Origin of the sequence: Halorubrum shenae, assembly GCF_051194165.1 — an archaeon.
Lineage (GTDB): Archaea > Halobacteriota > Halobacteria > Halobacteriales > Haloferacaceae > Halorubrum.
Map to the genome: position 1 here is coordinate 1 of NZ_JBLZNI010000012.1, position 57671 is coordinate 57671.

The 57671-nt window shown below is 55.6% G+C and carries 46 protein-coding genes and 1 pseudogene (1 of these 47 running past the window's edge); 28 read left to right on the plus strand and 19 right to left on the minus strand.

Annotated features, from left to right (window positions below):
* Window positions 1–66: 66 nt before the first annotated feature.
* Both ACNS88_RS13035 and ACNS88_RS13040 read right to left on the minus strand, forming a co-directional pair.
* On the minus strand, window positions 67–717 hold the full coding sequence (locus tag ACNS88_RS13035) for a transcription initiation factor IIB family protein (protein WP_435098383.1): 651 nt from the start codon (window positions 715–717) through the stop codon (window positions 67–69).
* A 174-nt stretch (window positions 718–891) separates the two neighbouring features.
* On the minus strand, window positions 892–1575 hold the full coding sequence (locus tag ACNS88_RS13040; RefSeq protein WP_435098386.1) for a hypothetical protein: 684 nt from the start codon (window positions 1573–1575) through the stop codon (window positions 892–894).
* Window positions 1576–1800: 225 nt separating this feature from the next.
* On the opposite strand from ACNS88_RS13040, the gene ACNS88_RS13045 reads away from it, so the two are divergent.
* On the plus strand, window positions 1801–2859 hold the full coding sequence (locus ACNS88_RS13045) for a DUF8098 family protein (protein WP_435098389.1): 1059 nt from the start codon (window positions 1801–1803) through the stop codon (window positions 2857–2859).
* Between the two features lie 6 nt (window positions 2860–2865).
* Window positions 2866–3594, plus strand: a complete 729-nt coding sequence (locus ACNS88_RS13050) for a DUF8169 family protein (protein WP_435098392.1) — start codon at window positions 2866–2868, stop codon at window positions 3592–3594.
* A 108-nt stretch (window positions 3595–3702) separates the two neighbouring features.
* Here the strand turns inward: ACNS88_RS13050 and ACNS88_RS13055 are convergent, their stop codons facing one another.
* The 9 genes from ACNS88_RS13055 to ACNS88_RS13095 all read right to left on the minus strand — a co-directional run bounded on the left by ACNS88_RS13055 (window position 3703) and on the right by ACNS88_RS13095 (window position 24906).
* Window positions 3703–4146: a phospholipase D-like domain-containing protein gene (locus tag ACNS88_RS13055; protein WP_435098580.1), complete on the minus strand. Its 444-nt coding sequence runs from the start codon at window positions 4144–4146 to the stop codon at window positions 3703–3705.
* On the minus strand, window positions 4118–8194 hold the full coding sequence (locus ACNS88_RS13060; protein WP_435098395.1) for a DEAD/DEAH box helicase: 4077 nt from the start codon (window positions 8192–8194) through the stop codon (window positions 4118–4120). Before ACNS88_RS13060 ends, ACNS88_RS13055 begins: the two co-directional genes overlap by 29 nt.
* A gap of 80 nt (window positions 8195–8274) precedes the next feature.
* A complete protein-coding gene (locus ACNS88_RS13065) occupies window positions 8275–9006 on the minus strand; it encodes a hypothetical protein (protein ID WP_435098398.1) in 732 nt (243 codons plus the stop codon).
* Window positions 8945–11818 carry a TFIIB-type zinc finger domain-containing protein gene (locus tag ACNS88_RS13070; RefSeq protein WP_435098401.1) on the minus strand — a complete coding sequence of 958 codons (2874 nt, stop codon included), beginning with the start codon at window positions 11816–11818 and terminating at the stop codon, window positions 8945–8947. The genes ACNS88_RS13065 and ACNS88_RS13070 overlap by 62 nt, the downstream gene beginning before the upstream one ends.
* A gap of 1 nt (window position 11819) precedes the next feature.
* Window positions 11820–12659 carry a hypothetical protein gene (locus ACNS88_RS13075; protein WP_435098404.1) on the minus strand — a complete coding sequence of 280 codons (840 nt, stop codon included), beginning with the start codon at window positions 12657–12659 and terminating at the stop codon, window positions 11820–11822.
* A complete protein-coding gene (locus tag ACNS88_RS13080; RefSeq protein WP_435098407.1) occupies window positions 12656–13588 on the minus strand; it encodes a hypothetical protein in 933 nt (310 codons plus the stop codon). The genes ACNS88_RS13075 and ACNS88_RS13080 overlap by 4 nt, the downstream gene beginning before the upstream one ends.
* Window positions 13585–18243, minus strand: coding sequence for a DEAD/DEAH box helicase (locus ACNS88_RS13085; protein WP_435098410.1), 4659 nt, complete (start codon window positions 18241–18243; stop codon window positions 13585–13587). The genes ACNS88_RS13080 and ACNS88_RS13085 overlap by 4 nt, the downstream gene beginning before the upstream one ends.
* Window positions 18244–18375: 132 nt before the next feature.
* Entirely contained in the window at window positions 18376–23001 is a 4626-nt protein-coding gene (locus tag ACNS88_RS13090) for a homing endonuclease associated repeat-containing protein (protein ID WP_435098413.1), read from the minus strand.
* Between the two features lie 66 nt (window positions 23002–23067).
* Entirely contained in the window at window positions 23068–24906 is a 1839-nt protein-coding gene (locus ACNS88_RS13095) for a helix-hairpin-helix domain-containing protein (protein ID WP_435098416.1), read from the minus strand.
* 374 nt (window positions 24907–25280) lie between these two features.
* On the opposite strand from ACNS88_RS13095, the gene ACNS88_RS13100 reads away from it, so the two are divergent.
* The 5 genes from ACNS88_RS13100 (at window position 25281) to ACNS88_RS13120 (ending at window position 31718) form a co-directional block, all read left to right on the plus strand.
* Entirely contained in the window at window positions 25281–25913 is a 633-nt protein-coding gene (locus ACNS88_RS13100; protein WP_435098419.1) for a vWA domain-containing protein, read from the plus strand.
* Between the two features lie 459 nt (window positions 25914–26372).
* Complete coding sequence (locus ACNS88_RS13105; RefSeq protein ID WP_435098421.1) at window positions 26373–26831, plus strand: DUF6884 domain-containing protein; 459 nt, start codon at window positions 26373–26375, stop codon at window positions 26829–26831.
* Entirely contained in the window at window positions 26831–28072 is a 1242-nt protein-coding gene (locus ACNS88_RS13110; protein ID WP_435098424.1) for a tRNA-guanine transglycosylase, read from the plus strand. The genes ACNS88_RS13105 and ACNS88_RS13110 overlap by 1 nt, the downstream gene beginning before the upstream one ends.
* Complete coding sequence (locus tag ACNS88_RS13115; protein ID WP_435098427.1) at window positions 28073–29623, plus strand: ATP-binding protein; 1551 nt, start codon at window positions 28073–28075, stop codon at window positions 29621–29623.
* Window positions 29624–29696: 73 nt separating this feature from the next.
* Entirely contained in the window at window positions 29697–31718 is a 2022-nt protein-coding gene (locus tag ACNS88_RS13120; protein ID WP_435098430.1) for a tRNA-guanine transglycosylase, read from the plus strand.
* 41 nt (window positions 31719–31759) lie between these two features.
* Here ACNS88_RS13120 and ACNS88_RS13125 read toward each other — a convergent pair whose 3' ends face one another.
* Together ACNS88_RS13125 and ACNS88_RS13130 are read right to left on the minus strand one after the other, a co-directional pair.
* Window positions 31760–33004 (minus strand): hypothetical protein, encoded by a 1245-nt coding sequence (locus ACNS88_RS13125; protein ID WP_435098433.1) that lies wholly within the window; start codon window positions 33002–33004, stop codon window positions 31760–31762.
* A 139-nt stretch (window positions 33005–33143) separates the two neighbouring features.
* Entirely contained in the window at window positions 33144–33356 is a 213-nt protein-coding gene (locus tag ACNS88_RS13130; protein WP_435098436.1) for a MarR family transcriptional regulator, read from the minus strand.
* A gap of 199 nt (window positions 33357–33555) precedes the next feature.
* On the opposite strand from ACNS88_RS13130, the gene ACNS88_RS13135 reads away from it, so the two are divergent.
* The 7 genes and pseudogenes from ACNS88_RS13135 to ACNS88_RS13165 all read left to right on the plus strand — a co-directional run.
* A complete protein-coding gene (locus ACNS88_RS13135) occupies window positions 33556–34149 on the plus strand; it encodes a DUF8112 family protein (protein ID WP_435098439.1) in 594 nt (197 codons plus the stop codon).
* Window positions 34149–35066: a hypothetical protein gene (locus tag ACNS88_RS13140; protein ID WP_435098442.1), complete on the plus strand. Its 918-nt coding sequence runs from the start codon at window positions 34149–34151 to the stop codon at window positions 35064–35066. Before ACNS88_RS13135 ends, ACNS88_RS13140 begins: the two co-directional genes overlap by 1 nt.
* A complete protein-coding gene (locus tag ACNS88_RS13145) occupies window positions 35066–35884 on the plus strand; it encodes a DUF8168 family protein (protein ID WP_435098445.1) in 819 nt (272 codons plus the stop codon). Before ACNS88_RS13140 ends, ACNS88_RS13145 begins: the two co-directional genes overlap by 1 nt.
* 592 nt (window positions 35885–36476) lie before the next feature.
* Window positions 36477–37421 (plus strand): hypothetical protein, encoded by a 945-nt coding sequence (locus ACNS88_RS13150; RefSeq protein WP_435098448.1) that lies wholly within the window; start codon window positions 36477–36479, stop codon window positions 37419–37421.
* Window positions 37421–38080: a hypothetical protein gene (locus ACNS88_RS13155; RefSeq protein WP_435098451.1), complete on the plus strand. Its 660-nt coding sequence runs from the start codon at window positions 37421–37423 to the stop codon at window positions 38078–38080. The genes ACNS88_RS13150 and ACNS88_RS13155 overlap by 1 nt, the downstream gene beginning before the upstream one ends.
* A 51-nt stretch (window positions 38081–38131) precedes the next feature.
* Window positions 38132–39295, plus strand: coding sequence for an HNH endonuclease (locus ACNS88_RS13160; protein WP_435098454.1), 1164 nt, complete (start codon window positions 38132–38134; stop codon window positions 39293–39295).
* A 216-nt stretch (window positions 39296–39511) separates the two neighbouring features.
* Window positions 39512–39619 (plus strand): annotated as a pseudogene (locus ACNS88_RS13165) (DUF6498-containing protein); the annotation flags it as partial.
* Here ACNS88_RS13165 and ACNS88_RS13170 read toward each other — a convergent pair.
* Entirely contained in the window at window positions 39611–40006 is a 396-nt protein-coding gene (locus ACNS88_RS13170) for a hypothetical protein (protein ID WP_435098587.1), read from the minus strand. The pseudogene ACNS88_RS13165 and the gene ACNS88_RS13170 sit on opposite strands and share 9 nt — an antisense overlap.
* Window positions 40007–40432: 426 nt before the next feature.
* The gene (locus ACNS88_RS13175) at window positions 40433–40852 is read right to left on the minus strand and encodes a hypothetical protein (RefSeq protein WP_435098457.1); all 420 of its coding nucleotides are present in this window, start codon (window positions 40850–40852) and stop codon (window positions 40433–40435) included.
* Between the two features lie 537 nt (window positions 40853–41389).
* Here ACNS88_RS13175 and ACNS88_RS13180 point away from each other — a divergent pair.
* The 12 genes from ACNS88_RS13180 (at window position 41390) to ACNS88_RS13235 (ending at window position 53082) form a co-directional block, all read left to right on the plus strand.
* On the plus strand, window positions 41390–42601 hold the full coding sequence (locus ACNS88_RS13180; protein WP_435098462.1) for a hypothetical protein: 1212 nt from the start codon (window positions 41390–41392) through the stop codon (window positions 42599–42601).
* A 576-nt stretch (window positions 42602–43177) separates the two neighbouring features.
* On the plus strand, window positions 43178–44551 hold the full coding sequence (xseA, locus tag ACNS88_RS13185) for an exodeoxyribonuclease VII large subunit (protein ID WP_435098465.1): 1374 nt from the start codon (window positions 43178–43180) through the stop codon (window positions 44549–44551).
* A 33-nt stretch (window positions 44552–44584) separates the two neighbouring features.
* The gene (locus ACNS88_RS13190; RefSeq protein ID WP_435098468.1) at window positions 44585–44803 is read left to right on the plus strand and encodes an exodeoxyribonuclease VII small subunit; all 219 of its coding nucleotides are present in this window, start codon (window positions 44585–44587) and stop codon (window positions 44801–44803) included.
* Window positions 44804–45220: 417 nt separating this feature from the next.
* Window positions 45221–45871 (plus strand): helix-turn-helix domain-containing protein, encoded by a 651-nt coding sequence (locus tag ACNS88_RS13195; RefSeq protein WP_435098471.1) that lies wholly within the window; start codon window positions 45221–45223, stop codon window positions 45869–45871.
* A 61-nt stretch (window positions 45872–45932) separates the two neighbouring features.
* A complete protein-coding gene (locus ACNS88_RS13200; protein WP_435098474.1) occupies window positions 45933–46298 on the plus strand; it encodes a HalOD1 output domain-containing protein in 366 nt (121 codons plus the stop codon).
* A 139-nt stretch (window positions 46299–46437) separates the two neighbouring features.
* Window positions 46438–47229, plus strand: coding sequence for a response regulator (locus tag ACNS88_RS13205; protein WP_435098477.1), 792 nt, complete (start codon window positions 46438–46440; stop codon window positions 47227–47229).
* Window positions 47230–47329: 100 nt separating this feature from the next.
* The gene (locus tag ACNS88_RS13210) at window positions 47330–49087 is read left to right on the plus strand and encodes a sensor histidine kinase (protein ID WP_435098480.1); all 1758 of its coding nucleotides are present in this window, start codon (window positions 47330–47332) and stop codon (window positions 49085–49087) included.
* 243 nt (window positions 49088–49330) lie between these two features.
* Window positions 49331–50200, plus strand: coding sequence for a hypothetical protein (locus tag ACNS88_RS13215; protein ID WP_435098483.1), 870 nt, complete (start codon window positions 49331–49333; stop codon window positions 50198–50200).
* A 56-nt stretch (window positions 50201–50256) separates the two neighbouring features.
* Complete coding sequence (locus ACNS88_RS13220; protein ID WP_435098486.1) at window positions 50257–51672, plus strand: lamin tail domain-containing protein; 1416 nt, start codon at window positions 50257–50259, stop codon at window positions 51670–51672.
* Window positions 51672–51968, plus strand: a complete 297-nt coding sequence (locus ACNS88_RS13225; protein WP_435098489.1) for a DUF3006 family protein — start codon at window positions 51672–51674, stop codon at window positions 51966–51968. Before ACNS88_RS13220 ends, ACNS88_RS13225 begins: the two co-directional genes overlap by 1 nt.
* Before the next feature lie 261 nt (window positions 51969–52229).
* On the plus strand, window positions 52230–52412 hold the full coding sequence (locus tag ACNS88_RS13230; RefSeq protein WP_435098492.1) for a hypothetical protein: 183 nt from the start codon (window positions 52230–52232) through the stop codon (window positions 52410–52412).
* Window positions 52405–53082: a recombinase family protein gene (locus tag ACNS88_RS13235; RefSeq protein WP_435098495.1), complete on the plus strand. Its 678-nt coding sequence runs from the start codon at window positions 52405–52407 to the stop codon at window positions 53080–53082. Before ACNS88_RS13230 ends, ACNS88_RS13235 begins: the two co-directional genes overlap by 8 nt.
* A gap of 32 nt (window positions 53083–53114) precedes the next feature.
* Here ACNS88_RS13235 and ACNS88_RS13240 read toward each other — a convergent pair whose 3' ends face one another.
* Window positions 53115–53723, minus strand: coding sequence for a DUF8426 domain-containing protein (locus ACNS88_RS13240; RefSeq protein WP_435098498.1), 609 nt, complete (start codon window positions 53721–53723; stop codon window positions 53115–53117).
* Between the two features lie 698 nt (window positions 53724–54421).
* On the opposite strand from ACNS88_RS13240, the gene ACNS88_RS13245 reads away from it, so the two are divergent.
* Both ACNS88_RS13245 and ACNS88_RS13250 read left to right on the plus strand, forming a co-directional pair.
* A complete protein-coding gene (locus tag ACNS88_RS13245) occupies window positions 54422–54574 on the plus strand; it encodes a hypothetical protein (RefSeq protein ID WP_006114452.1) in 153 nt (50 codons plus the stop codon).
* Entirely contained in the window at window positions 54571–54972 is a 402-nt protein-coding gene (locus ACNS88_RS13250; protein WP_435098502.1) for a type II toxin-antitoxin system VapC family toxin, read from the plus strand. Before ACNS88_RS13245 ends, ACNS88_RS13250 begins: the two co-directional genes overlap by 4 nt.
* Window positions 54973–55330: 358 nt before the next feature.
* Here the strand turns inward: ACNS88_RS13250 and ACNS88_RS13255 are convergent, their stop codons facing one another.
* The 3 genes from ACNS88_RS13255 to ACNS88_RS13265 form a co-directional block, all read right to left on the minus strand.
* On the minus strand, window positions 55331–56677 hold the full coding sequence (locus ACNS88_RS13255) for a M20 family metallopeptidase (protein WP_435098505.1): 1347 nt from the start codon (window positions 56675–56677) through the stop codon (window positions 55331–55333).
* 105 nt (window positions 56678–56782) lie between these two features.
* A complete protein-coding gene (locus ACNS88_RS13260) occupies window positions 56783–57217 on the minus strand; it encodes a YeeE/YedE family protein (RefSeq protein WP_435098583.1) in 435 nt (144 codons plus the stop codon).
* Between the two features lie 17 nt (window positions 57218–57234).
* On the minus strand, window positions 57235–57671 hold the 3' portion of the coding sequence (locus ACNS88_RS13265) for a YeeE/YedE family protein (RefSeq protein WP_435098508.1). 88 nt of this gene lie beyond the right edge of the window; the window shows 437 of its 525 coding nt (coding positions 89–525); its start codon lies off the right edge, out of view; its stop codon occupies window positions 57235–57237.

Below are 57671 nucleotides of genomic sequence, written 5' to 3' on the forward strand. Positions count from 1 at the left end.
GAACAACTGAAGTCTCCCGCTTCAACTCCTTTGATTTAGCGGCCTACCTCGCTGCTGTATGGTGATTCAACACAGCCGTTCGAACTCAACACGAAGGATACTCACGTGGTTGCGGATTTTCGATTCCGAGAGCGCAGAGTACGGAGCGAGCCGGCTCAGCGTCATCGGATATCGACGCTCTCGTGCCGAGAGGAACACACACGCGGCAGCGAATCCCTCAATTGATCGGCCCTTTAATAATCCATTCTGGAGGATTTGTCGGTACCAGTACGCTGCTCGCTCACGGAGCGGCTGAGATAGCTCGACTGCTGCCGCGACATCGCGGAGTTCGCGGAGACCACTTACGAGTGAGCGTTCATCGCTCTGCAGCCGCTCGTTGTATCGGCTGAGTCGATCCGTGTCACCGTGAACGGATCGAGTAATCGTGGTGCCGGTATTTACCCACTGTTGGCTCTGCTTTGGCCCGAGTCGGCGGTCTTTATACTCGCGCCACTGGGGCTCGCTGTGCTCGATCGGGGAGTCTTCAACTACGACGCCGCAGTCGTTGCAATAGGTGACTCCATCGTCGGTGAGGAGTTCGCCGTCGACGCAATCTGGACATTCTGTCCCCGAAGTCGTTTCACTGCGACTTTTGGGGTGGGGGCCGGCCGTTGTGGCCGAAGCTGCACTACTGGCGAGACGTTGGGGCTGACGGGAATTCGTTGTCGGTGCCAACAAGCCGGTGCTGCTGATGCAGCAGTTCGGTGCTTATCCTGTTATGTGTCCGGCGTTCTCTTGAGCTTTACCCTCGTCCGACGCTTGAAAGGATGGGCGATTGTCAGAGGCACATTCTGTGCCGGGTTCGCCCAGTACGACAGAGCAACAGTATCTGACTTAAATTGATAACCGAGATCAGTATTCGGACCCTCGGGCGGAATCAGATGTGAGTGCGAAACCAGAAGACTCGTACACTCTCGAGATCGCATTCTCCAGCCCGTTTAGATGGGCGTCTATGTCGCTGATTGTGTCAGATGGAAGCGCAGAAATGTACGCACCGAACCGAAAAATTGCCTGTTCGTAGCGTCTCCCGTCGACATGCTCTGGAATAGTTTGTTGGAAGAACGCACTGAACTCGCCGAAGCGTTCCGGCGATTGGGTCGCACTCCCTGGGAGTGGTCGATCTCTATCGCGCCGTCTCGTTAGGTAGACATACGCGACCCAGCATCGAACGTCAAAAATCGGGAATCGGACAGAGTATTGTCCGGGACCGCTGTCAGCGAGATGGAGGAGGAACGCGGGGGTGACGACGGTCCGGTTTGCAAGTGCACCGCGCTCCACGAGTAAGTCGGCCAACTTGCCGACAGCATCACCGGGACTGTCATCGAGGAGGTCGATCAGCTCATCTGTTGTGAGGACATCGGTAATATCATCGACATCGACTCCGCGACTGAGGTCTTTCCAATCCCAGAGGGTCCGCGCGCGCTCAAGGGCGTCCGTACGATCACGAATTACGTTTGTGTATGTCGCATTGTCATCTTGTTGAGCCGAGTACTGGAGTGCCCAGTATTCGACATTAAGTGGTGATGTGGAAGCCACACTCTCGTTACACGTGTCTGGGTGATAATCTACCCGCCGGAAGACTGAACGTCAAAAACTAGCGGGTTTCGTCAGGTGTCAATTTAAATGGGATATGCGCTCTCGACTGACTGAACGGTACCTGCCCGAAAACCTCCGACCAGGATGACTAAACGACCGAAGAGATTTACTGCTGCACACCCTCGCTGCGATTATCGGCACAAACGCCACTACCGTCGAGAATTGATGATTGATCTCACTGAAACTGAATCCGAACTCGTTGATCAGCTTCTTGACGTCCTTGAGGACGCGATAGATTCACTCCCGGAAATTGACGAGAGCTACGCGAACAAGACGAAAATACAGAAGCTCCTGTACTTCGCAATCGACGAGTTCGAGATCCCGGTCACTCATAGCTGGTATCTCGCCGGTGCTGTCGTCCCTGATCGGTCGATCGGTCCGGATGCACTCCAAACGGCCGACGGACCGACAGGACCCAGCAGTCCGTCAGTTCCGGAAACAGATTCTGAGGACGTGATTGAAAGCGTTAGCACGGTCGATCCGATTCTATTTACCGACTCGTCAGGGGAGGAATTCGATTCGGAGCTCTCATCCGACCTCGAAGCGTACGTCTCCCGAGGCGATCTGCTGTCGTTCTACCGCCAAGAGATTCCCGACCTCTGGCACCAACGGACGATGCGATTCCTCCAGAACTTCTACCAAGAGACGGCTCCCGACGAGTACCGTCTTCTGTACATCGAGAGCACACATCTCCGGACGCATCTCGCTGACCTCGTCGACGCGATTGACGCCATCATCAAGGGCGACACCCCGGAACGGTCGATTGCTTCGATTCGGGAGTCTATCGGACTCTCGATTTCTGACCTCCATTACTATATTGGTCGCCACGACGACCTCAGTCAGACTCTCGATATCGTTGTTGAGAGTACCAACCTCATCGAAGATGCCGTAATGCGACTCGATCAGCATTCGACAGCGGATCTCACTCCTGAACACCGGTCGGCCATCGAACGTCTTCAGGACTTCTTCTACTACTACGTCTGGAAGTATCCCTGTTTCCTCATCTCAGCGAACACCGCGAGTGGCTCTCAGGCCGACCACTTGCGGGCAGAGCAGCTCGCCGCCTTCAAAGAGTTTGACGATCGCGTTCTCGACGAACGAAGCACAATCGCGGCCGATCTCGCTTCGGTCGACCTTCTCCCATCACCGGGCGACTACGAACCGATCGACGATAGTGTCCTGTCCGAAAGACTGTGCGATTTATCAACACAGTATCTCGAATGAAAGAACATGCCTGGTATCGGAGATGACGATGCAGGGGTGGGGACACTGAGTCCCGACAACGTCTTCGTTGATACGAGTGTCCTTCTCAACTACGCCCAGCGGGTCATTGAACGCGACCACACGTCTCCGTTAATCGATAGTGACGATGTCGAGGTCGTCGTTGGAGTGAGCGTCGCTGACGAACTCGAGGAGGTCCGGGAACGCCGTGAACACATCTACGAGGATTTCCTCGCGTACCTCATCGACGACACGGAAGACATCGGTGAGTACGATCCGGCGTCACGACGCCCATATTTTCAGGCGAATGATGAGCGGCACATACGAAACATCCAGATGAAGCTTGCTCAGTTGGACGACCGGCGTAAGATCCAACGCGACCTCCGCCATGCACTTCGTTCGATCGAGCGTCGCCTTAACCATCTCGTCGATGAAGTCGTTCCGGACGGCTTGTTCGACCAACAGCCAGGATTGACCGTACTGTTCGCGCTGCAGGACGTTATTCCGAACGACAAGGATCGAAGCGTCGTTGGCGATGCTGCGCTCTGGTCAGCAGAGGCTGAGGAGAGTTCGGGCGTGTTCGCCACGACTGACCGAGATGACCTGCTCGATCTCGCGGACGAGTTCAACGAGGTTCTCAGAGGCGCGAAGGGAGAGGAGTGGACGATCACGATTGTCCACCCAAAAGACCTCTCGGTCGTCGATGAGATTCGGCCACTCGATTCTTCTACCTCGTGAATTAGCCCGATTGCATACAATCTCTGTATTTTGTACGCTATTCGTATCCGGTTCTGAGGGCTTCAACAGAGCCAAATCACCTACCCTCCACGAGCCTGAATACGTCCATCACACAGTGAGATCGAGTGTCAGTTTGACGTACTCAGTCGCCGAACCGTACTCGTTCTCTATTACCTCACAGAGTTCCCGGTTGAGGGTGAGGCCGCCACGTGTGATATTTGCCGAGCCGAGGTAGACGAACGAGTCCGAGACGACAGCCTTCGCGTGGAGGCCCTCGATCTCCTGAACATGAACGTGCTCGGGGAGTCTCCGTTTGATGTAATCGTTGTGTGACTCCCCGGAACGAACCAGAAGATGGATCTCCTTCTCTGAGAGCGTTGCCAGCGCTTCGACGAGGGACACTTCCCGAGACTCGAATCGGTCGTTGATCGGGAGACTGAGGGAGACGTCGCTCAGCCAGGGCGAGACCACGACGACAGGGTCGCAGTGCAGCAGCGTGAACCCGATGAAGTACGAGAGGCTCTCAGAAGGTAAGGAAAACGCTCTTGTCATCGAATTCACCTGCTGGGGGTAGTTCTCGGTCGAACATCTCAGTGCTAGTCTGGTCAGCGGGAACTGTTTCAGTAATATCCTCTCGAAGGGCTTCGAGCAGGACGTAACTGAGTGAGTCACTCTGATCCGTCGCGGCAATACACTCCCCGAGGTGAAGATTCTCCACGCAGCCGTCGATATCGGGGGAGAAGAACACCGTTTTTGCTCGGTCGACATCGGAGAGATCGACGCTTAGCGCATCGACGGCAGTATCGGGGAACTCATCCACACCGTCTACCTGCTTCTGAGCGATTGTCTGCTTCACCCGAAACGCGTCGATGGCTTCGATTTCCTCGTCGATTGCGAACTGTTCGGCTTTGTCAACGCTGGACAGGACTTCTTGAACGACCCGATCCACTACTGACTCGAACGGGGTGTTGAGCGCTTCTCTGACCGCCGCCTCAACATCGGGTTCTGCGGTGGATGTACAGAGTTTGTCGACGAAGGATTCACTCGCCCAGAGGCGTTCGTTGATAACTTGTGAGTTGTATCCGACCCGGTTAATCGCTTCCAGCACTGTCCCGGGATCGTTCGATAGGTCGTCGAAGACCAAGTCGACGACTCCCTGGCCACCCTCTGTTCGTTCGAAGATGTACACCTCGCCTGCATCGCGGTCGAAGCCGTAGAACAGCATCGAGGTATTAACGGCGCTGATATCCGAGACGATCTGGAGGTAGAAGTGTGCTGCCGTGTGATACGCGACGTATTCGTAGTCGATCTCCTCGAACTCGTGGTAGCGTTCGACGAGCGAACGAACGTCCTCGTCGGCGACTCTCTCGAGGAACGACTCGAGATCGAACACGAGTCCTCGTGTGTCGATTTGGAAGCCGAGTTTCTCTTCCGGGCTGTCGAGTTCTACCTCGAACGGGTCCCGCTGATCGAAACTCACCTCTGTCCCCCATGACTGAGCAGGACGAATACTCAACGTAACTCCGTCAAGTGTTACCTCCGAGGAGACGTCCGCAAGCGTTACCGAACCCGCCCGCTCCGTTTCCGAGCGGAGTTCGACGTTCGTACTTACCTGGGGGTTCGAATGGATTTTCCCCAGTTCACTTTTGTTGTGGCGTAGGCAGCTATCGATATCGGTGATTATCTGGTAGCAGACGGGGCAGTACCGGACGATATTCATCGCATCCTCACTCAGATCGGCCATCGCGGACAGCTCGATTGAATCAGGGATGAGGATGCCGTCCTGAATCTCTCCACTGACGTGCTGGGAGTAGTCCAGTTCGACGCCGTCTTCTGTAACGCGAGTACGCGGTAGGAACGCGTACATCTGGTTCGTCTCCGATTGGTACTCCGACCGATACGGCGTGTAGGTACTCACGAGCTTGTCGATCGACTCATCAGTGCTGTCGCCGTTATCGGGATTGAAGACGCTAAAGAAGCGCCCAGCACCACCGAAGTAGTTTTGAGGGATGTACCAAACCTCTCCGAGGCTACGGTCGTTCACGCCGAGATACTGCTCGAAGTAATACGCACCGCGGAGGAGCCGCTTGACGGCGTATAGACTGAGGTGCGGGTTGCTAAACGCGACGTATTCCTCTAATTCGTCGAGTGTCTCGATGAGGTAGTGGATGCGTTTCTGTGTGCGGTAGTAATCCTTGATCCGTTCATCGTCGCTTAGACTGTCGAGCTGCATAGCCGCGTCTTGTACGTCACTGAGCCTGTCTGTGCGAACTTGTGGAATCGTCCGATCTGTAGCACGATCAAGCCGGCTCCGGAATTTCATCAGCGGACCAGTCAGGCTGAACAGGTCCGCCAGTAAGTCATCGAAATGTCGTATCTTGGTCTGCGTATCTCCCTCAGGGATTTCCGACGCAGTCTCTCGAAGGTCTGCTAAACTCGATTCAAGGGATGCTACTTCCTCCTCGTATCCCGTTTCCCCGAGCGCCTCGAGTTCGTCCTCATAGCCCGACACCTGCCCGGAGAAGGCGTTGATCAGTTCGAGTACCTGATCTTGGACCTTGTGGACATAGGTGTTGACCGTTTCCTCGCCCCGTACTACGTTTCCGTCATCGAGCTCGAAGAATGACTCAATCTCCTCGAACGTCTCGCGCTGGTCTTCGAGATGTGACCTGAGTGCCGTACGCGCCTCGCCTACGAGTTCCTCTGAGAGTAAGGGCTGGGGAGCGACGTCAACTCCGAACTCCTCGTCAAAGAATTCCCCTGGCGAAAGCAGTAGATCACGGTAGGCGTCGAACTCGAGTCGATCGTCGAGATATTCGTCGAGGAACTGTTCACCGGGGTCACGAAGGGTGAGATTGGGCTGGTCTTCGATTCCGAGTGACACCTCGTAGTACTCACGGAACCGAGAGTGGACCCATTCAATAACATCGTTGTCTGTCTTGAGCGGTGTACGGATATCAGAGTCGAGGAACCGGTCCGCCCGGTAAAACATGTTTGAATCCCCGGTGAGACTCGAGAGCATCACCGCGATGTGTGAATCCATTCCCTCCTTACGCGCGGCGCGGCCGGCACGCTGTTTGAACGAGGAAAGATCCCAAGGCGTCCTGTACTGTGTAATCGTCTTAATTTCGCCGACGTCGATTCCCACTTCTAAGAACGACGTGGATAGAAGGACGTCGCTGGCACCGACGTCCCCCGAGTCAAAACCGTGTTCGGCAGAGACCGGCATGAACGAGAGGTGCTCGTTAAGGAACCTGTGATCCATCGCCTCAGCAACGGCCGCCCAGTCTTCGACATCATCGTCGCCGTCGCCGAGGTGGTAGCGCCAGAGCTCTCGGTTGTGGTCCGCGTCGAGGAGCTGCGTGTATTTTTGATTGATTTGAGAGATACTATCGATGAAGGCGAGCATCTTCCCACGCTGCCCGGAAGACTGCTCAAGGAGGCTGTGTCCGAGGAGAAGGTGCTGTTGGATCGACATCGACGACGCACCTGGCCCGTCAGGCGCGGCGAGCATGAAGTAGTAGTGTTCGTAATCGTCGTGGTCGTCATCGAAATCCGATGCGCCGGGTTCGACGGTACGGATGTCGTCGTTCGACACACCGAAGAGGCGCTTTCCGAATCGAGCCGCATTGTCGATGGTAGCGCTCGACCCCAACCAGAGGATTGGCTGCTCGGTAATCGCGTTGACGTTCTCGATTATCTTCGACGCATGAGCCCCTCGAATCTGGGTGTTCATGTGGACCTCGTCTAAGACGATTGTTTCGAAGTCATCGACCAGAGAATAGTGTGGCTTGAGAGCGAACCCTTCCAGTGACTCAAGTGTCGTGAGAACAATATCGGGCCGATTGTTGAACACCATATCGTGGCGCGACAAGATCAGCTCACGATCGGTGAACGAGTGGTCCGGGTTGGCCTCACAACGGAGCGTGTAACTCTGAGAAGTTCCGTGGTATTCGAACGCGTTCGGGCTACCTTCCTCGCCACACCAGCAGTTGGCGAGTTTGAACCGAGGGCGGCCGCTATCACCGGTGAAGAAGGTTCGATCTCCCTCGACCTCGTTCATCTTGTACGGCATGCCACCGACGTAGACACCGACGGAGAGCTGATCGTCGGTGCTTGAATTGATCTGGTGGATGTGTTCGAGGACACGACCCAGTTGGTCCTGTAGCAATGCCCGACTCGGGTAGACGATAGCTGTCGACTCCTGTCGTCCATCACGAAGCAGCTGGTAGAGTGGACCCAGGAACGCCTCCGTCTTGCCGAATCCGGTGGGTGCAGAAAACACGGCAGCCTTGTTCTGATTCGACTCTCGCCGTTCCCGGTCGAGTTTATCGACCGTCTGCCAACTCTTGACTTGGAAGTCTAGTGGATCGAATCCGAACAGGTCGATTATCTCTTGAACGAACTCATCAGACCCGGTATACGGGCTCGTCTGTCGTCTCTTCTGCCGCTCACGCCTGTACTTGAGTGCCTCGGTGACGAACGGAGGGTCTTCCTGCTCCGACCTGAAGATTCGGCGGTTCTGAAGTATCGCTTCGATCAGTGGCTGAATATCGTCGTTTAGCCGAGATGGCTTCGTGTTCCGGTCTACGAATTGCATGAGAAGAAGGGGATACTATTGTCGTTCACCCGCCCGTTCTTCAAGCTTACTAACACCTCGTAACGACGGGAGGAAGGAGACTACGAGAGTGTCAGCTCAATATATTCGCCGATATCAGACTCAGCGAGCAGCGTCCGCTGTTCGGGTTTGAGGTCGGCGTACGAGAGGCGTTCGTCGTCGATCATTCGCTCGATCAGCGACCTGATATCCTGTGGATAGTGGCCAAACAGCGTCTCTTGAAGTTCATCAAACGCCTCACGCATCTCCTGACCGTATTCGCGGGCATTCTGAGCTAACTCTTCAAACATCACGTCCTCCTCCGAATAGACGTGCTCCTTCCACCGCCAGTCGTCGAGGAGGCCGCCGAGAGCTCGGAGTCGCAACTCGTCCACGCGTTCGACGCGATCGTTCAGCCGCTGCATCGCGGTAACCGTTGAATTGTGCTTCAGCCGAAGTTCCTGGATCCGGTTCTGTACCGTCGTCTCTGCACTCTCTACCTCTGATTCGAGCGCCGGGAGACGTTCCTCGATGGTTTCGTATTCTCCTCGTTCGAGTAGATCCATAACCTCGTCGACAGACTGGCGCGCCGAGGTGTCGATTTCGACACGCTCGTCGAAGAACGCACTTGCGAGTTCACGCTGGAGGAGTGTTTCCTCCATCGTCTCCGCTAATTCGTCCAGTTCGTCAGCGAGATGCTGACGTCGATACTGCTTCTGTACGCTTTGCAGCTTGGCTTCGAGCGACTCACTGTCAGTCGACATAGTAGCCTCCAATCTCGAGGAAGTTTTTTGCAAAGTCGGATTCGGTGCCACCGCCGACAATCGAAATATCGTCGTAACGCTCGTAGACGTTGGTTTTCGTGAGTTTCATGCTGATCAATATCGCTTGTAACCGTTCGTCAGCCGACCTGTTCTCAAGGTCACCAGCAAGACGAGCAGCGTCCGCTGCCTCGTCGATAGCTTGCTGATCTAACGCCACGAACTTACCGAGTGACTCGACCATGTCGGTGTCCACGTGGTCATACGTCCGAAGCGTTTCGAGAATGCCATCGATATTCGAGATCGAGACTGACGCGAGTTCATCGGAGACCGTGGTAACCGTACTCTCTCTATACTCGTCTTCCAACTCCTCAAACACGCTGTTGAGATCGTACGAAATATCAGCAATATCCCGGATTTTGCTGTCCGTATCGAAGCGTATACGAGAGGAGACACGCTGGATTCTACCCCGACCAAGCCCTTCGAAGACGGCAGTAGGGGGATGATCCTCAAGCCGCTCACGAACACGGGCCACGTCGAGCGTGTTCGCGTTCGCTCCGAAGAAGGCACTGACCATCTCTTCGAACCGGTCAGCTTGGTTCATGAACTCGACTAGATTATTGAATCCGTCTTTCGAGAGTTCCTGTTTCAATGCTGCTCGCAACTTTGAATCAAGCGTGTACGAACCGGATTCGCTATATCGTTCGCTCAGCCGCTCGGCGGTTACCTCTTTGAACGGAGAGCTGAGAAGGACCACGTACGCGTAGCCAGCCAGAGCTAGATCCTCGAACTCATGATCTTCATTCTTTTTGAAGAATTTTAGATCGGAATTAATGTTCTGTTCGATGATCTGCTGCTGCCAATCTCGCGCATACCCTGTCAGCTGCGTGCCGAGCCCCCTGAGCAACTCGTCGAAATCAGCTTGTGATTTTCCCTCCTCTCGATAGATACCGAATTCAAGGAGGTTTTTCAGGTCAGACAGCCGAAATTCTTGGGGGTCGACAACGATCTGATCCCCATCAAGAGACTGTTGCTGACTTGCGAAGACGAATGGATCCTTCTGACTGCTCAGGTTATATCGCAGTCCCATCCCGTCGAACAGTTCGAAGTTATCGGTGAGGTGTTTAATTGTGTCTCGTAGCCCGATACGGATATACTGGGTTATTTTTGAGAAATCATCAGGATTGCTTTGCCACGGCTGTACGTTCGGCCGAAGCTCTTGGACTAACCGCTCGGCTTTAGGCGGCTTTGGTGGGTCCGGTGGCGTGACCGGTGGATCGTCCGGTGGATTGACGGGCGGTGTGGATCCGAGGTCTGTCGGGACAGTAATACTGCCATTCGAACGGCTGACCCCATCCACTTCCTGTACAGCTTCGGATTCTCCGAAAGCATCGACGAACCTAGCATCAACCTCTATTTTGCCTTTTGTCGGAACCCCATACCATCGAGCAAGGTTGGCAAGTGTCTCTGCGCTCTCGTAGACCTCGGTCGCGGGATCAACTTGATTAGTTAATACTTCTAGCCGATCAGCGCTGGATGGTGCGTCGATGTACCCTTCGTAGTAATCTCGAAGCACATCGAATACAGCCATAACATACTCACGGGGCGATTTCTCGTCTTCTTGAAGTCCAGCGTAGACTCGCTCGAGGAACGGCTCATTAAACGGAAAGAGGTCGCGGAATGACTCGTCACAGAACCCGCAGTCAGAACAGATTGTGCCCGAGGGTGCAGGGTTTAGTGAGAGTTCGAGTCCATCTCCGCTACGGTCGTACTCTACACTTCCGTCGAACGATTTGAAATACCCGAGATATGGGCGGATGAAGTCCACAGCGGAGTTTTCGTCGAGGAAGAGGACGCTATTCGAGTTCTGGCGGTTCGTCCGATAAAACTCAAAACGGTCCTCTGCAGTTTGTGTATGAAGAACCTCCGTTGAATCTCGAGTGCCTGCGACGACGAAGTCCCAATTGTCGCTCGGTTTGTCACGCTCCATATAGTTTCGGAGGCGTTGTCCTTCCATCGCTGTGATGGCGAAGTCCTCGAAGATGATCACGGGGCGCGTATCTGTGAACCGATCGCCCACGCGCTCAAGAACGTCGTCAAGGGACGCAGTTTGATAACGCTCCCGAATCTCGCGCCAAAGTTCCTCATTTAACGCTTCAACGGCGTCTTCCACGTCGATGGTGTCCTCGACAACCTGTAGGAAATCGTTCCGACGATACGCTTGCTCGGTGACGAACTTGATTTCCTTCGCATATTTGCCCTTCTCGACGAGAAGTGAGAGTTGGTCCTGAACGAACTCCCGGATCTTCTCTTCCTTACCTTGCGCATCCACATCGTAGCCCCGTGCACTGAGGTTGAGAATCGCACCGGACGTTGCGTTGTTAGCGACAACGCTCCCGTTTTTCTTGAGGTCATCCCGAAGCTGCTGGAAGTTCGACGCACCGGGCATCTCTTCGTCGAAATGTTGTTCGTAGAACTCGGGGATTCGTTCCGAGAGAAGCGTCATCAGGTCGTCGTCTTTATCAACATGGAGTATCGGTCGGCCATCCTCGTCAAGACGGTGTGACAAATAGGCACACATCTCAGACTTCCCGGTTCCGACCTCCCCCTCGATGATCACGGAGAAATTCCCGACTCGCTGGTCGGTGAATTCACGATACACTGCATCCTCGCCGACGACCTCTTCTTCTGAACGAGTTCCTTGTGGCGACCGAAATACCTTGATCGGCCGGTGTGTGAACTCGAATAGGTCCTTATTGTCCGAGCGGACGGCTGCAACTTTCGAGAACAACTGTCGAAGCGTCTTCTCATCAACTGCCTCGAAGTGCGGGCACTGAAACTCTGTATCTTCCTGAATCGTGCTCATGTCAGATCAGTTTGATTGCGTTTGCTTCGCCGTCGATTCCATCGTACGGGGGGATACCACCGAGGCCAACGGCACCGGAGTCTCCGTACTCCACGACCCGAATCTCATCGTCCCGAACGAGCTCGAACAGGACACGAGCAATCCCTTCGGGGATCGAACCGTCGGACGTCGTTTCGACATAAAGCAGATTCTCACGGAGCCAGCGGAGATACCGCTCGATAACGATGCCGGGCGTCCCATCGATATTTATCCCGCTGCCTTCAGCGGCGAGTTCGAGCGAGTGTCGGATCAAAGTCGGGTCAGGGTAGACCGTATGTTCACGTCCACTCACTTTATGTACCAGTCCGAGGAAGTGAACGAGCCGTGTCCAGTTAGCGAACTTAGGGTCATTATGTACAATTAGCCCCTGCTGAGACTGTGGCCGATAATTAATCTCGGAGTACCAATCGTCGATATCGGAGTAGATCTGTTGTTCGTTGTTTTCGAAATGCTGGATGTCCTTATCGAGTAAGAACTTGTAATTGAGCAGAACAGCGGCTTGCTTCCCCCAGTCACTTGACTGGCACTCTTGTGCAAGGTTGTGGAGAGCGGTGAGTCGGAAATTCCAGCGCTCGTCTCCGACGTCCCACTCATACTCACGAGCGTAGTACGCTTCCTCCTCTTTGCCGATCATCCGAAGGAGCCGAAGCCCGTCAAGGATGGAATCAAGCCCAGAATCGATTTGGGTGTCGCTCTTGATATGAGACTTCGTCTCGCTCCCCTGACTGATCGATCGATATACCGGGAGGAGTGGCCCTGGCGTCTGAATCGCGTTGAGGAGATATCCTTCGCTACTACTCATCTGTTAGGCTGTTGTAACCAGGCATGGTATCGTTTATGAATTGATGATTCGTCAGGGTCGATCTCGACCGCTCTGTCTGCGGCGTCCTTCACTACCGGCGTCCGTGCCGCGTAGGACGGGTCGAACGTCTGTCCATCGTCGCTCACCGCACGGTTGAGGCTTCGAGCGACTTCGGACGCGGTTTCCCGGTCCCACTCGATGCGCCGGCGTAGCCACCGTTCGAGACCCGTCACGTCGTCCTCGTCGAGTGGAACGGAGCCGTACTCGTCTGGTCGCGCAAAAATCTGCCCGAATACAGCGTATAGTGGCAGGAACGGTGCATCGGGAAGAACTTCGAACAGGGCTTCGGTATCCTCGAGTTTTTCCCCGGTGATGAACTCATAGAGGTTCGCGTTGTCGTGGATGAAGAGATTCTTTGTGTCCAGTAGCGGGAGGTCCCACCCGGCGTCCTTATACACCTGCTCGAATCCGGTGTACAGACGTTGATAGGAGCCAACGTTTTCGACGAACTGTTCCTGGTAGAGCGGACGCTGTCCACCACGTGGCGTGAACCGACGTGAGTCCGTGACCACGATGAGCGTCTCTGGACGAGCAGCATAGCGGCTGACGAGATGGTCAATCGAGTACTGTGTCTCGCCCTCATAATACTCGCTCGTTGTTACGACCAAATCGTTGCGAAACGCGTCTTCCTCGAGTTGGCCGAGGACTTTGTAGTCGTAGTCGAGGTAGTCGTACTGATGCGTGTACGACGGGAACTCCCCACCGGTGTTGAGTGAGCGCCACGACGTAGGGTAGGTGAACGTCTGGAACCCGAGATAGTTGATGGCCGGAAGCGATCGAAGCATCCACCAGTACGTTTGTCCGGTGTCGTCGTGGATGGCCGCGATATCGGCGTTCCTGAGCCGCTTGAACGTTGATGGCTCCGTCATGCGTTGGAGGGAACGGTGACTAGGGCACTGAGAACCTGATTATCGAGCAAGTCGTTCTCGAGGTAGTAGGCGGGCGTGCGCGAAAGGAGTAAGCACTCGTCACAGTAATCCTCGCATCGGTCGCAGTCGGCGACCTCTCCGACCCGAGCCTGGATGTCATCGAGCGCGTTCCAGACCTGCCATGCGATCCCGTTCCCACCCTGACGGCTATCCACGATATTAACGGTGATCGTCGATTCAGTCTTGTCTGTATCGACTCGGAAATCCGACCGTTCGCATTGTGCAACGACGGCAATCGCTTTCTCGAGGGCCTGCTTCAGGCTAACGAGCGCCTGTGGCCAAATCTCCTCATCGTCATCGACATCGAGTCGATTGGCAACGTCATTCTGGTCGAACTCGAGAGTCAGACCCTGCGTGTGATACTGTTGGCCGACCGGTGCGTACTCTTCGGTCTCGCTTTCCTCGAGGCGGTCCTCCCACGATTTCCCGCTTTCGGGCGACGACGAAGACGGATCGCGCTCGATGAGGGCTTGCGACCGAAGGATCGACTTATCGGGGCTCGACGAGTGGCGGCGCTCGAACGCGTACACGAAGTCCGTGACATCGAGTTCCCCGTAACTTGCCTCACAGTCCAGTCCGAATACAGTCATCGAGGCGGTCTTTTGCGGGGGAACGTCGCTATCGGAGACGGCAGTCGTCATCAGTCCCCGAGTATTGTACCGCTTCTGTCCGCCACGTGCCGGTTTACACTCGACCGAACTCACCCCATGAACGTTCGTTTCTTCGAGGGGGGCATCACAGTACGGACACTGCTCCGTGTCGAGTTCGTAGCTTTCGAACGGACGCTCACAGTCTTCGTTCGTACACACCATAACCGTCGTGAGCGGTGTTGAACTTCCGCGGACGTCATCCACGATGTAGTCCGTACCGTGGAGGGTGACGAGCGATCCCAAGTCGTTCTCCGGGCCGGGGAACATGTCGTAGAGTCGACCGGACCCCTCGAACTCGATCCCCTCGGAACGTCCTGAGAACTTCACGGGGAATTGCTGGCCGAAGCTGCGGTAGTTCGCTAGATAACCGAGGCGGCCCAGCCACTGATCGAGGCGATTGTTCGATTCGGTGAACGCCTTGTTTGTCTCCGCCGACCCCGACATCGATATGATCTGTGAGAACGTTTTCTCGATACGATGAGGCATCGAAAGGGGCCCACTGTCGATGAACACGGACTCGAACGCGTCGATGCCCTGTTGACCGAAGATCGACCGCAGATGTCGCTCGAGTGCTTCTCGGCGTTCTGCAAGCAGGAACTCCTGTAGAATGTCGAGACTCTCCTCGACACTGTGAACGAACGCGTCCAAGTTCTGGTTGGTCTCGTTCAAGAGGTATTTCCTCTCGAAGACGTTGGAGGGGTGCGGGTTGCGGGCCAGATACGCGAATGTTTCAGTCACGACATGGCCAGCGAGGAGTTCTTCGAACTCGTAAGGGTCAGGGACACGGACGGGTTCGAAGTCATCGAGGAACGTTTCGAGGTTCCCGTAGTAGTGCCCGTCAACCGGGTGTTCGCCCCGAATAGCGGTGGCGACAAGTGAGGAACTCCCGCGGGTCCGGCCGGTTCGACCGCTTCGCTGGACGTAGTTCGTAAGCGTTGGTGGAATACCCACTTGGGCGACGGTATCGAGGCTTCCGATGTCGACCCCCAGTTCCATCGTCGGCGTCGCGCTGACGATGTTGACGTCCGGGTCGTCTTTACGGAACCCTTCCTCGATCGCTCCGCGAAGCGTGTGCGGAACGTTTCCCTTGTGGATTCCGACACTGATGAACTCCGGGTCGGCACCATTCCTTATCGGCGTCGTGATGTCGTGGGCCCAGTGGTCGACGGCATACGGCCAGCCAGAGTCGATGTCCGCGTACCCGGGGTCGGCGACGAGCCTTTCGTCCTCGTCACGAGTGAACCGCTGGTATGATTCGATCGGGGTCCCACAGTCGGGACAAGCCGAGAGTGAGGCGTCGCCGATGGGGTACGATCGGTAGCACTCCGTACAGAATGATGCCCGCTCTAAGAGTGTAAGCGTCGACTTATCGCGGCGCACAACGCGGGTGAGAATTCCCGTTTCTGACTCCTCATCACGAATTCCGGCCTCGTTGAACTCGTCACGGACCCGCTCGATGTATTCGACGGTTTCCTCTTTCCGGTCTTCACTGACGTTCGCGTTCGCTATCGTCTGCCTGACTTCTTCCCACGATTGCTCAACGACGATCGATTCGTCAAGCAACGCATCAAGGACCTCAGGGAGGACGTTGTAGACGGTTTCGGTGTCGTAGCCAGAGCGAGACGAAATTCGCTCAGCGATCTTGGGAAGCGAGACCCCCTCGATGTCGATGGTGTTCTTCGAGAATCCCACCCGAGGATCCTTCACGAACAGCTTGTAAGCCTCGTGCGCAACGACCCGTTCGACCGGGTCGTCGAACTGGATGACAGGCTCCGCGGTGACAAGTGCGCTATCGAGGAGGTTTTCCGCGTTGTGAAGCATCGCGTGAGCTTCGATATCGTCGAGAAGCGTACGGAGGAAGTTGTACGCCGTCCCGTCCTCGTCGATCTCGTTCTGGATGAGCGGCTCCCAGTACGCTTCCCGGAGCTCATCGGCGACTGCACGAAACGCCTCGTAGTTGCCGGCACTACCCCCGTTCTCGATCAGATGTTGTACGTAGAGCGTCTCCGCCATCAAGCCGTACTCTGTCCCGATGATACTGTCACCGACAGACTCGGCGGCGCTGTGGGAGTCCGAGAAGACGAGCGTCTTCTTCGACGGGCTCGTTCGGCAGACCTCCGTCAACATGTACGACAGGAGGCTCGTCGTCGGCACGCCGATATCCGTGAGCCGGAGCCACTGACCACAACCTGGGCAGTCGTCGACGGGGGCAGCATGGTCGAACGGTCGGAAGCTCTCCTCGTCGTCAGCCGTATCGTATTCGACAAACGGATAGTGACACCGCTTACAGAACTGGATCTCCGCGTTTCGTGTATCGCACGACGTGCAGTGTTTATCCCGCGTAACGTCGCTACAAGACTCACAGAGGTACGCTTGGGTCGGCGGCTTCAGGAAGACGTGGTACTTCTCCGTTACCATCCCCGCAAGGCGGCCGAACGCCATCACCGCGTCCAGCACTCCGGCGGTCTCGTCGACATCTTCGTCGGCGAGCTCTGCGAGGAGGCCGTCATAGTGTCTGAACCCGACGTCGCCGGTCGTCCCTTCGTCGAACCAGCTAGCGAACGCCGCAGCCTCGGGTACCTGCGAGCTGACGAAATCGAACCACTCGCTATCGAGGCCGCCGGTCTCAAGCAGCGTGTCGGCAAGATGGTTCTGCCCGGATTCAGTGGATGTAATCTCCGATACCGAGTCGAACGTGTCGTCCGCGAGGAGAGCATCCACTTCGTCAGCGATGGGGCTCCGAACCCAATCGAGGCTTGTTGGGAGAGTCACGACATTCGCAGCATCGACAGATACGAGACCGACCTCGCTGACCGTTTCGTAGGCATCCTCGAGGCCGGCTTCGGCGAGGTTATCGGGGGTTGATTCGCCGAGATCGGCGAGGGCAAGTACAGCGGCAATCTCACCGAGGTCACACGGGGTAAATCGATCGAACGAGGGAGATGATTGGATCGGGAACTTCCGCGGCGTGAAATCGATCGAGTTGATTTCGGCTTCGGGCGTTCCAGTGAGTTTGTGTGCGAGCTCCCTAGGGTTGTCCACGGTAGCAGAGACCATCGTTATCTGGGGATCCCTCTCCGCGTAGAACGATTTAAGCCGCTCCGAGAGGAGCCGAACTGAGGCTCCGGAGATGCCGCTCCAAACGTGCGCCTCGTCGAAAACGACGTGCTCCACGGGGTGTTGGCCTGGGTCTTCCCCGAGTATCTGACGCGTTTCGGAGTTGTTGCTCACGAACATATGGTCGAGCGCCTCAGGGTTCGTGAGCAGGATATCTGCGCCGTTTCTGATAGCGTCCCGTGTGACCCGAATCCACGAATATTTGTTGTCTTGCGTCCCCACCGTCATGTCGCCGAGCATCCGGAGCTTCTCGCCCTCCTCTCGCGGACATTCGAGTCCTCGGACGTACGAACCCTCCTCGATTTCGTGTTCACGGGTCCCTATCCGGGTCGGTGTGTCGGAATCCCAAATTCCGATCGTAATCCTGTCTTCAGGGTCACGGTGGCGGTTAATCCGATCGAGGTACGAAATAAACCGATTGAGCTGATCAACGCCGAGAGTCTTCATCGGGTAGACGATTAGCGACTTCAATCCTGGTTCGTCCGTGGAGATACAGTGATCAAGGATCGGGAAAAAGAACGACTCCGTCTTTCCCGTCGCAGTTGGCACCGCCAAGACGTTGTCGTTCGAATCAGCCGAAATCGAATCGATCGTCTCTGCTTGGTGTTCGTAAAGCGACCCACTCGGGTCGCCGTCAAATAGGTCACCGATGATCGCGTCGATGAGTTCGTCACTGTAGTCGAGATCACCGAGGAACTCTGCCGCTGATCGCTCATGGAACTTCGGAGCATCGACGAACTCGACGTATGGACCCTTTTGTTCGACGATTTCGTTCCGGATGAACGATGTCGCTTCCTCATCGCCGACTACTTCATCGAGTCGAGTCATTTGGCGGTTCCACCAAGTGATCTCTGCCGCACGGTCAATCGCGGAGTCGAGTGTTCGCTGTGGTGAATGCATTAGAAAGTTAGAGTAGTTATTACGAGATGTTTCTGTGGTTGTATTTCTTCCGTCTCCTGATTATCCGCCGACATCTAGTTTGATTCGCATCGCCACCTGTTTGCTGACTCCGTCAACCTCGGCGAGATCGTCTACTGATGCCTTCTTCAGTTCGCTTCGCGTATCGAACCCTGATTGACGAAGCGATTGTTCAATTCTGTCTGTGACACCATTTACGTCTCTTAGCTCTCCAGAGCCGGTGTCCGTGTCTGTAGAGACGTTCTCTCCGTTGGAAGTCTCTGAGTTGTCGTCCTTAGCGGGGTCGGACGGTGGCTGGAAGGATTTCGTTTTATCAAAGGCTTGCTCGGTGGCTGCCGTGTACGTGTCAAAGTAGTTGGCGATGGTACTAGCAGTCACATGACCATGTTCGTTCATTTCAGCAGTGGAGGGTTTGTGACCGAGTTCATTGGCCACTCGGTGTAGGTCCTCAATAAGTCGGGCTTCGTTGTCGATTCCGGCCGCATCAAGGCAATTCTGCCAGGATCCGAACACACGAGTGATATCGTTAACTGAGTACTGTGTGGCGTCGCTTACGTCCGTTGCCTTGAGCGGTCGTTCAAATGTTCCGGCAACGTGTTGAACTGCGTCAAGGAGGTCAAGGCGGCTTGGAGTACCGCTGCTTGCTGTGGTGGTTTCCCCACTACCCGATGTTTCGTCTTCGCTTGGCGATGACGATGAAACGGAGTCAGACGTATTGTTCCGTGAGCTGGTATCGATTCGTTTGGCTTGGAAATCTTTCGTGCTACTGAGCTCCTGACCAGTCCCCGCGTCTGTCTCCCATCTTTTGTGTCGAGCTTGCTCAATTGTGTATGTGGCCCCGATGGTCCAGTCCAGCGAGAGGTTGTGTGTTGTCCAGATGTCAAGCGGCAGTTCGCTACCGTCTTGGAGTTCTACTTGGAGGCAGGCGTCGCGTTTGCTACCGGGATTCGAGTCAATTTCGAGGACGGTGATAGTTACTTTGTCGACGCGGCCGTCGGGCAGCGAAACCGTCGAGGATGTGGAGGATGTCGTTTTATCAGACACCGGTTGGTCTGTCTCGCGGTGCCCGGTAGTCCCTGTGACCGGACCGGTATGGTCATCCGGTGGTTGTGATCGCTTTGGGTTTCTCGTGTTTACTTTGTCTACTGTTTCAGCGTCAACAAGTCCTGCTTCGATGAGTGCATCCTCTATACTTCCAAAGGCATCTTCGTATTCATCTGGGTGGTGACTGCCGACGGAATACAGAAGTTTTCGATCGATTTTGTCCCAGTCGCTCGCAAGGTTTTGGAGCTCGGTGATGAGCTCCTCTTGTTCCTCTGTTAGTGATGATTGATTTATTTTGAACGTTTCCACTGTGTCTTCGTCGGCCACACCTGCTTTGACGAGTGCGGCGTCTAAACTCCCGAAAGCGTCTTTGTACTCGTCCGGATGGTGATCACCAACCGAGTAAAGGAGCTTTCGGTCGATCTCGTCCCAGTCGCTGGCTAACTCCCGTAGTTCGCTGATAAGGTCATCGCGCGTTGAGGTCTCGCTGCTTGTTCTCGTGGTGGTCGTGTCGGGATTCGAGGTACTGGACGATGTACTAGTTGTGTCCGCTGTCTCGTCTACATCTTGTGTGGCAGTGGTAGGGTTGCTCTCTGTGGGTTCGGGGCCAGTGTTAGTCGACGGTGTTGGAGACTGTCCCGAGTCATGGACACCGGCGGCAGCGATCGCGGCGTCGAAACTTCCGAAATGTTCACCGAGTGTGGCTGGTGTGAAGTGGCTGTGCGTGGCGATATCTCCCATCGTTGGGACGCCGTCGACTTGGTCAGCAACGCGTTGTACGTCACTGATTACACGTTGGTCTGGGTCGATGTCGGCGGCGTGTAGCGCATCGGTCCACGATTCGAACGCGTCCGTGTAGCGTGCGGACGCGTATCTGCTGTGTGTGTCCATCTCACTGAGGGTTGGATATCCGGCAAGGACACCGTCAACACGCTGAATTTCGGTACGGAGTTCGTCTCTGCTCGGAGTTCTCGGCTCGTCGGACGACTCAGCGGGTTCTGTGGTGGTGTCGGATGCCGTTTTTTCGGCCGTGTGCGCGCTCAGAGCAGTGTGGCTTGTATTCGGTAGCGTGATCGTGACCGTGTCCTCTTCGCCTGGAATATCGTGTGTTTGGTTCTGGTATCCAGCCCGGGAAACGAACAGGCACGGGTCGCTTCCGGAGGTGGGGGGCGTGATGGTAACGGTGCCGTCCGCGTCGGTAATCTGCTCGGCTGAGTCCGTGGTGGTTTCGGCGATGACTGCGGCGTTCTTAATCGCCTCACCGTCGGTGTCAATTACAGTGACGGTGAGACGTGTCGGAGTAGAGTCGGCGGTGGCTTCGGAGGGTTCCGGAGTAACGGTATGACTGACAGAGTCTTGGACGGGCATTATGCTAGGAGTGAGCGATTCGGGCTGCCAGTACGTTGTAAGTACAGGTTGCTCCCGAGCTTCGTCTAGTGTCGATTCGATCTCATCGATCAGCTCATCTAACAAAGAGCGGGCGACGTCGTCGTCAACCATGTCGCTTGTGTCGCGGTTGTCGGCGATAGTGGCGCGTGCTCCGGCAGTTTCCAGTTCCCGGAGTATTTGACTAGTGGTGTCGCTGACGGCGACGAACCCGGGATGTTCGCGGAATCGGGAACCGAGTGCGCGGAATTCGCTGGCGCGGCGGAGGAGTCGCCGGCCGTCTTCGCCGGGGATTCGCGCGTCGGTCTCGCCCGGGATGGTGACGACGTGGTAGAAGTGCGCGTGCTTGTCACCGGTCGGGTTCCGGAGAATCCGGCCGATGCGTTGAATGAGTGATGCGTTCACCCCCCCTTTAGCGAGGTTCACGGCGATCCCGGCGTCGGGCAGGTCAACGCCGACGCCGAGCACGTCTCCTGGTCCGACGAGCACGCCGGCATCTGCTTGTTTGAACGCCGTGATCGTGTCGTATGGCGCGGCTTCGTCTTTCGCCGGCGTGTACACGGTGTTCGCGTCGAAGTAATCGACAAGATATTCGGAGACTGCGTCGGCTTGTGCATAACTCTGAACCAGCACGACGGCCTTCCGGTCCGGGACGTGTTCGGTGAGGAGTTGCCCGATTATGTCGTGCGGCGGGTTCAGTTGCCAGCGTTTCGGTCGGCGGGAGAACGCGGCGGTGGCGAACGTGTCGAACGCTTCCGACTGATCCCGCGCGTCTTTCCCATCTTTGCTCTGCGCGAACGATCGGAGGTCCCGGAGCGTTTCGAACGTGTCTGGGACGGTGGCTGGGACGTCACCGGAGAGTTCCTGCGGCGTGAATTTGTGCGTGTTGGTGTCGTATGTCGGTGTGAGCGTGGTGGTCGAGTCTGCGACTCCGGCAAGCGTGTCGCCGGAGTTACTCGCGGCGTAACACACGTCCCACCGGAAATCCGCGATGACGTTCTGCTCGCGGGCTTCGCTGATACCGAACTCGATACATTGAGACAGGTTCGCTTCGAGAGCGTCTTTGACGCCGGAGTCACCGAGCCACTCGTCATCGATCGACCCGGACATCGCCAAGACACTGTCGGCGTTCGTCGTGAGGTCATCAAATAAGTCACGCCACCCGCGACTGCCACGCCGCCCGCTGCTGTATCGGTGGGCTTCGTCTAAAATGACGAGGTCGTAGTGCAGCCCGGGGTCGGCTGCGAGGAGTTCCTGTGCGGTGCGGAATTCGATGTCGCCCCACGCCAGTTCGATGTGCCGGTCACCATCACTGCCTGTTTCGGTACGGCTCCGTGGGATGTTCAGATGCTCGTCGAACTCGCTTTGCCACTGTTCAAGGAGTAAATCCTGTCCGGCGACAATAAGCACGGTTGCACGGCCCGTCGGTGATCGTGTTGCTGCCGGGATGTCTGCCGTGTCTGCAGGGTGTAAGTCGCCGAACAGGTGCGCAATAGCGGCGAGGCCGAGCACGGTTTTCCCGGTTGCGGTCGCCATGTTCACGTACCCGGTCGTCCCGTTGTCGACCCATCTCTTGATAGCGCGTTGCTGATGGTCCCACAACCGGGTGACCATTTGCGGCCGGTCCAGGTGTGTTAACAGGCTATCCCCACCGATACTGCTCCCAGTGTCTGCCGTGATTGAGTCGATGAGGATGTCCGCGAAGTTCGTCACCGCCGGGTCGGAGAACAGTTGGTACAGCAGGTCGGCAACGGCTTCCGGTTGTTGCAGTGGCTGCCGAGACAACTCTTCGTCGCCGTGTTGCGTGATGAGTTTCTCGATAAGCGCTTCGGTTGCGCGGTTGAGATCTCCAATTTCGCTGTCGTCTAACCCGAGTTTCGTGAGTTCAACGCGGAGTTCATTGAGTCGGAAGACCAAGTCGCCGATGTCGCTTGCGTCGTATTCAGCGATGAGTTGTGGCAGGTCTGACTGTGACCCAGCAAGGGCTTGCAACCCGTCAACATAGTGTGATCCGCACGCCGTACCAAAATCCATACGGCCGATTGTCGCTCCGTGATCGAAGGCAGCGTCAGTCGTCCCGAGCGCGACGCCGTACGTAACATCGATTGCGGCGCGGTCAATCTGTGACGGCCAATCGCCCTGTGTCAACGAGTTTTTGGAGAGCCGCGCGTCATAGAACTGCTCGTCAAGATCCGTGTACGAAGTACGATCATCGACTTGATTTTTGAACGGATCCATTATTGAGGTGATAACTGCTTGCCATCCTGTCATCAACCGCCAAATAAAATAGTATCGCCGGTTCCGCTACCCCGTCGTCGGTTCGGCGTTCGGTATCGACTCGCGCTGCGTGACGGTCGTGTTCGGTGTCGTGCTTACCGTCACACCCGTCTCACCGTTCACCGTCCAGTGCTGTCCACGCACCGACTCGAATACGTACCACGCACCTGACTCCCAGTTAAATTCGCTTATATGTCGGTTCCACACGTCAAGCTGCACCGACTCCCCGTCAACGGTGACTGCACGGAACACGTGCCGTCGACCGTCTTCAGTCAGGTGCTCACGAATCTGTAACACCACGGGAGTGGAATGCTGTGCCGTTTCGTCGATCTTGTCTACGGTCCGTACGAACGAACGCGACTCCGCCGCATCATGCTCTGGTTCACTCGGTTGTTCCGACGCAGCTGACTCCACGTTCTGGGGTTCCTCAGTCGCTGTCGCCGCTGAGTCCGGCGTATCACCGGGTTCTTCCCTGATCAGAGATATCGCTTCAGTGTCCGACGTGGGTGGAGTGGACGAGGACTGTGCTGCGAGTTGGTCGGCCACTGATTCGAATTCTGTTACTTGCTCGCGCAGGTGTGACACGCGGTGTTCCAGCTCCGACGTGGTAATGTTATCAGGTAGACGCTCAAGCGCGTCTTTTCCGTCTTCGACAACCGATTGCATGACGTCTTCCGCTTCCCCTAGCTGGGACGTTTCTTTGAGTGATGAAACCCGCTGCGTCAGCGTGTTAATCGTTGCTTCTGCCTGCTGCACCTGTCTCTCGTGTTCAAGCCGGTCAGTAAGCGACTCGACGGTCTCAATCCGATTGTACACTGCAGCTTCTTCCTCCGCAAACCACTCTGCATCCGCTGATTGTCCCACATCCTGTGCCGCCCGATACGCGGCATGCGCATTCTTACAGGCTTCTAGCCCCGTATCGACATCACCAGTTTCGACTGCATCCTGCGCTGTTGTGACGTGTGCGTCTCCATCACTTACGACTTTGTCGTACTGGGCTTCAGCTTCGGATGGAATCGCGTCTAACCGATCTTCGACGTCATTCACACGCAGCCGCAAATCACGATCTCCTGACAGCGTGGTTAATGCTTCGCGTGTCTCACTCACCGCGGCACGCATCGCCGGTATCCGGTCGTTCGCCTCAGCCACCTCACCGGTTGCAACCAGTGTTTCGATCCGGTCGCACGTCGCCTCAAGTCCAGCCACTAATCGGAGTTTCTCACGGTCAGTGTGCATTTCCAGTGTGGCTGTGTCATCGGACGCCTGGTCAGGTGACTCGGTACCGGATGAAAGTCCAGCCCCATTAGTCGAACCGTCTGACTCCACAGTTGTCAAGCCATCTGCATTGCGCTCTGCATACCGATCTTCAACTGATACGATGAGACGCGCGGCGAGCGCCGTCCCGATTCCATCAACAGTTGTCAACTCCGCTTTCGACGCTGCGAGAATATCGTTGGCGTCTTCATACCCAGCGTCACGTAACGCCGCTGCTTTCTGCTCTCCGACCCCTGGGAGTTCCTCAACGTTTGGGACTACAGCACTATCTGAATCAGGTGAGGCGCTATCTGTCGTGCTACTGGACGTTGATGACTGCGTGTCAGCAGTAGCGATAGCAACAAAAAACAGGATTGTACCAATCACAAGCGACTGCCACACTGGAAGGTCAAGCGGCCCAGTCACGAGCGATAATAAGACACCACCCCATCCAGATACGACTGGCAGAACCGTCGATAAGGCGTTGAAACCCCAACCGACAACCGCAACCCCTACGCCAAGGAAATAAACCAGCATACCGAACCCATCCCACGCTTCGCTTTGCGTGAACAGCGCAATCAGAAGCAACACAATCGCCGCAGTCAGTAACATACCCACCACTCACCTATCGGCATCGTGGTACCTCTACCGGAGTGGCAACAATAAATTGTGTGGACAGTATGACAGTCGGCCAACAAGGTTAATATTCTAAAGACAAGCTCCGACAGTGTTTGATGTTTAGTAGAAATATCATGTAGTTCATCAATTAAGAATGCGGAGTCAATCCAAGAATTATAATAATTACTATGCGACAATAATTCTATAAAAATCTGGAACGCATAGATTACAGTCCGAAGGTGTTCTGGGTAGGCAGCGGTACCCCGTACCTCCACCCGCGGACTCGGCTAGGAAATTTATTGCGGAGACTGAGTGGGTACAGACGAATATCTCTTTATTAGGAATAGTGCACCTCCGTTGAGTGCATCATGAATGCACATGTTACCTTTGTCCTCGATTCGTCGGGGTCTATGTCGGCCATTCGAGAGGATACCATCGGCGGGTTCAATACATTTCTCGCTGATCAACGTAACGAGGAAGGGACTGCAACTGTATCTCTCGTTGACTTCAATTCGACAGTCAATATAACGTATCGCGGAACGGCGATTGAAGGCGCTCCCGAGTTGTCGAAAGATTCGTACACGCCAGGTGGTCAGACTGCACTCTACGACGCGTTCGCGACTGCAATAGAAGATACTGCAAGCTTCATCGACGGTATCGACCCTGCGAACCGACCCGAGACGGTCGTCGTCGTGATTCTGACTGACGGTAAGGAGAACGCCTCCGAAACGCCGCAGGATGTTATTCGGGAGCAGATCGAAACGCGGCAGCAGGAGTGTGAATGGGAATTCCTCTTCATCGGCGCGAATCAGGATGCTGCACTAGCTGCTGATAGCATGGGTATCGATGCGGACAGATCTCTCAATATGGCTCATTCGGGGAAGGGGGCCAGAGCCGCATACGACTCGACGTCTCAGCGTATCAGTGACGCGCGCTCAACTGGAACGGTGTCAGATTTCACCGACGAAGATCGGTTGCGACAGGATGAAGCAGATCGTTAAATCGGACTGGATTCAATCACATCTCTGAGCCGCGGTTCGGGTGCCGGAGCATGCGAGAGTTAATTGAAGCCAACTAGGCCACCCATCAGTATGGCAGTTATTGATCCTCGTCTACGGTATCTGAGTCAACGCTTTGTGAAACGCGTTGGTAGACACGAGGTAGGAACTGGAGAGCGTGACAGGGAAGGCGATCAGTTTTCCCACTGAGGTAGTCATCAACGCCTTCGAGGTGATCGGACCAGCTTGAGCGACAGACAGCCGAGTTACATCGACTGTGACATGGTGACTGCCTATCTAAAGTTCCATTTTTTGCGGAAGTGACATCTTATTGACTAATATGGCGAGCGAAGGGCGAAATACACTCTCTGAGGAGGCAGTATAATAGAGCGTGCTTCTCGAATTAGCCGCCGGACCGCTACGTGGGAAGATTTTAGGTCCCCCGCGTCGGATAAGCTCTCAATGCCTTCGCTGCTAGTACAGTCCTGCTCGGCCACAAAGAATCAGGTGACAGAGCCGACACGGGCACTAGATGTTTACGACGGATACTTTTTCAGAATAATCAAAAAGGCGAAACGAGAGGAGGCCTTCAAATCCGATATCGACATTTGTATTCTCTCTGCAGAATACGGACTTATCGACGCTGAAGACACGATTACTACGTATGACCGGAGAATGACCGCTTCTCGTGCTGAGGAACTCCGTGAGGAGGTGACCGGTGCCGTTCGTAAACGTATCGAGGAAGAGAGATACGACCAAGTTGTCCTGAACTTGGGGAAGGAGTACCTAGAAGCGGTTGACGACTTATCTGACCGATACGATGTCGACATATCGACAGTCCAAGGTGGAGGAATCGGAGAGAAGGGAAAACAGCTGAAGCGTTTCGTCCGGTCGGATACTGTTCCCTCGGTGATTGCCTGATGGGCTCTCCCGGCTCACAGCGCCTTGATGATGGAATATTTGAGATTGTTGACGAGGCTGGAGACGCTCGAAGTGGGGTGATAAGTATAAACAATACCGAGCTGGAGACGCCCAATTTGCTACCGGTAGTGAACTTCTATGCTGGTGGCACCGATTCCAGCCTATACGGTGGCGGCATCCACCGGACAATCAAGGAGTTCATGAATGGAGACGATGTAATAAACGGTGGAGATTACAGTAGATATTTCGATGGAGTGATGACCTCAGTTGCGTCACTCACTGACTACGGCATCTCGAGAGAACGATACGAAGACTACATCGCCGCACCGATCAGGGAACGCGATGTATTCGATTTTGATGGCACCCTTTTTCTTGACTCAGGTGGATTCAAATTCCTCGGCGACGGTACCTTAGATGGGAGCAACTTTGAGGTGGACGTCGATCAGGAGGCAATCGTTGAAATACAGCGGAAACTGGGGGGAGACGTCCTCGTAAATCTTGACCGACCAATTGAGCCAGACGACGACTACTCCACTCGAGTCGAAAAAGCGCGACTGACGGCTGAAAACGTCGACGAGTTCCTCAACCTAACTACCCAAGACGACACACGGTATCTGACACTCCATGGATACAACTACTCAATGCTCGACACGTTTCTCACGGAAATTGAGAAGGCCATCGGCCGGGACCGTGTCCATCGTGAGTTCGATGGCGTCGCCCTCGGGAGTCTCGTTCCACTCAAAGATAATAAGGGAAAACTGATCACTGCTGTGAGTGATTGCCGTGAAGTCCTTAGCGACTGGGGGTTCGAGGAACTCCCCCTCCACGTACTCGGAATCTCGTCTAGTGCGATCCCTCTCTTGGCTGCAGTCGGTGCAGACACGTTTGATTCATCATCGTACATTCACTCCGCCATTAACGGGAAATACGATACGTCATTATACAACTCAGAACCTGTAGACGAAGTCGATTTTACGGAATGCGATTGTCAGGTCTGTAGTGATGACGTGTTAGTCAACCGGATGGAAGGGGACGTGGAGTACCAGAAAGACAAACTCGGTGCCGTTGCGATGCACAACCTGATTATCCAGAAAGAAGAGATAAAACGGATCCAATCCGCGATCCAAACACCGGGAGAGGAAGCGTTGAGGTCATATATCGAACAGTCATTGGGTCGAGAAAAGTCGATGCAACAGCACGCGCATCGCGTAGTAAACGAATCACTTGGAGGTTACTTCTGAATGTCAACGACAAAAACACCACAAGTTAACGAAGTAAACGAATTTCTAGAAATTGCTAGCGACTTCGAGGATCCCCTTGAAGTAATCCGAGAGTCGCTATCGAATAGTTACGACGCTGGTGCGACCGAGGTTGAAATCACCATTCGAGACCGACCGATTGGATCAGAGATCGTTATTGAAGACGACGGGGATGGGATGGATCACGCTGATCTCGAGTCGTTCTTCGACCTCGGGAATTCCACGAAGCGTGGCCGTCAAAACGGATCGATTGGATACAAAGGTCACGGAACAAAGATTTTCTACAAAAGCGAGGAGGTACTCGTTAATACCACGAAGAACGGGACCAACTTACGCGCACAGATGGAGCAGCCGTGGGAAAAGCTCAACAACCGGACCATGCCTGAGTACGTGCTGAACGAGGAGCCAGTCAAAGAAGGCAACTCCGGGACCCACATTCGAATTACCGGATTTAAATCCGGGCATGGTTTCTCGCCCGCATCGCTCACCTACAACAAGATCGAGCACTACCTGAAATGGAAGACGCTCGCCGGATCAACGGGTCACTTCTTCACAGACGATTTTCGAGAGATGGAAATATCGGTCACCCTCGGCGACGAGATCGATGATACACGAGATCGACTGGTAATGAACAACAAGCTCGAGTTCCCGGACGAGCAACGGGAGCCCGGAGAAGGCCAGTTCTCGGAATCACGCATGTGTAAACACTACTCACCCCGGGAACTCACCGTCGAGACCGAAAATGGAACTGAGACAACTGTAGAGGTGGTTGGAATGGTGGGAGGCAAAGACGCTCGTAACGAACTCCCCACTTACGGAAAGCACTCGGCACAGTTCGGCGTCTGGCTGGCAAAAGACCATATCAAAGTTGAGCGGGTCAACGACACCATCTCACACGACAACGAGTTCCTCCATTTCTTCTTCATCGCAAACTGCCAAGACCTAGAACTGTCGGCAAACCGCGAAAAGATACGGAACAAGTCTAGTCCGGTATATCAGGCGATCGTAGAGGAGCTCAGTCACTACCTTTCGAAGATTGCATCAGATCCGTGGTTCAAAGACTACTTGTCTCACCGTCGTGAGGCGAAACTCACTCGCCGCGCAGAGTCCCAGCAATCATCCATCGAAAAGCGTGAGCAACGGATTCAAGACCGAAACCGATTCACGCCATCCAACGACGCCGAAGTCGTTCTCGGGTTGGAGCGCTCGAACCGCTTTGGGGCTGTGCCGGAGATCACAGTTGAAGATTACGACCCAAGTTCGGAGGTCAACGCGCTGGTTCGTCAGGATTCGAACCTCTATGCGAGTTCGATTCACCGTCGGCTTACGGATCACTTTGAGGCGGATAAACCGCTTGAGAGCGTCGATAAGATCGTTTGTTGGTCGTACGGCGACCGCGACGAGCTAAGCGAGCTTGAGCGCTCAGGATATCATAGCGGAGAGATCTCGATTGATTTTGAGAAGAACCGCCTGATCTATAACAACGGTCGTCGCCATAACATCCATATCGTCACGGTTCAGGACAGACTGTAGCAGATCCAATTGAGACCGTCTCACCACGGAACGACCGAACTTATCACATCCCGTCGTTAACGATGCGTAGAGAATGGCATCGTTTGAGACCGACACGACTGACGATGCTGGCAACGCACGCCGCGGTACGATCCACACACCACACGGTGACGTCCAGACACCAGCGTTCTTCCCCGTAGTCAATTTCATCGGTGGACCCAACGAGAAGTCCGGCGGCATTTGGAGTCGATTGCGGAATCATCTCTTCGGAGAACCCGAGTTTCAAGGCGCGATGTTCCAAGCGATGAGTTTCTTGGATTTCAACATCACTCCCGAATCGCTTGAGAACTGGCGCTCGAAACCGATTCACGACCACTTCACTGATCATGACCCGGTCAAGCCGTATCACTCACAGCCGGAGAGTTTCACTAAGCCGTTATTCGTAGACTCAGGCGGGTTCAAGCTTCTAAACTCCGACACGTTCGGCGACCCGCCAACAGAGGGGGGCGATGACAATGACTGGGCGATCTACACGAATCCAGAGAGTATCCTAGACTTACAGCTCGATTACGGCGCAGACATCATCGCTACCCTAGACTATCCGATCCCACCGAATCTGAACGATGAGGAGACGACTCAACGAATGGAAGACAGTATTGACAGTGCCATTCGCTGTCTCGAACTCTTGGAGGACCAACCAGACCCGCCTGCGGTATATATCGCTATTCACGGCCACGACTACGAAACGATCAATTGGTACGTTGGGACGTTCCTTGACCGTGCGACGCATATTGACAAGTCATTTGAGGGATTTGCAATCGGGTCACTCGTCCCGCTCCGAACGAACGTCGAAATGCTGGTTGACATTGTGCAAGGTGCGAAGGATGCGATTCCTGACGACCGGGAAGATGACCTCGGGCTTCACCTATTCGGGATTAGTGGAAAATTCACGGCGCTCCTAGCACTTCTTGGCGCGGATTCATTTGACTCGTCAAGCTACATGCAAGCAGCACAGTTCAAGAAATTCATCAACCGAGAGATAGGAGTTTCAGATGAGAAACTCGTACGGAACCCGAACGCTTCGACGCACGATTTGGGTGATTTTGGGGTTGACGTCGACCGGACAGCCGACGCACGATGGGCAGCGGACTGGTCGAAATTCACTGCGGATCAGATTCCCGAGGACTGGGGCTGTCAGTGTCCTGCATGCGAGCATCTACGACGGATAGGTTTCGAGCAGCTACAGGGCACGATGTACGACAGCGAGTCGTATGATCGAGACGGCGAGTACATGAAGAGCGATTTTTACGCACTAATGAGCTATCATAACTTCTGCGTCTACCAAGACGAAATGAATCACGTGCGGGAGCTGATCAACGACGGTGACGGGGAGTTGCTTGAATACGTTGCCAAGATGGCTCGCAACGATGTCGGGAATATCAAGCGGGCGTTAAAACGGGCGACAGTCCGCGACCGTGAATTGGCACAGCAGCTTCGTGAGCGCGGCTACAATCGGCTAACCGCCGATCAAAGCGATGTAGAGCAGGAACGACTTGATTTGGATATTCCGGTCGATGACCAAGAGATCTCGCTTGAGCACACACCGGAAGACTTCAACATTCTTCAGCGGAAGGACTACCGGGTCGGCGATGAGCGCGTACTGCTCGTTATCCCGTGTAGCCAAACCAAGCCGTATTCTAATTCCCGAACGCACCGCGTCGTGGCAGACGCAACCGCTGAGTGGAACGATCAGATCCACAAAGTGACTGTCTCCGGTATGTACGGACCTGTACCCGAACAGTACGAAAGTCTCTCGCAGATCAAATCATACGAGTACGTGCTGACAAACGCTGAAAAACAGCGCCAACAGCTCGTCGTGAACCGTTTGACTTCCTACCTCGAAGAATACGGCCCACAGTTCGATGCCATCGTCGGCTATGCGACCAGCAAAACCTACCGCACCGTAATAGAGCAAGCGTTCTCCGAGTACGGGGATGGCGTTGTCCTCCCGAAAAATCCGAAAATGCGCGCACTCACTGAACACTTCAGAACAACTAATCTTGAAGAGCTATCTGAGCACCTAAATGACGTGCTCTCATCTACACCACCCCAGTAATCGCTTGGCTCCGATATTGATAGCTTCGAGGCATTCAGACCTCAGATCGGCTGTTCCAATCGCCAGTCGCTCTCCCGGGGTTCGAGATTACTCGAATCCGATCCGGACTCTGCAAGGATACCAGAATGGTACAGCATCTGCTTAAATTGATACGCGACCACCGAACGGTATACATGCGATTCTAACAGTGAGGGTGTAATCAACTCACCATCACCGGTTAGTACCGCAGATCGTGCCTCTTCTGTATCCCGAATGAAGAATTCGACCGCGAACGTAGGCGAAGTATCAAACAGATATTCCACTACGGTAGGCAGAATCGGCGGCTGAGCGTTGTTCTGAAGCTCTTGAATATGTTTTACGAGCATCTGTGTTGCGGGAAAAGCGAACACTACCCGTCGGGCAATTAACGCCCAGTCAGGTGCTAGCTGAGTTAGTCTCGTCTGCTCTCCTTTCCATGATTTGAACTCTTCTAACACAGATCTCAATGATTGCTCGTGTTTTTGTAATCCGAATCGAAGCACTTCCTCACCCAAAGGGGATAGAACATCAGACCCATCCGGTTGCTTCTCTATCAGCCCGAGGAATGCAGCACCGTCTCTGGCACTTTTGAAATCTCTCACCACGTATTCTTCGAGAACGTCCCTAGTCGGTTCCGTATGGTAGACACAGAACGTATACCCAAGATAGTTTTTTGGGCGGTTGAGATGGAACGACTGGTCAGCAACGCGCTGTGGACCGGCTTGGAAACGTATCGTCGATGCTTCTTGACCGACCTGTGTGCCAACTACTCGCGGTTTCTCAAGTACATCTACCGATTGATCTTCTGTCACTCCGAGAACACCGATATTTAATTCTCGACCAAGAGCTCGGGTTTCCGCCGAGATCGAACTGCGAGGAGCAGCTAAAAATCCGAGATTCGCTTCCTGTAGCCGGTCATGAGCTTGAACAATCCCCGTCTCTGTGTCAACCTGCCCAGTCGATCCATATCCCTTCGCTTCAACGACGGTTAGGGGTGGAGAGTCTATATCTCCGTCGTGACCACGAAAGGAGTCATCTTCAATCGAACCAGCGCCAACAAGGTCAGGATACCCTGAACCCACACGTACGTGATTGAATGGCGCTAGGGTCTCGGTTACTTCCTGTGGGATTGGAACATCATTCAACCACTGGTCGGTCGAGAACTGAGTATCGACAACTGTGTATCCTGAGCCAGTCTCATCTCCGGTAAATAACTGCTCTTTTGTCGTTGCTAGCACTTCAGGCTCAGTCATTGACAGTGTTCCCATATACAAGAGGAGCTATTCCAGCATCAAATAGATCCGTAGTGGTGTTCAGCTTAGTATGAACAGTTAGGCAGATCGATTTACCAGTGTTCAGGCTCGAGATTACCTCTTCCACGGAAAAAGAGTGAGTTTGAGAGAATGCTCATTGAGATCTAGGATCTTCGGTGAGTTGCCAGAGTGCTGTTGGCTCATGGACATATTCGATAAACTCCGCAGCATGAAGTCTATCTAGCCTCTTTGTCACTGTCGGTCGAGATAGACCTGTAAAATCTACAAGCGCACCCGTTGTGAGATTGCCTTTAGATACAAATTCATCAATCACTTTCTCAGTATTCTCGTCTATTCTCAGGGGCATATTTACGTCATGTCTTTTCTGGTTCCTTTTATCTCTCACCATACATATTAGTAAACACGAACCGCCTTTACTATCCGTTAAGTATAAATAAGCAGGAGAATTAGGAGAGATTGAACACTCGGTCCCAACGGGGCAGTCCGCTAGAAAGCCCGCGTGTTGGCGCACGCGGACCGGGTTCCCACCTAGAAAGTAAGAACCCATGACAAAGAAGGATTTCAGCGGTCAAGAGAACGTCGATCAGTTAATTGAAGCGATAAACCAAGTGGAATTTCATGCGCTCGGGGAAGGGCCGGCAGCATGTCAAATCTGCGACCGAAAACTCCGGGAAGGCGACGACCTAACGGCCTATGCCTTCCGGGCAGCTGGCAACCCCATTTTTGAAATCGGGTACGTGATGTGCGGGGCGGACGAGCACGCGCACCCGACAGAGTTCATGCGGGGCGTCCACGAACTCGTCATAACGGGCCGCATCGGTCTGTGTACCGATGTGGCGATCCAGTCATCGTGGCTGGTACTCCTCGCGCCGGAGCCGATCGTGGCGAGCCGACCCACATCAAGCGACGCCTACACGATCGGTGAGGTGGCGACACGTGAGACGGATCCTCTCCACACACACCAGGCTACCGAGGCGGACCCGACACCACCATTCGAAGGCATCCATGAGAGCGGGTCCACACAACTCGAAGGAACCACCGAGCACACGGCCGACTACTCCCAGATAGACGGGACACACCAGGCCGAACACAACGAGCAGACCCACCAACAGGCGACCAACCAGGGAGGTGGCGAGTAATGCCTCCGGCGTTCGACACCGAACACCTCGATCACGAGATGTCGCTGCCGGACGACATCGAGGAACTCACACTCCCGGACCTGTATGTGGGGCTCGAAATCCCACTCCTCGCACCGGGCGATGGGATCGTCACCGATCGACACCATGCCTCAGCAGACCGGTACGAGGCGGACGACCCGCAGAACCAAATCGGCGGGATGGTGTCGCCGTTCCCACTCTCCGGGTGGCTGCGCCACGGCTGTGAACGGGTGATTCAGGTGGCGGGCGGCACGGCGTGTCATCCGGGCGAAGCGAACGCGGACTACATGCTCGAAGACGTGTACGAGCGCGACCTCGACGCCGGCTATCACGAGAAGGGCTCGTGTGTCGATGACGACGCCGGCTGCGTCCTCTATGACCTGTTCGGTGGGTTCAACGACCGGGCGGGACGGCTGGTCCGCCGGCCACTCCGATTCTCGCCGATTCGTCGGCAAGTCGACGTCCTCCAGGGCGAAGCGGAGGCGCACTACCGCCAACTCAACACCCAGGTGCGCTCACGCAACAGCGAGGACGACGGGCAGCCGCTGCGGATGGCGTCCAGGGATGTCGTCGGCAACCTGGTAGGGACGTGGAAATTGTCGCTGCGAGAGCTGAAACCCGAATACGTTGGCCTGCTCGTCGAGGCGGTCGATTACCTTGACGCCCACAGCGAGGAGTTCGAACTACAGTTGGGCGGCGCACGGAACTTCGGGGCGGGCATGGCCGAGGCGCGCGTCATCAACCCGCTGTACACGGACGCCGAGATCAAGCGGGTGTACAATCGCGCGCAGGACACGACGTCAGGGATGGCGTGGAAGGATGACCTGTGGCGGGAGTCAGTCCGCCAGCAGTTCGTGAAGCCGCTGCAAGAGCGTGTGAACAGCATGGAGGAGCCGTGATGGCCCGCAGTGACACCGCAAGCGTGGACCTGCGGATAGCGTACCGCCATGACGTCCACAAACTGCGCGGTCGCCAGCATGGGTCGGGCCGTGACGAGCTGTTCGATGTGCCGGTCAATGAATCAGTCCCGCTGGGAGCGGATCGAGATGCGGCGTTGTTGAGCCGGCCGGACGACGAACCCGAACAGACGGTAGCGAATCACGCGTCGCCGGCGCGGCTGTCGGTGCTCACGGGCTCGGTACTCGAAACGGGGGCGGTCCCGGTGGTAGAGACCGCGATTGCGCCGCTGATCGATGGCTCCCCAGACGAGCACCATGCGGCGTGGTTGATGAGTGAGACAGCGTCGCTGGTGAACGAGTCGGTGTATCTCCCGTACTCGTCGCTCAAGTACCACGTATTGCTGGTGGCCGCACTGCTTGACGCATACCGTGCGGGCCACGCATTCGACGACCTGTATCTGGTTGTCGAGCCAGCAGCGGACGCACCACCGCGGAACGCGGATCGAAAAGCGAGACAGCAGGCGGCGCTCGACGCGGACTGCGTGGTGCCACACCGAACCATCCTGTGGTCGGAGGCGATGACGATGCGGCTGTCAGCGTCACCAGACGGACCAGCGGCGTGGATCGGCCCGGAACCTGCCGAATCGTTTGCTGATGTATGGAATCGGGTGTCTGGGTCGCCCCTCGGCCGCGAAGCACAGTGGTGGCGTCACGTGGATGCGCAGTTGCGACGAATTAGGTCGTGGTCGACAGCGCTGCAGTACATCGAGGACGCTGTCGCGGAGGATACGCGCGGCACCGTGGAGGTGGATGCGTGACCCATCACGATTGTGACTGGCGGACCGCCGACCCCACCCATGCGATATGGTCGGGCAGTGAGCCTGTGGGTCGGACTGACTGTCCGCCGACGTCGCTAGTGGGTGGACGTCGACATCCGATGGCCAGCCAGGGAGCGCACGCACCATCGACGACAAACGAGCGCACCACGGCTGGGACGCCAGACACGACAGACCATCCGATATGGTCAGTCGATGAGTCCACAAAGCGGGCTGGCGTTCTGCCGGCGTCGCCGGTGGCTGGGCGTCGATGTCCGCTGGCCCGCCCGGGAGCGCCCGCAACACTGCCGGCTCGACGAACTTCAACAGCTGGCTGCGCACACCACCCCACACTCGGGCGAAGCCAAGCGAACCCACGGCCCAGCGCCCCAGCGGAATGGTCAGGCCGTGAATCCGCGGGACGGGCTGCGAGCCAGCGTGCCGGACCGGTGCGTGCGTGCCGATGGCGGGCGACGCCACTGTACGTCCGAACCGATCGTGACTGCCAGCGGTGGGCGGGTCGATCCACCACAGCTACCGATCGTGTGGTACGCAAACATGGCACAATCTCCACTCGAAGCGACGGGGGTGCGGCATGACCACGATCCAACAGCTGGTGTTCGAACTTGCAACCCCGTACGCGGGGCGGCCGTACCACGTCTCCGGCCATGCGCTGTTTCAGGCGATTGCGTCCGACGTCGACGACCGGACGCGACGCGAGTTACGGGTGAGTCACGGAATATTCTCCCCGTCAGAGTACGGCTCCTACCCGAGCGAACACTCACAGAACGGGTACGCCGGCAAACTCGGGGGGTCGCTGCCGCCGGTTGAGTCGTACGAGGATCTGTTCCTGTTTCGGGACGCGGCCCAGCGATGGCTACAGCCGTCTCGACCGCGCGATGCGCAGAACACGATGGATCGTCAATCGCATGCCGGGCGGCTCACAGTCGCGCCGGAATCGTTCTTCGGCGTCCCCGAACACCAGCGGAATTCGAAGCGCCGCGTGACATGGTACATCCACGCGTATCTCCACAGCGAGCGCGAGGGTGTGCTCCCGCTTGATGAGACCGTGCTCGATGGGATTCAGCTTGGTGGCAATCGAAACTACGGGTTTGGGGAGGTGTCGCTCGCGGACTCACAGGTCGTCGATCTTGAGTCGTTGTCATTCGATGCGTTGCGGGGCCACGACGCGTACACCATTGAACTGGTGACGCCATACGTCCTCCAGAGTGAGGCCCCGGACGCGGACACCCAGTCGGTGCCGTGGTGGTGGGATACGTCGGTGGCTGGCGTGCCCGGCGATGCGCCGACGCGAGAGCGCCGGTTGCGTCGCCGCGAGGAGCGACTCGTTGGGGAGACCACATATGAACTGGCGACAGTCGATCACGGCCAGCTCGTCGGCTACACCGGAGACGACCCGATACAGACGGCCAAAAACGGCGTATTGCGGCTCGGAACACACGCACGATTCGGCTTCGGTGAACTGCGAATGCGACCAGCTAGTCACGATCGTGTGCCAGAGCGAGGTGAGGTGGCGTAATGCTCGAGCAGGTGGCGTTCGATATCGAGACGATCGGCTTCGACGTCGATGATGAAGTGACCGTCGTCGGGTTTGCGATGCCGATGGGGGTGCGTGTGTTCGTGCAGACTGGCGGGCGGACAGCCGGCGACGTCGAGGCGAGCGTGAAAGCGCGGCTGTCGGAGACACTCGTGAACGTCTCGACACACACCGATGAGACCGCGCTGCTGGCGGCTGTGGCGACGTTCGTCAGAGATCGGATACACGACGCCGAGACACTCCTCATCGCGTTCAACGGCGAGGTGTGGAGCGGTGGCTTCGATCTACCGTTCCTGCGGAGCCGGTACGCGGCCCGTGAGATGGCGTGGCCGTTCGACGTGGCGTACGCGGACGTGTTGCCGGTCATTTCGGATCGGTTCAACACGACGGTTGACGGTGAGGAACAACGCGGATTGGCGGCTGTGTACGAGCTACTCGGCGACGGGACCTACAGCGGAATCGATCCGTTTGACGACAGTGCGGCGGCGGTGACCGCCTTCGAGGAGGGGCGATTCGAGGAACTCGTCTGCCATAACGTGGCGGATATCCTGCGGACGCAGGCGCTCGGCCGAGTTGCTGAGCGCTACTGCGGGAAGGCGGAGTTCAACGTGAAATCGCTCTCACCGACACGGGACGCGTGAGTCTGGCTCGGTGAGCGGGTGCGGCGCGTTCCCCAGCAGCGGGGCTGCTGATTGAAGCGATACACCAGGAGGATGAGCGATGCTGGCGGTCACAGTGCGGTCGAAATCGACTACGGAACGATATATATGACAGACGAAGCAGACGATGCGACGGCTGACAGAACAGACAACGAACCAACAGCGGACGAGGAGCCGGCCGATGCCGAGACGCCATCGGACCAGTTAGAGACGGCGTCGATGAACTCGGACTCGGAGCGGAACGAGACGGTTGATCAGGCGACGCAGAAGAAGGTGTTAGAACGCGACCGGTATCGCTGCCGGATGTGTAATGTGAAAGCGCCGGCCGCTGGCGGCCTGGCAGATCTCGAGGTCCACCACGCAGATCGGGATCCGGATGCTGTCGGCGAACACGACCCAGCGAATCTCCTCACGGTGTGCCGGAGTTGCCACTCGTGGCATCACATGAGATCGACGCCCAGCGATATACCCATCCGGCTGACGGAAGCCGATGACAAGAAATTGAAGTCCCACGAGTACGAGATTTTGCGGATCCTCTATGACAACGGCCCACTCCGCACAAAGGAGATTGCGGACAAATTAACAGTTGAGATGACCCGCACGGCTGTTCGAGAGCGGTTGTGGCATTTGGGCGGGCTCGATAATGAAGTGGCTGAGCGGGCAGAGCCGCTCGTGACGAAAGATATCGCTACCCAAGAGTGGGGACTCCTCGATGATATCGTGACGAGCGCCCGTGGCCACATCCCTGATGACCCGAAATTGCTCGTCCAACGGACAGAAGACGAGCTCGTACGGCGAGCGCTCGATCGGGGGTGTGATCGCCAGACAGTGATGGAGGTCTTCGATGTCTCGCGGCGCGGTACATTCTACAAGGAGACGCGCTCGAAAATGTATGACTTCCCGCTCGACGCGTTCAGCAGGGGCGGTCGGCCGCGGGTTTCGAAGGAAGCGTCAGATGAGGAGGAGTCGTCAACGGCGGCGAGAGCACCGGACGAAGGTGACGCGATACGGAACGCGGCGGCCCGAGCGAGCGACGTGACTGCCGATGGGGGTGAGGAGTCTGCCGCCGAGATCGTGTCAGATACAGGTGAGACAGGGGATGGAGAGGAGTCGGAGCATGCGGCTGAGAAGGATGACGTACAGCAGCTGTTAGAGGAGGCGCTTGACGCGGTGCGGGACGACGACGTCGAGGAGTAGCCCTCTTTCAGGCGGATTTTTTGTGGTGTGATTGTGTCCGTGGTGGTGATTGGGAGAGGCTGGCTTTGTTCAAATCTGCTTCTTTGGCTGTGTTGAAATCCTCCGAAATGAGGGATTATGACCTGGTCGGGGTCAAGACAGATTCCACAGCAACAACTTTTTTCTCTGTCATCATGCGGTGAATCGATGGCGTCACCGTCGAACAATTCCTCGGTTGTGTTTCTGTTGACAGTGGGTGCGAACATCGTCCCGCTGGTCGGCGTGTTCCACCTCGGGTGGAGCGCACAGACGTTCGCGGTCGTCTACGCGATCGAACTAATTCTCTTCAGGACCTCCGCCAAGTCCCTGTATTACGTCGCTGAACCCACCGCGTTTTGCTCTCAAATCAATTACTGTGTCAGCGTGTTGGGTTGGCATTCCAAGTTGTGTAACCATCCCATATTCATCCTCATCTAAAAGGGGATCTTCGTGTCCGAACGCAATTACATTGAGCTCCAAACTCCCCCTCGTGTACGCATCTTCTGTAAACACATCTGTTTCAGATGGCTTACCTTTTGGACCACCAAATGCAGCAACTAATTCATCGAGATCATTTTCGTCGACGATAATCAGATCGGGTGGGTAATCGTCCATTGCTTTGGGTAATGATTCGATGATTGCTTTGATGTCTCTATCCTCTGCGTCGAGTAGTACTCTCATTTCTTCGTTCATTGGTTGTGATTATTGCTGGTAGGAACGGTGAAGAACCGTACCATGTTGTATATTAGCCTATACTTGTCCGTCAGATTCAGAATTTTATGCTATTATGCTGTTCTTCTTTGCGCTGGAGCAAACATTTCAACCACGCTACACTTATAAACCCTCGTGGCGAGTTAGCCGTCGTATCTAGAAACGCTCTGCTTCGGTGACTCGTGTGTGTACCCTCGATTTGTGGGTCAGAGACACCGTACTTCCGGCAGATACGGATCACTCACAGTCGTCGTTGGGTTAGTGAAACCAGACAGCTCCACCGCCAGTATTTGTTACTTGCCTGATCAATATCTCCTTATAATATTCAAAATATCTTGTTGACTCCTGTCATAGTTGTCGCTCAATTCACTCGTCAATCTCTATAAGAGCGGTATTGGGTACCGGAGTCTACTGCCGCTCGTTTTTCACACGTTCTATGAGCTCAGTTGCCGGAATTCCGGTTTTACCAGCCCAGTTCTTTACCGCAGCATTCTCTGGGTGAAGATCCTCACCAGGAGTATTCTGAAGCACATCTATGGCTTCCTCTCTTATTGGGGCCTGTTCGTTCTCATACTCATCGATACGCTGTTGTAGTTCCTCTCCTCGTTGCCTGAGTTGTTCGAGGCGCTCTTCTTTTTGTTCAATCTCTTCTTGTACGTGCTGGAGTTGGACTTCAAGCGCCGCCTTGCTCTTGTGGGACATACCATCCCCTGCAAAATAGTTTCGAACGAGATCGTTAACCAGCGAAGAGAAGTTAATTTCGCTCCGTCGGTCAATCTGCCTAGCGAGAGATAGGTCAATTGTGACGGACTTCCGCTTCTTACTCATATACGACACCTCCAATTGACGAAAGTCGGTGTCCAAGTGTTACGGTAATACTCTGCGAACGAGTACTGTATCGTTTCTGCTGTGAGAACAGCCGCAAGAGAACCTGTACGTACGTACTTACCGCACTGTTACAAATAATACTATAATAATACATGTTACTAACTACCCACCCCCGTTCTCCATGGAACGCTATCCGCGTATTGAGTAATACTCTGACAGAGAGTATTACGACGAACTAGCTGCGAAAACGTTTGGAAAAGGCTCGATACTCCTGTGACTATTGTGCTATTATGAATAACACTAGGATAATACGTGTTACCGTGTGGGCGGCCTCTTTCTTTTCCCGATTCATGATTCGTGCGCTCAGAGTTCCACGACGTGTTGAGAGAGACACCACGTGAGCGGCACACGTGGCTCGTTTCGTGATGCGTCAGATCTCGCGTTTTCCGACGTGACATTGCACATAATTGTACGCAACCGAGAGTGTCGAAGACAGCGTCCAATATACTTTAGATAGGTCCTTATAAACTCTCGACTGTGTACACCAGTGACTGGGAACTCGATCCGGAAAGAAATCCTCCGAAACCCATACTAACCGGTCGAGAGCGGAACTATCTCCTAACGGGAGAAACCGATCCGTACGGCGAATCAAAGTTCACCCGAGATGTATCCGATAAGGCAGATATGCTGACAGGGCGGGTACAGGATTTAATCGACGACATCTGCCTTCTGTATCTCGGTGAGCATCTCAAGGGCAGCGAGGGTGAACACGTCTTCAACGTATCTGACTTGGAGTTTCGAACGCAGCTAGTACGCGACCAAGAAATCGTGTGGATCGATCAAGAATCTACGGAGTCGGCGTCCGAGTTCGCCTTCGAGGTTGGGAGCCTACTGAGGATGCTCGAAGTTGGTTCCGACCCAGCAGATATTATTTGGGGGGTTCTTATTGGCTTAGTTGGACACCCTGAGAGCCGTTTTACAAACGAACTAGATACGGTAGAAAATATTCTTCGAAAACTAGAGACTCGCCACCAAGAGCGACTATTCCATGTCGGAGCCACGTTAGCACTCAACGACAAAGACGGAGATTCTGAACTACGTGAGACTGCGAACAACATCCTTCAGAAGGAGGGAATCACTCCTGTCCCAATTTTGGTCGATGCTATCGTACAGTACCAAATCAACCCCGCGTCAGCACCCCTTGATCTACAGATGGACTCGTATACCAGAGACACTAGCCAGCGAGGTCAACCCAAGCAGCCGTCGGGCGAAATAGGCGTGAAGGACTGGGATGAAACGGATATTCGATCTCTCGTTCAGACGCTACTTGAAGAAACTCGATTGCGTGATATCGAGGTACTATGTGTCGATCTCCGCTCCGATATCCACCAAGTCAATGACCGGATACAGTTTGGAACGCACGCGAAAGATCTATTTCGAAATATGTCACTAGACGGGAGCACCGGATCTTTCCCGTCAAGCACATACTCATCGTACGACATGCGTACAGCAGTTCTCAATCGACTATCTGGCCAAGAAGAGTCTCCATTATGGACTACCCGACCCGTGATAGAGGAATCAGAAGACGATAAGTGGAAACTGACTCCGTACGGCCGTCTATTGTATCGAACCACTTTCGACAACGATGGTTCGACATCATGGATCTATCACGTACTGCTTTCGGAGAATTCTCTGTCGGCAGAAGATGAATCCCTAGTCGGGGATGTACTCGACGAATGGAACTCGTGAACCGCTTTGGAGTCAAGCCCCGAGGCACTCGCATTGCTCATCTGTAGATTAACAACCAATTGATGTACTGTTCGAGGGTGTGATGGGTGGCGGTGAACCAGTTCAATTTGAGTCCTTCGTCCGGCCAATTATTGTTGGGAATCGACATAACTAGTGAATAAGTATGGATGTGCCGACGCAGACCTGTTCAGAATTGGCACGATATTGCTATTAGCTTCAATACAGACCTTCTTCCGATGACCACGTCGTCGCTGATGTTGACTACACCCTCTCGGCCTCGTTTAGACGCTCCTGAAACCGTCGGTTAGTAGCTATGTCGAGTGAGCGGAATCAGTCCGTAGGAGTCTCTAGAGGAGGCTCTGCTGTTTGGACATCAGCCGTAGCGAACGATCTGCTCCGCGTCTAAACAAGGCCCACCCTCTCTATTCAGCAACCGGTGCCTAACAACACCTGGGAGCAGCACCAGAGCCCATAGACTCTAACTGTAGCATACCAGCGAACACGCAACTCTACTCCGAGAGAGATCCGCGGAAGAGAGCCAGACTCAAGCCGGGGAGAGACAAAACCGTAGAACAGATGGCTGACACCCACGATCCTCGCCCAGAAAGTCCATCAGTCCCAGAAGGGAATGTCTGGTCCGTTGGACAGCTCAACGCAGAGATTGGGTCGGTGTTGGATGCGGCGCAGGATCGGCTTCCGTCATATGTCGTCGGTGAGGTCTCAGACATTAACCGGTATGACTTCGGGACGTTCTTCGATTTACGCGATTTAGACGATGACGCTACCATTTCGTGTATCATGTGGGCCCACCAGCGCGAGGCGGTTACCCATGAGTTGGAGGAAGGAACTGAGACGATTGTTCGTGCAACCGTTGATTTCTATCACGATGATGGCCGCACACAGCTTGCGGTGAAGAATGTCTGGCCGGTCGGGGAATCGGATCGATCAGAGGACCTCGCTGCGCTTCGGGCCGAGCTCGCGGAAGATGGATTGCTTGATGAGGCGGCGGCGCAACCGCTCCCGGAGTATCCGCGCCATATCGGGGTTGTGACCTCGCTGTCTGGGTCCGCTCGCCGTGACTTCGAGGAAGCGGTTCGAGCCCGCCATCCGGGGGTTCCGATTACAGTCTGTGGCGCAACAGTCCAAGGGGAGGCCGCAGTCGCCTCTCTCGTCACCGCGGTGCGGCGACTAGAGCAGGACTCGGCGATCGATGTGATTGTAGTGACGCGTGGCGGGGGAGCTGACGCGGACCTATGGTGTTTCAATGAGGAACCGGTCGTTCGGGCGATCGCTGATTGTGCGACACCGACAGTCGTTGCGGTTGGGCACGAAGATGACGAGACGCTCGCGGAGGCGGTGGCGGATCACCGGTCGATGACGCCAACCGACGCTGGTGTGGCGGTCGCCCCGGACCTCGGTTCAGTTCGCCAGCGCGTCGCCGATATTGAACACCGAGTGGATCGTGCCTACACCTCGGTCGTCACCGACCGCGTGGCGGCACTCACCCAACGGCTTGACGCCGGGCTCCAAACGCTTCAACAACGAGCGCAGGCTCGGGAAGCGACTCGACAGCGTACCGCTGATCTTGAACACCGGATCACGGTCGCGTACGAAGCGCTCGTCACGTCGCGGCTGACTGCGCTCGAAACCCGACTGAATGACGCGTACCAGGCCCTCGAACATGCTGTGGAGACGGATGCGGTGACTGTTCGGGCCGCGCAGCGTCGAGTAGGAGGGCTTGAATCGCGGATCGACACGGCGTATCAGACACGCGTTGACCGTGAGCTGGGGTCACTCGAAGTTCGAATCGAGGATGGATACCGCGAGATCGAAACCGACGCCCGCGTACAAGCCGGGCAGAGTGAGGCTCGACGCCTCCGAGTTGCCGTTATTGTATTGCTCGTTGTGCTGGGGCTTACGTTGCTGGCACTCGCCGTGGGTGTTCTCTGAGGGTTGAAAAGGCTGGGCGGTAATCACACAGGTATGAGTCAGCACGACGACGTCGATATTGGCGGCACAATTGATCGCCTTGAAGAAATCGCTGAAACGCTTGAAGACGGTGAAGTCGGACTCGAGACGGCCAAAGAACTGCGTGAGGAGGCAGATGAGAAGCTTACGGTGCTTCGAGATACGCTTGATGTCGGTGACGGTGACATCATCGAGATCGACGGCGACAAACTAGATGAGGAGACTGCGGAGTGACCCCGTATACGACCTTGCGTAAGACAGGACTGAACAGTTCTCACGAATCTGTACTATAACCCCCAGGGTCGTGTCGGTAGTATCCTACGGAGGATAGAATTCAGGTAGCCGCGCCTGACAGACTTCTTGGGCTCTGTTGAAATCCTTAAGAACTGACAGGATTAGTGTGCGAGATACAGAGCGCGAATGTGGCACCAGTTGAGGTGCGAGCAAAGTGGTAACTCGAATCCGTTAGTACAGAAAGTGAGTACAGCACAGAAGGTTCATTGTTTCCGCTCGATCCGTACTGAATCAGCCGGTCGCTGAGGAGTACATTCTAATTGATATGGAGTTACTCTCCCTGACATAGTAGAAAACAAACATCGGCGACGATGAATTAGCCAGTACACCTTTTCAAGAGTCGCTCATATATTCTCCATGGCAATTGAAGCGACGTTCACTACGACTGACGGTGAGTTTCCGCTGGCTGCCGTCTTCTCGGAGTTTCCCGCCGCCGAAATCGAATTAGACCGCGTCGTTCCGACGAATGAATATCTCATCCCATACTTTTGGGTTCGAGACGTCGAGGTCGAGAACATCTCGATGGAGAATATCACCCACCCGGGCATCCACGACATTCGGGTGATTGATGACGTTGATGAGGCGGCGTTCATTCGCATCGACTGGGACTTAGCGTATGAAAGCGTCTTGACCGCAATTATCGAAAACGACGTGAGCCTCATTTCCGCGCTCGGGAATGAAAGCCAATGGTCGTTCGAGTTTCGGGCTGAATCACAAGAGGCTCTGTCTGACTTCCAGTCGTACTGTCGAGACCACGATATTCCCCTTGAGCTTACGAAGCTTCACGCACTCTCGCCGTTTACATCGGGGCAAGAGTACAACCTGACCGATACACAGCGCGAAGCGATGACAGTCGCGTTCACGCTGGGGTATTATGATTCTCCGCGCGAGGCGACTCGTCAAGACATAGCGAACGAACTCGGAATTTCACCGCAGGCCGTTGGCTCTCGACTACAGAGGGGAACTCGACGATTGATCTCAAGCACGCTTATGCAACTTGAACAGTAGCGTAAAAACACATTTCTCACGAAAAGGCCATAGACATCCTTCCGGCACTCATATTGGTGGTATGGCACGCACATCTAACGGTGCTAATCAATCTCAAACCGGAAAGGGAGAGCTATTGGAATCAGCGTCAAGTTGGGATCTGACGGATATTGCGTTTATTGACGAGTCTAAACAACACGGGGACTTCTATCGTGTAAAGTACGACTCGGGTCAAACTACACCGAGTTTCGCAGTTCTCACCATTATCTCGAAAGTTACTGAGATAGACCTGTTGGATCTTAATCCATTATATGACAGCATCGACGGCGATGCATTGGATGCGCTGTGTACTGCTGATCTTTCTTCTGTTAGCCGACTGACTTTCCAGTATCATGGGTGCAAAATCACAATTGGAACTGATGACGTAGTTGAAGTGATAGTCGGGTGAGTACCTCAGTAGTCTTTGTTGTAAGACTCCCTGTTTGGGAGGCCAAGCAGCGGGAGAGACCGGGGGGTGTGTCCGTCGAATATGACGAGATCGTAGCACGTAGCATCTGCGACTGGATTTCGAGCCTCAAGCGAGAACAATGATAGCAACCTCACCATTCCAAGAAACCGAAGAAGGAACGTTCCGGGTCCTTCACGTCGATGACGAGTCCGAATTCACGGAGCTGGTCACCGCGTTCTTACAGCGTGAGGACGACCGGTTCGAAATCGCGCAAGCGACCAGCGCCAGCAACGGGTTGGACAAACTTTCCGAGCAAGCGTTCGATTGCGTTATTTCCGATTACGACATGCCCAGCTGTAACGGTATTGAGTTTCTAAAGAAGGTTCGAGCCGAATATCCCGATCTCCCGTTCATACTGTTCACCGGGAAAGGCACCGAGGAAATTGCAAGTGACGCGATTTCAGCGGGAGCTACCGATTACCTGCAGAAGCAACTTTGCACGGACTGTTATACTGTGCTTGCCAACACCGTTTCGAACGCTATCGAACATTATCAGTCCATCCAGGCAGTCAAACAACGCGATCAAAGGCTCCGGGAAGTCATTAAGCGCGTAACGGATGCCATCGTCGAGGTGGACTCGAATTGGCGGTTCACCCTCGTCAATCACCAGGCTGAGGAACTCTACGAGATGGATGAGGAGTATCTCCTCGGGCGTGATTTCTGGGAGGTCTTCAGCGAGGCACTCAACACCCGGTTCGAAGAAGAGTATCGACAGATCATGGACACACGAGAACCCACCTCGTTTGTCGAATACTTCTGCCAGCTCGACGGTTGGTTCAACATCGAGGCGTATCCGGCAGACAACGGTGGAATTGCGTTCTATTTCACTGAACTCTCGAAACCGCTGGCCGATACACCAGCGACTGATTAGTAAATACTCTGTATCTCGCACGACTTTCCTGACAGGTAGCGGGGAAGTACGCGATTGGTACATGGCCGCCATTTATATGACATTTTGCAATTATCCTAATATGAGTGTGACCCAGTTTGACCTAATCTTGTTCGGGGTTCCGGCTCTGATCTCAGTAGGTGTCGCGCTGTTTGCGTGGCAACATCGGTCGAGCCCCGGTGGCAAGCCACTCGTCATCCACGGACTCGGGTCAGCCGTCTGGATACTTAGCTATGGAATAGGCACCAGAGTAAATAGTCAGTTGATTGCTCCACGTATGTTGGGCGTTTCGTGGCTTGCTGCGGTTGTAGTGGCATTCTCCGGTATGTATGTCGCTGTGGAGTATACTGAACGGACGTGGCTCAAACAACCAATAGTACTAGGCAGTATTGGTGGTTATCTCTGTCTGGAAGCGTTAGTGATCGGACTCAATCCCGGCGGCCTATTCTATACCCGTGCCCCGACGGTTATCCAGACTGGGACACCAATCTATGAGTTTGGCGTCTGGTGGGCAGCCCACCTCTTCGTGGTATTTGTCGCAGCCACTGCTATGCTAGGAATGTTTCTTGAAGCGTATTTTACCCAGAGTGGTGCGTATCGTCAACAGGCCCGTGTAATACTCAGCGGTGTCGTAGTCATCTATCTGGCGGCTATTATTGAGGTCGCTGGACTTGAGCCATATCCAGACCTGTTGTACAATGTAACTATGGCTGGGAGTACAATTCTATCCGTGACCTTCCTCTGGGCTCTATTCTACGCCGATTTTCTGGAGTTAACTCCCATCGCACGCAGGGCGTTATTAGAAGACATAGATGATGCTGCGATGGTTCTTGATCATCAGGATCGTCTCGTTTACGCCAACGGCGCTGCCCATGACCTGTTTGATACTGACCCAGAGTACGTCGGTCTGCCGGCAGACGACTTTCCTTTCTCAGTCGGAGATCAAAATCTCAACCAGCTCACGGAGATGGCTAACGGTAAGACAGAGATTGCCATCACACCTAACAGTAAGAAACGGTGCTTTTCTGTGTCAGCCTCAACAGTTGGCGACGCCGAGAGACGCCGTGCATTCGTGCTACATGAAATTACGGCAGAAAGAGAGTACAGACAGCGTATTGAAGAGCAGCGTGATAGTCTTGATATTCTTAATGAAGTGTTGCGTCACGACATCCGGAATAATCTCCAATTGATACTCGGATATACGGATCTGGTTACAGACACGATAGATGATGATGATGATGATGAGTTACGGAGACACTTGGAGACAATCAGTAAAAACGCAGAGCACGCAGTTGACCTCACGAAGGTAGCCCGAGAAATGGCAGCCGTCATGCTCTCTGGAGAACAAGAACTTGAGCCAGTCAGTATCCGCTCAGTAGTAATGTCTGAGGTTAAACATTTTCGTGAGGCGTATCCAGACGCCAACATCATCACCGCTTCAGAGGTACAACAGGTATCTGTACGAGCCAACGAAATGTTAGGCTCCGTGTTCCGCAACCTGCTGAAAAATGCAGTTCAACATAATGACAAAGCGGTTCCGACTATTGTAGTATCATCGAAAACAGAGGATGGACATATCAATATTCGAGTCGCAGATAACGGCCCCGGTATTTCTGACGCCGCAAAGGAGGACATCTTCGGCAAAGGGGAGAAGGGCCTCGACAGTGAGGGTACCGGAATTGGCCTCTACCTCGTCAAGTCACTGGTAGAGAGCTACGGTGGTGACATCTCGATTGAAGACCGCGAAGAAGGCGACGTTATTGAGACTGAAACACCCGCTGATACACCGCCCGAGGGCGTAGTGTTTGTTGTCAGGCTACCAATTATACGGAAGGAATAATATATACTGTATTTATCGTCTGTATCTTCCGTGCTACTACTGACATACTGTGGAGAGGTCGGCGTTTGGCATCGGTACGTGGACGCCCTGTACTGAGCGATCACTCTCTCCCGTAGATCGGACTCGGTTCCTACCACATTCGCGCTCTGCATTCAGCAGAACGCTAAGAACATATTACTGGTTGAGGATATCAACAGAGCCACTTATTGATATTTTTCCATCTGACTTAGCTACGCCACGGCAATGAGTGGAGTCCCACCTGTCTCTACACTCAAAAAATCGGTAGATGTGACGATACTGGCTGGGCTAGGTGGCCTCCTTATTGCGATCCATCTGTTGGCCCCTGAATCACTCCGGACAGGGTTTGTGTTCACGTACGGGGAGCCGTCGCTGGTGTCAGCATGGACGGCAGCAGCGGTCCACGACAGCTGGGCGCATCTCGTGTCGAACGTTGCGTGGTACGCTGTTGTGGTCGGTTCGATATACACACTGCTCGCCAAGCGAGGACGTCGATGCACGTTTTGGCTCGCTACCGCTAGCTGCGTTGTGGTTGTACCGCCAGTGACGAAGTTCGTTGATTACTGGGTACTCCTGCTTCAGTGGGAGGTCGTTGCGGGAATAACGACGGCAAGCGGGTTTTCTGGGGTGGTGAGTGCGTTCGGTGGAATGTTGTACGTAGTACTGCTTGGAGCAGTGACGGCGTGGTACGGGTATACGGCTGGCGTGGTCACGGCAGGGACAGTAACAGTTGCGTCACTCACCGTGCTGTCGGTCACATCCGATGTGCTGCCGGAAGTCGCAGGAATCGCCCTTGGGGTGACAAGCGTAATTCTGTTCGTAATCGGGGCGCATCACAGAGCTCTGATTCAACGGATGCGACGTGCCTGGGCCCACGATCGTGATGCGGGGGTGCTTGTGGGTGTCGGGTGGGTTATCGTGGTGGCCCTGATTGCTGTGTTGTTCCAAGTTGAACTTGATGCGAGCCGTCGCTTCGTGAACGTCGTTGCGCACGGCACAGGATTCACGACTGGAATGCTGGTGATGGTTGGAGTCATCTGTGGCAGGAGAGCACTGGCTGACCGAAACCAGGGCTCCACAGACTGTGCGGGTTGATTCGACGATGAGCACGCCACCCGAACGCTCAACACGCTTCCGGCAGACTGGTGTGTATGAGACGCGGGGTGCTGTTGGTTGTCGTCGGGGTAATGGTCGTGCTCGCTGGTTGTGCGGGTGCGGCCCCTGGTGATTCGACACCAGGAGAGTCTACACCAGAGAATAACACAGAATCTGTAGCGACGACAAACGGGACCGTCGAAGTCCACTACATCAATGTCGGGCAATCAGTGAGTACGCTCATTATTGAGCCGGATGGAGAGACGATGCTCGTTGATACCGGCCACTACAACGATGACGGCGAGTACGTCCTCGAATATCTACAACGCCACGACATTACACGGATCGACCATCTCGTCACATCACACAACGATGCTGACCACATTGGTGGGAACACAGCGATCATCGACTACTACGAGACGGAAGCTGACGGGGTCGGCGCGGTGTACGATCCCGGGATCGCCGCGAGCACACAAACGTACGGCGAGTACCTTGATGCGATCGAGGAGCACGATGTGACGCTGTACGAGACGCGAGAAGGAGACTCGCTTGCGTTCGGTGCGGTCACCGTTGATGTGTTAGGGCCACCGGAGCCGTATCTAGAGAATGAAGCGCGCAACGAGAACAGCATCGTGTTGAAGCTCACGTACGGAGAGACAAGCTTCCTGTTGTCTGGTGATGCCGAAGACGACCAGGAAGCATACCTCGTTGAGAGGTACGACGAGCAGTTACAATCCACGGTGCTGAAAGCCGGACACCACGGCTCTGCGAGCTCATCGAGTGAAGCGTTCCTTGATGCGGTACAGCCGGAAGCAGTCGTGGTGTCAAGCGCATATGATTCGCAGTACGGCCACCCGAACGATGAGGTGCTACAGCGATTGTCGGATCGGTCGATCCCGACGTATTGGACCGCAACGCACGGCGACATCGTGCTTGTGAGCGACGGGAACACAGTCTCCGTTCAAACCCAGGCGGCTGCGCCGACAGACCCCCTTGCGCTTCGTGACGGGGATACTGTCGCGCCGGGAACAAGCGGCACGGTGACTGAACGCGACCGGCTCGGCGGAGCTGGGGCCGGTGCGATTGATTCTGGGGAGAGCGATGACTCTACAGAAGCTGATGACGAGACGTCGACTGAGAACGCGACGCTCGCAGTCGCAGAAATCAACGCCGATGCAGAAGGCGATGATCGGGAGAACCTTAATGACGAGTACATCGTCTTCGAGAACACGGGAGACGACCCGCTTGATGTCTCCGGGTGGACGGTCGCTGATGACGCTGGGCACACCTACACGATCCCTGATAGCGTCACGATCGGCCCAGAAGCAACCCTAACGCTTCGAACTGGGAGCGGGACCAATACGGAAACCGAACTGTACTGGGGGTCGGGCTCTGCAATATGGAACAACAACGGCGATACAGTGATAGTCACGACCGATGATGGTGAGCGTGTCGTGGAGGAACGATACTAATGCCGACTGTTGAGCTACCCGACGGCACGTACACCGCTGTTATCGACAACGTCGAAGACGGCTACGCAACCGTGTTTTTCGAACAGGATGGCGACGAGGTTGGAAACGCCGTGATCGACGCGGCACAGTTCCCTCCAGATGCGCAGCACGCCGACGCAATCCTCACAGTAACGCTTCGTGATGGAGACATTGAGGAAGTAGTGTACGAGCCTGAAGAAACAACAGAACGATCCTCGGCAGCGCAAGATCGGTTCGATCGGCTGTCAACACGACCACCGTCTGACGACGACACCTGATTGAGATTGACCGCTCCACGGTGTGTTTGAGTTACTCTGGTGGAGTCTTTCACGATGGTTGTGACGTGTCTTGGTGGAGATACTTGATCACCATCTAGCGAGTTTGGCCGCTGTACTGTTGTGAACATCCGACTACTGTACTGTCGGTGTCGTGGGTGTACTCAACAGATTTGTAATTCATCTAATCGTCTCAGAAAGGTGGGTTTCTGAGACACACCTAATTAACACTAAGTGTATGGCTACGATTAGTACTAATTACGCATGCCCGAAACCACCGTCACGAAAACGACGTCGAGGAGTGGCGACCGCGAGATCGTGCAGTACAGAACGACTGTTCCCAAGGGACTCGCTGAGTCGTTCGACTTGGAGGGGAAGAAACTCGACTGGGAAGTCGCGTCTGGGAACAAGTTCGAACTGACGATCGTGGACGATGAGGATGAGTGAAACAGCTGTCGGCTACATCCGTCTCTCGCAAGACGGGAAGTCGCTGGAGCGCCAGCACCGTGACGTCAAGGAGTACGCTGACGCAGAAGACTTCGACCTCGTAAAGGTGTATAACGAGGGTCGACACGCCTCTGGCTTCGACGAGGACCGTGTGGAGTACCAGTCGCTACTGGAGCACGTCGGTGACGGCGACGTCGCCGCGGTCGTCGTGCCGAACCTCTCACGCCTTTCACGTGACCGGAAGGAACGTCTCCGGCTCCTCCTAGATCTCGACGCCGCCAACGTGGAGCTGCATTCGCACGAGCTCGGGCGCGCAGTTGATCTCGACGACGACTGGGAACTCGTACAACAGTCGATTAAGGCGACGACCGACGACGTCGAGAAACGAAAGGAGATCGAGCGCTCGAAGCGTGCAACGAAAGAGCGGATCGAGAACGGCTACGACCACGGTCGCCCGCCGTTCGGTCTCCAGTTCGACGATGACGGAGAGTACTGGGTCCCCGACTCCGACTTCGACGACGCACTGGAGGTCATCTCGCTTCGAGAAGACGGGCTCTCGTGGCGGGGAATCTCTAATGAGATCGGGCTAAACAAGGACACAGCACGAAGGGTTTGGGAACGACGCGAGCGATATCTGAGGGAGGTCGAAGCTACGCAGACCGGTGGTTAGCTAACCCGATATCTGAGAGGCCAGCAGTGATCTCAGCGAAGAATACTGAGCTCACCTTCACCAAGGCCATCAAGTGCTTTCCCAATCCCCCGACTCAGAGCGAGGAAGTCTGCCTCCTCGGAGCGGGGGGACACCGTATAATCAAGAGCAGTCTGGGGATTCGTCAGCCACCCTTGGAAGTCATCTGGCAGTTCACTACGGGAGAATTTTCGTGGAACATCTATCCACTCAATCTCACGAACGTGAGGGTAGCCGTACTCGTCATGGAAGTGGCCGTCCCACTCATACTCATATGAACCCTTTAGGTAACCGATTGAATCGACGGTGTTTCGGCCGAGGTAGAGAAACAGCGGAGTACCAGCCGGCCAATCACGAAAGCGGATAATCTGCTCAGCAGCGTTCTTAGCCTTGCCCTCTTTGACCCCCTCTTTTTCGTACATCGCCTTCAGATCAGTCGTCCCTAATTCACGGATGTCTGCAGTCGTGGTATTGGCATCGAGGGGCGTTCCCTCGTCGAACATAAATCCAATTGCGATCTTGCTCTTTTCTCTGCAATCATCCGCAAACTGGTATCGCCGTGAAAAACCAGCATCATCCCCACTGTCCTTCCAGTGACCGGCTGTGACCTTGGCTAGTTTCATACATGACTTCCAAGAGTTGACTTGTACTAAAGTGTTTCGAGATGATCTGGGTTGATATGGGATGATTTTGCCTCTGGTTGAAATCGCACGAAGTTCGGATCCATGGTTGTGGCTGTCGAGGCGAGCACAGTATTTGACCGCAAACCTCCGATCGCACAAGTAGCACTTAGAACGCTACGCCAATCCGAACGACTCTAGTGAACTTCTTTCTTCCCTGTCATCAGGACTATTAGGCCACGCGAAGTCTGACCAAGGGATATAGTGCAACATATCGGGTCAGGTACCCGTTAGGGTCCCACTTTATTGATGATGCGCCAGATGTTCGGCAACGAGTAACGAACATCGACACTTCTTCACATTTTTCCGACCCTGAGCGATCGCTTCGTACTCAGCCGTCTCCGACCTGAGGGTGTCGCAGCGACCGACTCGGACGACTTCTTCGGACAGCTCGATGAGACCGAGGCAGTCACCGACGATCAGACCAACTCGATCCAGCCATCGGTTGAGCAGACGGAAGCCGACGGTCTCCGGACGAGTGCGGATACTATACCTGACTCAACTACATCTACGGAGCCACGGCGGCGAACTGTTACTCTCCGATACGTCGCTCGGTGTCGGTGTAAATTCGAGTAGTACCCCATTACCACGGATAACGGGACCACCAGTAGTCTTTTGCGAGTTGGTGGGCAAGGTCGGGTATGAGTCTCACTTCGGACGACTTCGAGGAGTTCGTTTCCTCGGACCCCGATGATGACGAGACGGTCCCGCTCGGACAGGCACTCTCAGAGCTGGGACTCGATGTCGAGGTTGACTCCGTCGAAGCCGTTCGTGACGTCCGCGAACGGTTATGAGAGTACTCCTCGACACTAACGTTCTCGTCGCAGTAGTTACTCGGGATACCGATCGGTCTGATGAAGCAATCGAACTGCTTGATCAAGTCGACGACCCGCTCGTTTCGGTTCTCAGCCTCATGGAGTTGCGGAGTGTTCTGAGCAAAAAGAAACGGTTCGAACGAGATCGAATCGAGGCCATCGAGAATCGAGTTACCTCTCGCATGACCGTGACTTTCCCCGACGCCTCCGACATGATGGCGGCGAACCGCCTCCAATCGGAAACGTTGTTGTACCCGATGGACGCGATGATCCTCTCGGCGGCTGACGCTACCGACGCAACCCTCGTCTCGTTCGATACCGAACTGGTCGAGCACGGTGCGGAACTCCCCCAACAATTGGTCGACGAAGACGAATGAATCGGGGTTCGTCCTGTCCGAGACGATTTCGTTTGACGTCACGATCCGTGCGCCCCTGACCGACAGCGACACGGAAGCCCCCGCTTGCTGTCCCTGTTTCTGTATCGATCGTACTGTGTTCATAGATCAAATACAGCCAACTACTCATGCGCCAGATGTTCGGCAACGAGCAACGACCATCTGCACCTCTTCACATTTTTCCGACCCTGAGCGATCGCTTCGTACTCAGCCGTCTTCGATCTGGGAGTGGTCGCGGTGATCGACTCGGCGGCTCGAAGCTTCACGTCCGTCAGCGACGCGTCCCGGCTCCACCTCCTACGACTCGTTTGGTCGACCGCCGTTCGCTCCGCGTTCTCCGCTACGAGACCGTCGCGTTCCACACGGTCGGGAGGCGGGCGTACACCGCGGCGTTCCGCCGCAGCGCTTCGACGGTCGTGTACTCGTCGACGGCGTGGACCGTATCGGTGCCGAACCCGAACTCGACGGTCGGCACCCCGGCGCGGCGGAACGTCTTCGCGTCGCCGCCGCCGGTCGCGCTCCGCCGGTATATCCGGTCGTCGGCAGCGTCCTCGGCGGTCTGCGTCACGGCTTCGACAAGCGGGCTCTCGATCGGCTCGTGGCTCCCGACCGACCAGCTCGCGTCGGCGACGGAGACCGCCGGAAAGTCGGCGAGGCACCCGCGGATGTCGGCGAGCACGTCCGCGGTGTCGACGCCGGCGGTGAGCCGGATATCGAGGCGGGCAGTCGCCGAATCGGGAACGGTGTTCACCGCGTCGCCGCCCTCGATCGTTCCGAGGTTCACGGTCGGGTGTTCGAAGAGGTCGCGGGCCGCGTCTGCCCCGAGCGTCGGCTCGTAGAACGCGACGGACTCCTCGACGATCGGTCGCAGCGTCTTGTCGAGGGAGAGTTCGCGGGCGGAGAGCCGTGAGCGGATAAGCGAGCTCGCTTCCCAGAGCCGGTCGATCGCGTTGTCGCCAAGCGACGGGCGGGAGCCGTGCGCCGCAGTGCCCGATGCGCGGAGCGTCAGCCAGATGCTTCCGCGGTCCGCCACGGTGACGGAGTGACGCCCGCGCGAACAGGTCGTCTCGCCGATGACGCAGCCGTCGGGGGCGAGCCGGTCGAGCGCACCGCGTTCGACGAGGGTGTCGACGCCGGCGTCGCCGCCGGTCTCCTCGTCGCTCACGACTGCGAACGCGACTGACACTGGTGGGCCGCGGTCGGCTGCGGCCAGCGCCTCACCGGCCGCGAGCATCGCGGCGAGCGGTCCCTTCATGTCGGTCGCACCGCGGCCGTAGAGCCGGTCACCGTCGCGTTTGCCGAGCGGGTCGCGGTCCCACGCCTCGCGGTCGAACGGAACGGTGTCCACGTGGCCGTTGTACAGGAGGGCCCGATCGGAGTCTCCCGACAGCGTCGCGATAAGGTTCGGTTTCGCCGGATCGGTCGCGACGCGCTCGGTGTCGAAGCCGGCCGTCGAGAGTAACTCCTCGACGTACTCGATCGCCGGGCGTACGTCGCCGGGCGGATTCTGCGTGTCGATCGCCAGTAGGTCGGTCGCGATGTCGACGACGCGCTGAGTCGAGACCGACGGGACGCCGTCGGCAGAGCGAGCGGTCGCGGCTGCGTCGCCGTCGTCGGTCTCGTTGCTTGCGTCGATCGGGTCGATCGGGTCGGCCGCCTCGGTCGTGTCTGCTGTGTCATGTGTCATGGCGTGGATCGCGATCGCCGCTTGTTGGTCGATTCGGCCTTGAGTGACAGAACGGATGGCAGCCCGAAGAGGAGAAGATATCGGCCGTATCGTTCGTACTCCGCGTCAGTCGTCGCTCGGAGCCACCGCGGGGTCGTCGGTGTCGCGGCTCCGCCAAACGCCCTGCGCGTAGGCGCCGATGAACATCCCGCCGATGGCGTAGAGGATCGGCCAGTTACCGATCCCGAGGCTGGCGTAGGCGGCGCCGGGACAGATGCCCGACAACCCCCAACCGACGCCGAAGATGGAGCCGCCGATCAGGACGTTGCGGTCGAACGACTTCAGTCGACGACCGAAGGGGCGACCGGTGAGCGGCGCGGACTCGCGGAGCCTCGGAACGGTCCAGAACGCGAGTCCCGCGACGATCGAGCCGCCGAACATCACGAACAGGAGCCCGAAGTCCTCGAACGTCAGGAAGTCGATGACGACCTCCGGACGCGCCATGTGGCTGAAGCCGAGCCCGAAGCCGAAGACGAGCCCGCCGACGAGGACCAGCGGCATGAACAGGGGATGTCGGCTCACAGTCCCACCCCTAGCGCCGAGACGACGTTCGCGGTCACGATCGCGACGACGAGGAAGGTCGCCACGCCGACCAGCGAGGTACGGGAGACCGAGCCGACGCCGCAGATCCCGTGGCCCGAGGTGCATCCCTTCCCGACACGGGTGCCGATCCCGACGAGGATTCCGCCGGCGAACAGCCGCCAGGCGGACACCTCAGTGGTCCACCCGCTACCGGTGATCGACCACGGGTCGCCTTGATAGATCACCGCGTAGACCGCGGCGCCGCCGATGATCCCGACGGTGAACACAACGCGCCAGTCGCGGGACGGCCGGTACTGTGCGAACCGAGACTGTCCCGAGACGTACGAGAGGGTCGATTCGAGGAACGTGCTCGCGCCGGCCGTGATCCCCGTTCCGAGGTAGATCAGGACCGTTCCGAGCCCCACGAGGAGCC

Coding starts and splice junctions, on each gene's coding strand:
- ACNS88_RS13150 (WP_435098448.1), top strand. CDS start 36,477: ATGACCACGATCCAACAGCTGGTGTTCGAACTTGCAACCCCGTACGCG.
- ACNS88_RS13255 (WP_435098505.1), bottom strand. CDS start 56,677: ATGACACATGACACAGCAGACACGACCGAGGCGGCCGACCCGATCGAC.
- ACNS88_RS13175 (WP_435098457.1), bottom strand. CDS start 40,852: ATGAGTAAGAAGCGGAAGTCCGTCACAATTGACCTATCTCTCGCTAGG.
- ACNS88_RS13220 (WP_435098486.1), top strand. CDS start 50,257: ATGAGACGCGGGGTGCTGTTGGTTGTCGTCGGGGTAATGGTCGTGCTC.
- ACNS88_RS13195 (WP_435098471.1), top strand. CDS start 45,221: ATGGCAATTGAAGCGACGTTCACTACGACTGACGGTGAGTTTCCGCTG.
- ACNS88_RS13230 (WP_435098492.1), top strand. CDS start 52,230: ATGCCCGAAACCACCGTCACGAAAACGACGTCGAGGAGTGGCGACCGC.
- ACNS88_RS13260 (WP_435098583.1), bottom strand. CDS start 57,217: ATGCCGCTGGTCCTCGTCGGCGGGCTCGTCTTCGGCTTCGGGCTCGGC.
- ACNS88_RS13250 (WP_435098502.1), top strand. CDS start 54,571: ATGAGAGTACTCCTCGACACTAACGTTCTCGTCGCAGTAGTTACTCGG.
- ACNS88_RS13045 (WP_435098389.1), top strand. CDS start 1,801: ATGATTGATCTCACTGAAACTGAATCCGAACTCGTTGATCAGCTTCTT.
- ACNS88_RS13115 (WP_435098427.1), top strand. CDS start 28,073: ATGTCAACGACAAAAACACCACAAGTTAACGAAGTAAACGAATTTCTA.
- xseA (WP_435098465.1), top strand. CDS start 43,178: ATGGCTGACACCCACGATCCTCGCCCAGAAAGTCCATCAGTCCCAGAA.
- ACNS88_RS13120 (WP_435098430.1), top strand. CDS start 29,697: ATGGCATCGTTTGAGACCGACACGACTGACGATGCTGGCAACGCACGC.
- ACNS88_RS13205 (WP_435098477.1), top strand. CDS start 46,438: ATGATAGCAACCTCACCATTCCAAGAAACCGAAGAAGGAACGTTCCGG.
- ACNS88_RS13050 (WP_435098392.1), top strand. CDS start 2,866: ATGCCTGGTATCGGAGATGACGATGCAGGGGTGGGGACACTGAGTCCC.
- ACNS88_RS13070 (WP_435098401.1), bottom strand. CDS start 11,818: ATGAGCACGATTCAGGAAGATACAGAGTTTCAGTGCCCGCACTTCGAG.
- ACNS88_RS13060 (WP_435098395.1), bottom strand. CDS start 8,194: ATGCAATTCGTAGACCGGAACACGAAGCCATCTCGGCTAAACGACGAT.
- ACNS88_RS13145 (WP_435098445.1), top strand. CDS start 35,066: ATGGCCCGCAGTGACACCGCAAGCGTGGACCTGCGGATAGCGTACCGC.
- ACNS88_RS13245 (WP_006114452.1), top strand. CDS start 54,422: ATGAGTCTCACTTCGGACGACTTCGAGGAGTTCGTTTCCTCGGACCCC.
- ACNS88_RS13170 (WP_435098587.1), bottom strand. CDS start 40,006: ATGAACGAAGAAATGAGAGTACTACTCGACGCAGAGGATAGAGACATC.
- ACNS88_RS13075 (WP_435098404.1), bottom strand. CDS start 12,659: ATGAGTAGTAGCGAAGGATATCTCCTCAACGCGATTCAGACGCCAGGG.
- ACNS88_RS13110 (WP_435098424.1), top strand. CDS start 26,831: ATGGGCTCTCCCGGCTCACAGCGCCTTGATGATGGAATATTTGAGATT.
- ACNS88_RS13095 (WP_435098416.1), bottom strand. CDS start 24,906: ATGTTACTGACTGCGGCGATTGTGTTGCTTCTGATTGCGCTGTTCACG.
- ACNS88_RS13240 (WP_435098498.1), bottom strand. CDS start 53,723: ATGAAACTAGCCAAGGTCACAGCCGGTCACTGGAAGGACAGTGGGGAT.
- ACNS88_RS13235 (WP_435098495.1), top strand. CDS start 52,405: ATGAGTGAAACAGCTGTCGGCTACATCCGTCTCTCGCAAGACGGGAAG.
- ACNS88_RS13135 (WP_435098439.1), top strand. CDS start 33,556: ATGACAAAGAAGGATTTCAGCGGTCAAGAGAACGTCGATCAGTTAATT.
- ACNS88_RS13085 (WP_435098410.1), bottom strand. CDS start 18,243: ATGACTCGACTCGATGAAGTAGTCGGCGATGAGGAAGCGACATCGTTC.
- ACNS88_RS13055 (WP_435098580.1), bottom strand. CDS start 4,146: ATGACAAGAGCGTTTTCCTTACCTTCTGAGAGCCTCTCGTACTTCATC.
- ACNS88_RS13105 (WP_435098421.1), top strand. CDS start 26,373: ATGCCTTCGCTGCTAGTACAGTCCTGCTCGGCCACAAAGAATCAGGTG.
- ACNS88_RS13080 (WP_435098407.1), bottom strand. CDS start 13,588: ATGACGGAGCCATCAACGTTCAAGCGGCTCAGGAACGCCGATATCGCG.
- ACNS88_RS13190 (WP_435098468.1), top strand. CDS start 44,585: ATGAGTCAGCACGACGACGTCGATATTGGCGGCACAATTGATCGCCTT.
- ACNS88_RS13140 (WP_435098442.1), top strand. CDS start 34,149: ATGCCTCCGGCGTTCGACACCGAACACCTCGATCACGAGATGTCGCTG.
- ACNS88_RS13210 (WP_435098480.1), top strand. CDS start 47,330: ATGAGTGTGACCCAGTTTGACCTAATCTTGTTCGGGGTTCCGGCTCTG.
- ACNS88_RS13090 (WP_435098413.1), bottom strand. CDS start 23,001: ATGGATCCGTTCAAAAATCAAGTCGATGATCGTACTTCGTACACGGAT.
- ACNS88_RS13155 (WP_435098451.1), top strand. CDS start 37,421: ATGCTCGAGCAGGTGGCGTTCGATATCGAGACGATCGGCTTCGACGTC.
- ACNS88_RS13225 (WP_435098489.1), top strand. CDS start 51,672: ATGCCGACTGTTGAGCTACCCGACGGCACGTACACCGCTGTTATCGAC.
- ACNS88_RS13200 (WP_435098474.1), top strand. CDS start 45,933: ATGGCACGCACATCTAACGGTGCTAATCAATCTCAAACCGGAAAGGGA.
- ACNS88_RS13125 (WP_435098433.1), bottom strand. CDS start 33,004: ATGGGAACACTGTCAATGACTGAGCCTGAAGTGCTAGCAACGACAAAA.
- ACNS88_RS13100 (WP_435098419.1), top strand. CDS start 25,281: ATGAATGCACATGTTACCTTTGTCCTCGATTCGTCGGGGTCTATGTCG.
- ACNS88_RS13215 (WP_435098483.1), top strand. CDS start 49,331: ATGAGTGGAGTCCCACCTGTCTCTACACTCAAAAAATCGGTAGATGTG.
- ACNS88_RS13130 (WP_435098436.1), bottom strand. CDS start 33,356: ATGCCCCTGAGAATAGACGAGAATACTGAGAAAGTGATTGATGAATTT.